The 57,671-nt window shown below is 58.7% G+C and carries 49 protein-coding genes (1 of these 49 running past the window's edge); 40 read left to right on the forward strand and 9 right to left on the reverse strand.

Annotation, left to right across the window (positions count from 1 at the left end; genetic code table 11):
* Positions 1 to 306: 306 nt before the first annotated feature.
* The 4 genes from DOM36_RS02415 to DOM36_RS02420 all read right to left on the reverse strand — a co-directional run bounded on the left by DOM36_RS02415 (position 307) and on the right by DOM36_RS02420 (position 3,887).
* Positions 307 to 1,194 carry a serine hydrolase domain-containing protein gene (locus tag DOM36_RS02415; RefSeq protein WP_198651178.1) on the reverse strand — a complete coding sequence of 296 codons (888 nt, stop codon included), beginning with the start codon at positions 1,192 to 1,194 and terminating at the stop codon, positions 307 to 309.
* Between the two features lie 159 nt (positions 1,195 to 1,353).
* Entirely contained in the window at positions 1,354 to 1,944 is a 591-nt protein-coding gene (locus DOM36_RS19945; RefSeq protein WP_157958539.1) for a hypothetical protein, read from the reverse strand.
* A gap of 104 nt (positions 1,945 to 2,048) precedes the next feature.
* Entirely contained in the window at positions 2,049 to 2,780 is a 732-nt protein-coding gene (locus tag DOM36_RS19950) for a hypothetical protein (protein ID WP_157958540.1), read from the reverse strand.
* A gap of 369 nt (positions 2,781 to 3,149) precedes the next feature.
* The gene (locus DOM36_RS02420) at positions 3,150 to 3,887 is read right to left on the reverse strand and encodes a hypothetical protein (RefSeq protein ID WP_110641124.1); all 738 of its coding nucleotides are present in this window, start codon (positions 3,885 to 3,887) and stop codon (positions 3,150 to 3,152) included.
* A 293-nt stretch (positions 3,888 to 4,180) separates the two neighbouring features.
* Here DOM36_RS02420 and DOM36_RS02425 point away from each other — a divergent pair, with 293 nt between their 5' ends.
* The 3 genes from DOM36_RS02425 (at position 4,181) to DOM36_RS02435 (ending at position 6,460) form a co-directional block, all read left to right on the forward strand.
* On the forward strand, positions 4,181 to 4,717 hold the full coding sequence (locus tag DOM36_RS02425; RefSeq protein ID WP_110641126.1) for a hypothetical protein: 537 nt from the start codon (positions 4,181 to 4,183) through the stop codon (positions 4,715 to 4,717).
* An 85-nt stretch (positions 4,718 to 4,802) separates the two neighbouring features.
* Positions 4,803 to 5,198 (forward strand): hypothetical protein, encoded by a 396-nt coding sequence (locus tag DOM36_RS02430; RefSeq protein WP_110641128.1) that lies wholly within the window; start codon positions 4,803 to 4,805, stop codon positions 5,196 to 5,198.
* A 110-nt stretch (positions 5,199 to 5,308) separates the two neighbouring features.
* Positions 5,309 to 6,460: a DUF3275 family protein gene (locus DOM36_RS02435; protein WP_157958541.1), complete on the forward strand. Its 1,152-nt coding sequence runs from the start codon at positions 5,309 to 5,311 to the stop codon at positions 6,458 to 6,460.
* A 141-nt stretch (positions 6,461 to 6,601) separates the two neighbouring features.
* On the opposite strand, the gene DOM36_RS02440 is transcribed toward DOM36_RS02435, so the two are convergent.
* The gene (locus tag DOM36_RS02440; protein ID WP_110641130.1) at positions 6,602 to 7,525 is read right to left on the reverse strand and encodes a LysR family transcriptional regulator; all 924 of its coding nucleotides are present in this window, start codon (positions 7,523 to 7,525) and stop codon (positions 6,602 to 6,604) included.
* Positions 7,526 to 7,614: 89 nt separating this feature from the next.
* On the opposite strand from DOM36_RS02440, the gene DOM36_RS02445 reads away from it, so the two are divergent.
* The gene (locus DOM36_RS02445) at positions 7,615 to 8,169 is read left to right on the forward strand and encodes an NAD(P)H-dependent oxidoreductase (protein ID WP_157958542.1); all 555 of its coding nucleotides are present in this window, start codon (positions 7,615 to 7,617) and stop codon (positions 8,167 to 8,169) included.
* A 217-nt stretch (positions 8,170 to 8,386) separates the two neighbouring features.
* Here DOM36_RS02445 and DOM36_RS02450 read toward each other — a convergent pair whose 3' ends face one another.
* Both DOM36_RS02450 and DOM36_RS02455 read right to left on the reverse strand, forming a co-directional pair.
* Positions 8,387 to 9,331 (reverse strand): alpha/beta fold hydrolase, encoded by a 945-nt coding sequence (locus DOM36_RS02450; protein ID WP_198651179.1) that lies wholly within the window; start codon positions 9,329 to 9,331, stop codon positions 8,387 to 8,389.
* A gap of 94 nt (positions 9,332 to 9,425) precedes the next feature.
* Complete coding sequence (locus tag DOM36_RS02455; protein ID WP_110641134.1) at positions 9,426 to 10,292, reverse strand: NmrA family NAD(P)-binding protein; 867 nt, start codon at positions 10,290 to 10,292, stop codon at positions 9,426 to 9,428.
* Positions 10,293 to 10,409: 117 nt separating this feature from the next.
* On the opposite strand from DOM36_RS02455, the gene DOM36_RS02460 reads away from it, so the two are divergent.
* The 6 genes from DOM36_RS02460 (at position 10,410) to DOM36_RS02490 (ending at position 17,058) form a co-directional block, all read left to right on the forward strand.
* Entirely contained in the window at positions 10,410 to 11,297 is an 888-nt protein-coding gene (locus DOM36_RS02460; RefSeq protein WP_110641136.1) for a LysR family transcriptional regulator, read from the forward strand.
* 854 nt (positions 11,298 to 12,151) lie between these two features.
* A complete protein-coding gene (locus tag DOM36_RS02470) occupies positions 12,152 to 12,763 on the forward strand; it encodes a TetR/AcrR family transcriptional regulator (RefSeq protein WP_110641140.1) in 612 nt (203 codons plus the stop codon).
* 81 nt (positions 12,764 to 12,844) lie between these two features.
* Complete coding sequence (locus tag DOM36_RS02475) at positions 12,845 to 13,234, forward strand: limonene-1,2-epoxide hydrolase family protein (RefSeq protein ID WP_110641142.1); 390 nt, start codon at positions 12,845 to 12,847, stop codon at positions 13,232 to 13,234.
* A 329-nt stretch (positions 13,235 to 13,563) separates the two neighbouring features.
* On the forward strand, positions 13,564 to 15,177 hold the full coding sequence (locus tag DOM36_RS02480; RefSeq protein WP_110641144.1) for a GMC family oxidoreductase N-terminal domain-containing protein: 1,614 nt from the start codon (positions 13,564 to 13,566) through the stop codon (positions 15,175 to 15,177).
* Between the two features lie 58 nt (positions 15,178 to 15,235).
* On the forward strand, positions 15,236 to 16,015 hold the full coding sequence (locus DOM36_RS02485) for an SDR family oxidoreductase (protein WP_110641146.1): 780 nt from the start codon (positions 15,236 to 15,238) through the stop codon (positions 16,013 to 16,015).
* A 131-nt stretch (positions 16,016 to 16,146) separates the two neighbouring features.
* On the forward strand, positions 16,147 to 17,058 hold the full coding sequence (locus DOM36_RS02490) for an MBL fold metallo-hydrolase (RefSeq protein ID WP_157958543.1): 912 nt from the start codon (positions 16,147 to 16,149) through the stop codon (positions 17,056 to 17,058).
* 58 nt (positions 17,059 to 17,116) lie between these two features.
* Here the strand turns inward: DOM36_RS02490 and DOM36_RS02495 are convergent, their stop codons facing one another.
* On the reverse strand, positions 17,117 to 17,731 hold the full coding sequence (locus DOM36_RS02495; RefSeq protein WP_232823707.1) for an NAD(P)H-dependent oxidoreductase: 615 nt from the start codon (positions 17,729 to 17,731) through the stop codon (positions 17,117 to 17,119).
* Positions 17,732 to 17,980: 249 nt separating this feature from the next.
* Between DOM36_RS02495 and DOM36_RS02500 the strand changes: the two genes are divergently transcribed.
* The 15 genes from DOM36_RS02500 to DOM36_RS02575 all read left to right on the forward strand — a co-directional run bounded on the left by DOM36_RS02500 (position 17,981) and on the right by DOM36_RS02575 (position 36,293).
* Positions 17,981 to 18,883 (forward strand): AraC family transcriptional regulator, encoded by a 903-nt coding sequence (locus DOM36_RS02500; RefSeq protein ID WP_198651180.1) that lies wholly within the window; start codon positions 17,981 to 17,983, stop codon positions 18,881 to 18,883.
* Positions 18,884 to 19,071: 188 nt separating this feature from the next.
* On the forward strand, positions 19,072 to 19,686 hold the full coding sequence (locus DOM36_RS02505) for a TetR/AcrR family transcriptional regulator (RefSeq protein WP_110641155.1): 615 nt from the start codon (positions 19,072 to 19,074) through the stop codon (positions 19,684 to 19,686).
* 146 nt (positions 19,687 to 19,832) lie between these two features.
* Entirely contained in the window at positions 19,833 to 20,939 is a 1,107-nt protein-coding gene (locus tag DOM36_RS02510; RefSeq protein WP_110641858.1) for an efflux RND transporter periplasmic adaptor subunit, read from the forward strand.
* On the forward strand, positions 20,936 to 24,025 hold the full coding sequence (locus DOM36_RS02515) for an efflux RND transporter permease subunit (protein WP_110641157.1): 3,090 nt from the start codon (positions 20,936 to 20,938) through the stop codon (positions 24,023 to 24,025). The genes DOM36_RS02510 and DOM36_RS02515 overlap by 4 nt, the downstream gene beginning before the upstream one ends.
* A 114-nt stretch (positions 24,026 to 24,139) precedes the next feature.
* The gene (gene mobH / locus DOM36_RS02520) at positions 24,140 to 25,585 is read left to right on the forward strand and encodes a MobH family relaxase (protein ID WP_110641159.1); all 1,446 of its coding nucleotides are present in this window, start codon (positions 24,140 to 24,142) and stop codon (positions 25,583 to 25,585) included.
* Positions 25,582 to 25,983: a DNA-binding domain-containing protein gene (locus DOM36_RS02525; protein ID WP_110641160.1), complete on the forward strand. Its 402-nt coding sequence runs from the start codon at positions 25,582 to 25,584 to the stop codon at positions 25,981 to 25,983. The genes mobH and DOM36_RS02525 overlap by 4 nt, the downstream gene beginning before the upstream one ends.
* Complete coding sequence (locus DOM36_RS02530; RefSeq protein WP_110641161.1) at positions 25,976 to 26,929, forward strand: site-specific integrase; 954 nt, start codon at positions 25,976 to 25,978, stop codon at positions 26,927 to 26,929. Before DOM36_RS02525 ends, DOM36_RS02530 begins: the two co-directional genes overlap by 8 nt.
* A 442-nt stretch (positions 26,930 to 27,371) precedes the next feature.
* Entirely contained in the window at positions 27,372 to 27,557 is a 186-nt protein-coding gene (locus DOM36_RS02540) for a hypothetical protein (protein WP_075570771.1), read from the forward strand.
* A 538-nt stretch (positions 27,558 to 28,095) separates the two neighbouring features.
* Positions 28,096 to 29,163 carry a biotin synthase BioB gene (gene bioB / locus DOM36_RS02545; RefSeq protein WP_110641860.1) on the forward strand — a complete coding sequence of 356 codons (1,068 nt, stop codon included), beginning with the start codon at positions 28,096 to 28,098 and terminating at the stop codon, positions 29,161 to 29,163.
* A complete protein-coding gene (gene bioF, locus DOM36_RS02550) occupies positions 29,160 to 30,440 on the forward strand; it encodes an 8-amino-7-oxononanoate synthase (protein WP_348626369.1) in 1,281 nt (426 codons plus the stop codon). Before bioB ends, bioF begins: the two co-directional genes overlap by 4 nt.
* Positions 30,437 to 31,231 (forward strand): alpha/beta fold hydrolase, encoded by a 795-nt coding sequence (locus tag DOM36_RS02555; RefSeq protein WP_110641162.1) that lies wholly within the window; start codon positions 30,437 to 30,439, stop codon positions 31,229 to 31,231. Before bioF ends, DOM36_RS02555 begins: the two co-directional genes overlap by 4 nt.
* Positions 31,228 to 32,079 carry a methyltransferase domain-containing protein gene (locus tag DOM36_RS02560; RefSeq protein WP_110641163.1) on the forward strand — a complete coding sequence of 284 codons (852 nt, stop codon included), beginning with the start codon at positions 31,228 to 31,230 and terminating at the stop codon, positions 32,077 to 32,079. Before DOM36_RS02555 ends, DOM36_RS02560 begins: the two co-directional genes overlap by 4 nt.
* The gene (gene bioD / locus DOM36_RS02565) at positions 32,076 to 32,864 is read left to right on the forward strand and encodes a dethiobiotin synthase (RefSeq protein WP_198651181.1); all 789 of its coding nucleotides are present in this window, start codon (positions 32,076 to 32,078) and stop codon (positions 32,862 to 32,864) included. The genes DOM36_RS02560 and bioD overlap by 4 nt, the downstream gene beginning before the upstream one ends.
* A complete protein-coding gene (locus DOM36_RS02570; RefSeq protein WP_075570766.1) occupies positions 32,861 to 34,213 on the forward strand; it encodes an adenosylmethionine--8-amino-7-oxononanoate transaminase in 1,353 nt (450 codons plus the stop codon). Before bioD ends, DOM36_RS02570 begins: the two co-directional genes overlap by 4 nt.
* Positions 34,214 to 34,670: 457 nt before the next feature.
* Positions 34,671 to 36,293 carry an isocitrate lyase gene (locus tag DOM36_RS02575; RefSeq protein WP_110641167.1) on the forward strand — a complete coding sequence of 541 codons (1,623 nt, stop codon included), beginning with the start codon at positions 34,671 to 34,673 and terminating at the stop codon, positions 36,291 to 36,293.
* Positions 36,294 to 36,412: 119 nt separating this feature from the next.
* Here the strand turns inward: DOM36_RS02575 and DOM36_RS02580 are convergent, their stop codons facing one another.
* Positions 36,413 to 40,957: a hypothetical protein gene (locus DOM36_RS02580; protein ID WP_110641169.1), complete on the reverse strand. Its 4,545-nt coding sequence runs from the start codon at positions 40,955 to 40,957 to the stop codon at positions 36,413 to 36,415.
* Positions 40,958 to 41,331: 374 nt separating this feature from the next.
* Between DOM36_RS02580 and DOM36_RS02585 the strand changes: the two genes are divergently transcribed.
* The 15 genes from DOM36_RS02585 to DOM36_RS02655 form a co-directional block, all read left to right on the forward strand.
* Positions 41,332 to 42,645: a phosphotransferase gene (locus tag DOM36_RS02585; protein ID WP_157958545.1), complete on the forward strand. Its 1,314-nt coding sequence runs from the start codon at positions 41,332 to 41,334 to the stop codon at positions 42,643 to 42,645.
* 256 nt (positions 42,646 to 42,901) lie between these two features.
* Positions 42,902 to 43,135 (forward strand): hypothetical protein, encoded by a 234-nt coding sequence (locus DOM36_RS02590; protein ID WP_110641173.1) that lies wholly within the window; start codon positions 42,902 to 42,904, stop codon positions 43,133 to 43,135.
* Complete coding sequence (locus DOM36_RS02595) at positions 43,125 to 43,496, forward strand: type II toxin-antitoxin system VapC family toxin (RefSeq protein WP_075570761.1); 372 nt, start codon at positions 43,125 to 43,127, stop codon at positions 43,494 to 43,496. Before DOM36_RS02590 ends, DOM36_RS02595 begins: the two co-directional genes overlap by 11 nt.
* A gap of 249 nt (positions 43,497 to 43,745) precedes the next feature.
* Positions 43,746 to 45,509, forward strand: a complete 1,764-nt coding sequence (locus DOM36_RS02600) for an SLC13 family permease (protein ID WP_075570760.1) — start codon at positions 43,746 to 43,748, stop codon at positions 45,507 to 45,509.
* A gap of 129 nt (positions 45,510 to 45,638) precedes the next feature.
* Positions 45,639 to 46,466: a 3'(2'),5'-bisphosphate nucleotidase CysQ gene (cysQ, locus tag DOM36_RS02605; protein WP_110641175.1), complete on the forward strand. Its 828-nt coding sequence runs from the start codon at positions 45,639 to 45,641 to the stop codon at positions 46,464 to 46,466.
* A 460-nt stretch (positions 46,467 to 46,926) separates the two neighbouring features.
* On the forward strand, positions 46,927 to 47,286 hold the full coding sequence (locus DOM36_RS02610; RefSeq protein WP_232823708.1) for a DVU3141 family protein: 360 nt from the start codon (positions 46,927 to 46,929) through the stop codon (positions 47,284 to 47,286).
* Between the two features lie 117 nt (positions 47,287 to 47,403).
* Entirely contained in the window at positions 47,404 to 49,161 is a 1,758-nt protein-coding gene (locus DOM36_RS02615) for a polysaccharide biosynthesis/export family protein (protein ID WP_110641179.1), read from the forward strand.
* Positions 49,162 to 49,230: 69 nt separating this feature from the next.
* Positions 49,231 to 50,043, forward strand: a complete 813-nt coding sequence (locus DOM36_RS02620) for an ABC transporter permease (RefSeq protein WP_198651182.1) — start codon at positions 49,231 to 49,233, stop codon at positions 50,041 to 50,043.
* A gap of 4 nt (positions 50,044 to 50,047) precedes the next feature.
* On the forward strand, positions 50,048 to 50,995 hold the full coding sequence (locus tag DOM36_RS02625; protein WP_110641181.1) for an ABC transporter ATP-binding protein: 948 nt from the start codon (positions 50,048 to 50,050) through the stop codon (positions 50,993 to 50,995).
* A gap of 56 nt (positions 50,996 to 51,051) precedes the next feature.
* A complete protein-coding gene (locus tag DOM36_RS02630; protein WP_110641184.1) occupies positions 51,052 to 52,155 on the forward strand; it encodes a chain-length determining protein in 1,104 nt (367 codons plus the stop codon).
* A 61-nt stretch (positions 52,156 to 52,216) separates the two neighbouring features.
* Entirely contained in the window at positions 52,217 to 53,209 is a 993-nt protein-coding gene (locus DOM36_RS02635; protein ID WP_110641186.1) for a Stealth CR1 domain-containing protein, read from the forward strand.
* Positions 53,210 to 53,671, forward strand: a complete 462-nt coding sequence (locus DOM36_RS02640; protein ID WP_110641188.1) for an adenylyltransferase/cytidyltransferase family protein — start codon at positions 53,210 to 53,212, stop codon at positions 53,669 to 53,671.
* 36 nt (positions 53,672 to 53,707) lie between these two features.
* Positions 53,708 to 54,997: a LicD family protein gene (locus DOM36_RS02645; RefSeq protein ID WP_110641190.1), complete on the forward strand. Its 1,290-nt coding sequence runs from the start codon at positions 53,708 to 53,710 to the stop codon at positions 54,995 to 54,997.
* An 8-nt stretch (positions 54,998 to 55,005) separates the two neighbouring features.
* Positions 55,006 to 56,268, forward strand: coding sequence for a hypothetical protein (locus DOM36_RS02650; protein ID WP_110641192.1), 1,263 nt, complete (start codon positions 55,006 to 55,008; stop codon positions 56,266 to 56,268).
* 44 nt (positions 56,269 to 56,312) lie between these two features.
* Positions 56,313 to 57,671 carry the 5' end (the start) of a CDP-glycerol glycerophosphotransferase family protein gene (locus tag DOM36_RS02655; protein WP_110641194.1) on the forward strand. Its footprint extends 1,725 nt past the window's final position, so only the first 1,359 of its 3,084 coding nucleotides appear in the window; it begins with the start codon at positions 56,313 to 56,315; the stop codon falls past the right edge of the window.

Genomic DNA, 57,671 nt, shown 5'->3' on the forward strand with positions numbered 1-57,671 from the left:
ATCTTGAATTCTTCGGTGTATCGTTGACGGCTCATGGAACCTCCTGCTGCCTTCAGTATAAGGCCTGGAGGTGTCTACGAAACTAGGGGCGATTCAAATATTGAGGAAAGAAAACTGCTAATTCCGGCATCACGGGGCGTTTTCAACCAGTGGCTGGAAGACGCTTTGTTCCGAATTGGGCGCAAGCTTTCCTAAAGAATTGCTAGCTAGCCTTCGGGCTAATGAAATGCAGAAATCTACGCCAAGTTGGTCAACGGGCTTTTGGACTCCCTCGCTTTAGGACAGTCTGCTTTCGGCCAATAGAAGTCATACGCGCAGAGCCGCGTTGATTGTCGCAAATTCTACAACGCCCTCATTTTGTCCATCCGTAAAACTCGAGACAGTAATTGGACTCAGCAAGTCAGGGAAATGGTAGACCGCGTTGACGCTGAAAGGCCCACCACCGGAATGGCCGATGACCCGACCGACATCCCCACACCGGCCACTCATGAGACCGAGTGCATACCCGCACTCTGTCCATGGCCGTCCCTCGATGGCCCCGCCGAGTGGATGGCGGATCAGCATCTCAGCAAGCATCGGTGCATTGAGCAATTTCCCCATGAAAAGGGCATGCAAAAGCTTCGCCGCATCGGCAGCAGTGCCGATAAGACAGCCGTGATAAACCCACCCCGGATGGTAACTCGCAGCACTCGTCCAGTGGACTCGCTCGAAATCGCGCCGTGCAACAGCAAGTTCGACACTGTCAAGGTCGAGCGGGTCGCAAATCATCTGCTTGACCAGACTGGCAAATGACTGCTGTGCCACATCTTCTATCAAATCCCGCGCCAGCAAGTAACCAACATTGGAATAGGACCAACCTTTCCCCGGTCTAAAAAGCCTGCCTCGCTCCATTGTGAGCTCACGCAAATACTCGACAGGCCAAGGCTCCTCATCTTCTGCAACTGCCCTCCTATACTCGGAAAGAGAGAAGTAGTCAGGAAGGCCTGACGTGTGATTTAGCACTTGGCGTAGCGAGAAGTCATAACCCGTAAGATGTCTGTCCAGATCGATCCTGCCTTCTTGCGCCATCCGCAATGCACAGATGGCAATGACCGTTTTGGTGAAGCTCCAATAGGGAAATATTTCTGCTCCCTCTACCTGACGGGTGTCAGAGACAGATGCGGGGGTACGATGGGTAAAAATGGATCGGTTCAAGCTCATCCGTCCACAATAGGCTGTTACGGAATGACGGTAAAGAGGCGCATTCGGCCAGAAGCAAACGTTAAGCCAGAGTAGATATAACGCCGCCTACACGCTCGACTTGGTAGTGGAGGAGCAGCCGCAATGGAAAAGCCGTCGGTGTGCCTGCGATTGTTAACATTTTTCTCGGTCTGCAATCTCTTGAACAGCTTTGCTGACTGAGACGAATGATTTATTGAGGACCTTAAACTCCTTTACCAAGTTTGGTCCGTACCCATGCTCTGACGATTCACTACGCTCAAACGTCCGAACATCAAGAGAAGACTTTGCGCTCAACCGTCTAGAGTGAAATCTCGGTTTCCCTGCCGCATAGTACTGAGTTTCAACCTGTATTGGCTCATCACCGATATATTTATAAAGGCCGCCATATTGCCCCCAAGTTAGCGTAATCTGTTGTCCTGGCGCTAAAAAAGGAATGCCTGTAACGATGGGGCCGACCTCCATCGTTGCTGGCATTTCCTTTGGCACATCTATGCTGAACGCTTCGTATGGCAGTGGCTTAGTCGTCTTAAATTTTACGCTGTGCGCTGCACCGTTACCGATGTTCTTGATGATAAGGTTCAAAACGGACGGTCGCTTAAGATCGGGGTCCGCATATACGATAATAACTGGATCGGTGGATGAGCGAAAGACAGAATATGTAACCACCACCGACCCTGTCGCAATCAATGCCATAAAGAGCGAAATCCAGTTGCCAACATCCATCTCGTCATGAACTCCCAGAAGTTAACGCCGCGATTTGCGGCCATTTTTAGCGCAGCGGAAAGTTTGCCCGACAGCAGCGCTTTGTTAGCCATTAAGCCAGACAATCAATATTCGACCCTAGCTTCAGCAAGTTTACGAAAAGAGCGTTGGTTTTCACGCAATACGTCATCCGTTAATTTCTCTAATTCATCTGTTAATTGATTTAGGCCCGCCAATGTTGCGTGCCCATCGCAAAATATTTTTCTATGACCATCTGGCACCTCGATTGATTCACGCAAAAAAGAGCTGGCTTGTAGTTGCCTGCAGTAATCTAAACATGAGCCTAGAATTAGCAGTTCGCTACCTTTCGGATGAGAAAGGCTCGCATCAGACATGTTAAAAGCGATTGAAACTATATCATAGCTGGATAGATCAACACTTTCCGAATCATATTTCAGTGATTTCATAAGGCGACAACCCTTCCTCATGCCACCATATGTATTTTCATCTTTATGATCAATCCAGGCGTTATGCAGAAATGGAGTATTTGTCAATCTTTCAGGGACGCTATTATCTAGAATTTGAACGCCACGAAAAACTTCATTATTTGTTTCCGCATATCTATTTGTGTTGTACCAGTTAGAAGGCACGACATCGACCTTCCTTGTTAAGGATCCTCCTTCAATTGATATTGACTTACTGCCACCTTTGTCAACATCTGCCTGTGGAAAAGCATTTTCCAAGATTTCCTCTGCCTCTCTTCTAAGATTTAACAGATCCTTAATAGGATTGCCTTCATATGGCGAACTTGGAACTTGTGGGTTTTCAAGCGTAAAAAACTTATTAATTATTACCAATAAATCAATGTCGCTTTTGGCTTTTATATGCGTATCGTTTGTAACAGATCCCTGGTATTTATATTCACAGCGATCGGTCAGTCTATTATTTAATTGACTCCTTACGCGTTCAGCCTGAAGATAAGTATTTTTCGTATACTCAGGATCAGTAGGTTGTCACTATTCAGCATCCCGATGATGCTTATGCAGAGGCAGGTAGTCTCGTGCAGGCAGTGGGCTCCCTCAAGACAATGCTGTATCGCTTTGATCTTGAGAAAAGAATGGGGCTGGAGGGATCACCGTTTGAGGCTGATCCCATTGAGAACCGGATATTTCAGGTCTATGGATTGAGCGAAAGCGTGGATAGAAATGGTATCTCGCCACCTTTGCCTATGCCGCCCAATCTAACTGCCGTAACAGGTGAACGTTGATCCATGACGCGTCGCCAGCTTTCATCTGGAAGTCGGTCTCGCTCACGGGGTAAGGATTGTCATCCGTTTTGAGCGGTTTTCCGCCATCGAATACTTTTTCGATATGGCAACTGGATGGCCGAAGCCACAGCGCTGAGAGATCGCTTCCCCTGGGTTTTCGGAATACGAACCTGAAGTCATATTGACGGCCATTTGAGTTAGTTGCCGTGAAGTCTCCAAGGACTAGCAGTATGTAGGGAATTGACCACACCCGAATGTCGGCATAGGCCCAAATGCGTTTTTTATCCGCGCGCTTACACAGGTCACGAAACTGGGCGGCAGACAAGTTTCCTTTACGACACAGGCTTAAACAGAAATTGTATGCGAGGGCGAGAAATTCAGGATCTCTGAATTGCTGCCTGATTCGCTCGCCCCTGTCGTCATCGAATCCGGAAGGTATCAGGAAGTCGAGTCGGGAATTCCGCTTGGAGAGAACGCATTCGTCAAGCGGATTGGCATTATCTGGACGATCCTTGTGGTCGAAGCGAGCGGTAGTGCCAGGGTTGGCGTTGAACACCCCATACAAGTCGACAACCTCGCCACAAGCCGCGCAGTAAGGATAAATGCCTCTGCGCTTGTAATGCACGCCAGCCCGTGCCAGAAACTCGGTTGGGTCAACCGCCGGGCCGGCGGGACTACCGTATCGAGCTTGCTTCATCTTCCACCTTTATCGATTCATTTGTTGAGTGGCCGGATACGGCGTATCAGAGCCACTTGCACAGCTCTCACGACCCTTTCATACTTAATCTGCATCACGTTTGCTGCTAACGGCAATAGCAGCGCCTTTTGCCTTCGGGCAATTCCCGAAGCCGTTAACGCATCCCGAGAGACGGCGCTCACCTGAGCTGGATGCCACTTCCGAATATTCGGCCTCGCGCCGAACCACCCATCCGGGGGAACACTCTTCCCCGATGGGAATGGTGTATCTCTCGTATCCACTGGAGCTGCACCATGAATCCTTTCCAAGGCTCTCGAGCCCTGCTGTTCTCCGTTCTGATTCCGCTCATGCTGCCACAGGTCATTCCTGACCCACTCCGGTGGATCTGGCTGACGCTGGTCGCCTTGGGAGTGCTAAAGCGCCTTGGCCTCATCAGCTTTGGTTTCGGCAGCGGTGCGGCCGGCAATGAGAATGAAGCGTCAGGTTCCGTCAAGACGGGATCGACCTCTCATCGCCGTGGCGCGACACACCAGGGAGAGATCGTTGCCCATGGCAGCGCGCCCTATCAGTTCGACGAGGCCAACCGCCTCAGCTACTACATCACGCTGCGGCCCGAGCGTGGTGACGACAAGACCGTGTGGGGGATCGATCTCAAGCGCGTGGCGCGAGAGATCCCGCTGGCTGTTGGCGATGCCGTGGCGCTCGAGTTTCTCGGGCGTGAAGCGGTCGTCGTCAAGGAGCCGGTTCGCAATGACCAGGGCAAGGTCGTGGATCACCGTCAGGTGAACACGCACCGCCATACCTGGAAGGCACACGTTCTGCCAGCATAAACCAAGCGGTATCCACCCCATGGGGAAGTTTCCTTCCCCATGGGGCGAGGTGCTTCCCCTTTTTTGTTCCCGAGGAGAAGCACCCATGAATCGCAACACCCACAACGCCAACGTCCGTATCGATCTCACCCTCAAGGCGGAACGTCTCGGGCTCTGCCCCGATCGTCGCGACGTGATGGTGCAGATGGAGCAGCCCCTCATCAACGAGGTGGTTGCCTTCGAGACGGCTGGCACATCGCACTCGGCACTTGAGGGCCTGCACTGGGTCGAACGCCTCGATGCGTTTCTGGAGCAGGCTCGTGACGAGCTGATAAAAGCGCCTGCAGGCAGTCGATCGCTCGATTTCGACATAGCGGCACCACATCGCACCGGAGCGTTACTGCTTCCGCTGTTCGTCGGTGTCCATGTCGAGCTGGAGCACCAGCTTGGCAAGCAGGCGCTGGTGTTCTCACTGCCCGGACGTGATCGTCTGGCTGCCTGAACACACGCTGTTCCACCTCCATAAGCCCGTTTCGACGGGCTTGTCTCTTCCACCCCGACCGGGATTCGCTCCCGGTGGGGCATCTCGGTCGTCATCATGAGGTTTCGACGATGGCCGACATCTACCAGGCAATCACTGATCGGATTCTGGAAAGTCTTGAGCAGGGGCATTTGCCCGGTATCGGGCAGCCCTGGGATCCGTCCCGCCGAACGCCACTCATACCCTGTAACGCCGTCTCCGGTCGCCAGTACAGCGGCATCAACGTGCCTCTGCTCTGGGGCGAGGCCGAGGGTCGCGGGTTTTCCCAGGACCGCTGGCTCACCTTTCGCCAGGCGAAAGAGGCCGGGGGTACGGTACGCAAGGGTGCCAAGAGTACGCTCGCGTGCTTCTACAAGCCTTTAAGGCGCGAGATCGTCGATGAGGCCGGCGAGCCGGTGCTCGACGACGAGGGCAACCCCAAGGAGAAGCACTTCGCGATTTTGAGGGGCTTCAATCTGTTCAACGTGGATCAGTGTGACGGTCTGCCCGATGAGGTCACGAATCCGCCGGCGACGTCGGTCGAGGGATTCGACAGCGTGAATGCGCTGGACGACTTCATCGACGGCTGTGGCATCAAAGTCACGCACTCGCTGGATCGCGAGATCGCAGGGTATTACCCCCGGCAGGACAGGGTGTTGATGCCCGCGAAGGAGCGATTCCATGACGGGGATAGCTACTACAGCGTGGCACTGCATGAACTGACCCATGCCACCGGGCACGAATCACGCCTGGCACGCATTGGGATCACCGACCCCGAGCCGTTCGGTTCCGAACGCTACGCGCTCGAGGAGCTGGTCGCGCAGCTGGGCTCGGCCTTTCTGTGCGGGCACTTCGGTATTCGCAACGAGGCCTTCGACGCCGCCTACATCGCCAGCTGGATCAGCGTGCTGCAGGCGGACAAGAAAGCCATCTTTCGCGCCACTGGCGCGGCACGTCTGGCAGCGGAATTTCTCAAGCAGACGCACGAGGAAAACCGCACGCCGGCATCGACGGATCAACCGCAAGAGGAGAGCGCCAAGGCCACATCGAAGCGCCGACCGCAGGCGGACGATCAGGACATCGCGCTGTTCGGGCACCAATGGCCGCTGGGCGATAGCGTCAAGCTGGATCCCACGGTCGATCGGGGTACTTTCCGTGCCCAGGTCACTCGCCTGAAGCAGATGGGCTACGCATTCGATGCCACGTCACAAACCTGGACCTATTCGGCTGTGGAAGCGGGCTGATTCAACACTCAACCCGCCGGGGGCGATGACTGCCCCTGGGGGCAGCTCGTCCCCATCCTTGTCGATGGAGGCAGCATGTCACCTGCAACCCTGCTCTGGCGTCTCGAGGAGGCGCCAGAGCTTTTGGTAGCCGTGCTGAGCTCATGCGTCGTACCCGCTCGTCCCGGCCGAAGCAATCGTGGTGATGAGGTCGACGGCCAGCATCACCGCGGGCTCACTGTCCGTACGGCGGTGATGCAAGAGGTACAGAGCAGCAGGCGTTATCTTGATCGGCACCGGTCGTTTCACGAGGCCACGGGTTACGGCAAGGCTTTCGACACCTGCCGGAAACGTGCCGATCAGATCCGTTGCGGCAACCATTTCGAGGGCGTGACCGAACGTGGGTGTCGCCACGGTGACCCGTCGGTTGCGGCCAATGACGGCCAGGGCGGTGTCCACGGTTCCCTGCACCTGCCCCCGTCCCGATACAATCACGTGCGGGAAAGCCAACCAGCGATCGATATCCAGTGGCTCGTCGTTCACCGCCGGATGATCGGTTCGCATGAATGTGGCGTACGCAAAGGAGTAAAGCGGCTTAGCACGCAGCGACGCGCCGAAGAAGGCTTCGACCGCAATGACCAGATCGACCTCCCCGCGTTCGAGCCGTTCGACTTCGTCGCCCGCGTGCCAGGGGTGGAAGATAAGATCGATACCGGGCGCGCACTTCGCCAGTTCGTTCGTCAAGGCCGCGCCCAGTCCGATGGCCGGCACGTCGGGAGCGAGGAGGCGGACCGTCCCACGCAATTCGGCCATTGTCGGCCGCTCCCTGTCGACGATAACGGAAAGCTCGGACAGCGCGGCGCGCAACGGCGCACGCATGGCTTCCGCGAGCGGCGTTCGTCGTAGACCGCTGCCCGCAGCGCGCACCAGCAGCGGGTCGTCGAACATTGCACGAGCGCGGGCCAGGGCATTCGACGCCGCGGGTTGGGTAAGGCTGAGCCGTCTCGCTGCCTGGCCCACATGCGCTTCATCGAGAAGCGCATCGAGAATCACTAGAAGGTTGAGGTCGATGCTGCGAAGATTCATCACATGAATATCCAAACATAATAAATATCATTTGGGCGAATGATTTTCGGGTCACTATGATACCGAGGTCGTTTCAAGGAGCTAATCTCATGATGACGCTTTTACTGTTTGCCCATCCCGATTTTCAGGCCTCACGTGCCAATCGCGCGATGCTCGACGCTGTTGCCGATGTGTCCGATCTGGAGGTCAGACGGCTCTACGATCTCTATCCCGATGGTCGCATCGATGCCGCGACCGAGCGGAGCCGGCTGCTTCGCGCTGATCGTCTGGTGTTTCAGTTTCCTTTGCAGTGGTACGCGACACCGGCCTTGCTGAAGGAATGGCAGGATGCTGTCCTGTCGCCGCTGGTTTACGGCGATCCTGCAGCCACCGCTTTAATGGCCGGGCTGCCGGTAATCGTCGCGACGACCACCGGCGGACCGTTCGCAAGCTATCGGCCGGGCGGTAGCGCCGCGACGATCGATGCGCTGCTCGCCCCGCTCGAAACGACCGCACGCAGATGCGGATGGCAGTGGCGGCCTCCGTTTGCAGTGCATGATGTGCGCAATCTGGACGATGCCGATCTCGCGCGGGCGGCTGCCGACTATCGGGCAGCGCTGCTGTCAGTGCCAATGCTTGACCGTAAGCATTTAACGGAATCCTGAACAAGCAAGTCCCACCGGGCTATCAAGGATCGAGATCGCCGAGCTGCCACAACGGCAATTCAAGATTGTTTTGACGTTAAGACGCAGTGTGCAAATTTAATTTCCGGTGCTATCAGAGCAGATCGATAATTTGTTGCCTGTCCTACCCGAAGAGGCGTTCATGCCAGGGATCGTTGTCCGCAAGCACCACCGGGCGTCGACGCTGGGTCCAATAGAATTACTTCTCTTCGATCGTGCCTTGCGAAACGGCCGCACTGGTAACGTCGCTCACTGCCGAGCGCCATGCCGCGTCCGAACCCGACAAAGTGCTGAGCAGAAAGGCGGTCGATAGGCTTTGCACCGCGGCGACACGCGCCGGATCCTCGTCGGTGGTCTCGCGGGCCTCATAATTGGGAATGCCGCCGAGCGAATGCTCGCCGCCACGGACCTCGAACAGAGCCTTGGCACCGGGGCTGAGATCATACGCCTCTCGCCACCAGTCGGGGCCGCGCACGGTCATCGCGCCATTGTCGTTATCGCCCGCGACTACCAGCGTCGAGATTTCCAGCTCCGAGAAGTCCGGATGCATAAACGGGAAATTCTGCGCGGCGAACTCGCTCAGATTGTCCCCGCCAGTCCCGGGGACCGCGAACAACGCGCCGGCCTTCACCCGTTCGTCGCGCAGCGAAACGGTCGAACCATTGTCGGGATCGGGATGCGTTGCGCCCAGGAACATGCTCGCGGTCTGCGCACCCCAGGAATGACCAGCGACCGCGATGCGATTGCGGTCGATCCGACTCTTGATGAAGGGCGCGGCCGCTTCAATCGCATCGAGATTGTCGAGTAGTGCGAGGATATCCTGCTCGCGGTGCCTCCATAGCTGCAGGCGGCGCGGATCATCCGTGGTGAGCGCGATCATGCGGGAGTCAAGATGGGTCGGATTGATGACCACGAAGCCGTTTGACGCCCAGTAATTGACGAGCGGGCCGTAAGTGTAGAGCGACTGCCCGTTCCCGTGCGAGAACAGAATGATCGGCAGGTTGTCGCCTTCTGCGGGTGCGGTGACCCGGTAAGTCAGATCCTCGCCGCGCCCTTCGATGGGAAGCAAGAGAGGCCCAATGGACAGCGCGGGCGCGAGGTCCATGGCGTTCGAACGGATGATCGGACTGGCATGTGCTGGCATTGATTTCTCCTTGTTTAGGATAGGAAACAGACCACGTTTAATAGCTGGGTGTAAGCGTAAATATGGTCTGTCCCTTTATGTACGCTGGATAGATTCAGGCTGTGGCGAGGGCGTTTACGGCTTCGCGATAGCTATGCAGCGGGCGGCCAAGCAGGGCGGTGAGGCGGTCGATATCGCCTGGCTCCGGAATCATGCCGTGGCTGACGTAACGCTCGGCCATCAGCCGCATCTCGTAAGCCATCCAGCGCGGCATGAAGGCGCCCATGTTCTGTTCGAATCCGGCAGGATCATCACCGCCATAGGCAATGGGACGGCCCAGCACCTCAGACCAGATCGCCGCGATAACCTCGCCGGTCAGGGTATCCGGGCCGACGATGTTGATCGTCTCTATGGGTAGTTTGTCCGGCCCCGCGTCGCGTCGGATCAGCTCGATGGCGGCGACTTCAGCGATGTCGCGTGCATCAACCATGGCGACCCCCTTATTACCGATCGGCATCGGATACACGCCGTGTTGCACGATCACGTCTTTCACCATCGCTTCGTTGTCGATGAAATAGGTCGGGCGCAGAATCGTCGCGCTGAAGCCAAACGTCTCCAGCATTCGCTCCGCGCCGTACTTGACGGCAAAGTGAGGCACATTGACCGCCGCGTCGGCTCCGAATACCGACAGGTAGACGATCCGTTCGATGCCGGCTTCGCGGGCGAGGTTCAGAGTGATGATCGATTGCGTGAACTCATCGCCGCTCACGGCGTTGAGCAGGAACAGGGTGCGGACGCCGTCGAAGGCTGAGCGGACGCTATCGATATCGAGCAGGTCGCCCAGGGCCACGTCGACGCGGGCCGGAAAGTTTGCCCTGGTGGGATCGCGGGTCAGAACGCGCACGTCAGCGTCGCGGTTGATAAGTTGTTCGACAACATGGCGGCCGACACGGCCTGTAGCGCCGGTTACGAGAATGGTCATTTGAGTCTCTCCTGGATCGTGTGTTTCGACGAGTCCAAGTTAAGTGATTCACATGGCGGCGAATAGACGCTATATCTAGACGCTCTGTTCCATTGACGGAACACCTCTGGAGTGGCTATGGACTTGCTTGCGTTGGCCGATTTCACGCTCGTCGCGCGTTACGGGGGCTTTGGACGCGCGTCTCGAGCGGCCCACAGACCCAAGGCGACGCTGTCGCGGCGAGTGGCCGGCCTGGAGGCGTCGCTCAACCTCCGGCTGTTCGAACGGGGCACTCGTGATCTCAAGCTGACCGAGGAAGGCAGGGCGCTCTACGAGCGGGCGGGCCAGCTGCTGACCGAGCTCGAGGAAACCGCGGCCGCGATCGCCTCAGGCGGTACACAGGTGCGCGGACGGATGCGGATCAGTGTGCCGCTGCTCTTTTCCCAGATCGCCATGGGCCGGCTCGCGGCCGAGTTTGCGCGGCGTCATCCCGACGTCAGGCTGGAGGTGACTACCGAAGATCGTGCCGTCGACATGATCGAAGAGGAATTCGACCTCGCAATCCGTGTGAATCCCGACCCGAACGAGACGTTGGTCGGACGGCCTTTCCTGCGCGATCGACTCGTCGTCGTGGCAAGCCCGGACCTCCCTTGTGTAGACGGCGCGCCAGTGCCTGCCGTGGTCCGCCACGTCGCAAAGGACGAACGCTGGTCGGTTACGGATGTGCGAGGTGAGGCGAGCATGGACATTGCCCCGGTGCTCTGTTTGTCCTCGATGATCATGATTCGCGACGCAGTCCGGGCGGGCGCCGGTGCAGCGCAGCTGCCGATTTCTCTCGTTGCCCAAGACATCGCACAGGGGCGTCTTTCACACTGGGCCGACGTACCGAGGTCGGACATTGTGCTGTGGGCGCTCTATCCGACGCGGCGCCTTCTCAGCGCGCGTGTCTCGGCTTTTCGCGATTTTCTGAAGGATGTATTTCCGACCGGTACGCCCGATGAACTCGGCGCTTTCCTGGCCGCATAAAAAGGGGAATAGAGGCTGCCTAATGCTTGATATAGCGTTAGGTCAAGTCTATCGGTCTCTCTGTATAGTCCTCGACTGTGCTAGCGAACCTGGCGATATCGCAGCGAGCCAGCATTTCGGGAGAAAGTATCTTAATCCGTGGTGTCGGTTCGGACGACGGGACTAAACCTGATGTAGTTCATGAAGTGTGGGCTTTTCTTGAAAGCTGTATATGTCCACAGTTCTCGATGGATGGCTGGTTTGGAAAGTGTTTCTATCGTCGACCCATCAAGCTAGGCGAAAAGGGTTGGTGTCGGCTGAAGCCCGAGCCAATCGACTCAATGTTTCCGCTTCATTTACCTCGTGGCTCCTGCCACACCTATTTTGCTGCGCAACCCGACAGAAACCACAGATGTCACGACGCCTATCCCAGCGATTCAGCTGGCGAAGCTGCTCAAGCTGCGGAAGCAGTTGGGGCAGCCAGACGATGGCCGGCCGGAGTTCTTTGTGCTGGATCGCGTGCGGATGCGAATGGGGTTCCTCTGGGTACCGGTGCCATCCCGAGGCGCACCGTTTCAGGCCACTAGACGGCGTGTCCGGACTGTTTTTTCTCAATCCTAAGCGGTCAAGCATCCGCGTTCACGGGGATTGATCTGGGGCGCTAAGTTTGATCATTGACGATGCTCCAGGGCGAGCCTCTCAATCGGTGCCGAACGCAGAACGCCTAGGGCGGCAAGGAAGTCGGCGTGAAGGTATACGCAGCACTACCTAGCCTAAAGTAGGGGGTATTTTCGCCGCCAAGATAAACAACAGGTGTTGTTTATCTTCGGATGTTTGTCTAGACTTCACAATCTGGCTTAGGAGCTCGTTTCAATATGGTCGCTGCTGTCCACTTGCACGATCCAAAAGATCCACGCGAAGAGCGAACGGTGCGACGACTGTCGCAGGCCGTGCTGGCGATCGCTGTCGAACAGGACATCACCAAGACGTCTGTTGCAGAAGTCGCAAGAAAGGCAGGCATCAACCGCAGCACTTTCTATGCCTATGCCACCAGCCCCGTCGCGCTACTAACGAGTGTTCTTTACGCCGAGCTCGATATCGACCGGCGCAAGAATCGCTGCGAAATGAAGGCTGGGAAGAGGGTGACGAGAGACATCTTGCGCCGGCCTCTCGAGCAGATCGCTGATCACGTCGAGCAACACATCGGTATTTACGCTGGGCCTCACCAGCAATCGGCGTGCTACGCGATGCGCGTCATCCTGGCCGAACATGTCGAGCAGTCAGTGTTGGAGACCTTTGCGGAGGGTTCGATCGAACTGCCGGCGACGGGCTCTCCCTTCACGGCAATGTCCGCGAGCTTCCTTGCCCATGGCATCGTGGGGGCGGTAGAGGCGTGGCTCCAGCTGCCCGCACCACGTAGCCGGTCGGTGCTGTTCGAAGCGATCGAGCAAATGTATCCACCCTGGTTTGCGCAGACTTCCTCTTGATACCGAGTGATTTTGCGCCTCATTAGCCGCAAAGACATATCGCTATCTTTGGTTATTAAAGATTCTCACGAGGGCAAGACGATGGCTGATAACGTGATTGACATCGCAAAGACTTTTATTGGTCACTGGAATGCGGATCACATGGAAGAAGCGTTATCCATGCTTGCAGAGGATGTGTTTTACGACAACGTTCCGTTCCCTGACATCGTTGGCCGTGACGGCGTTCGCCAGTTTCATATCGACTTCGGTTTCGGCAAGGATTTTCGGGCAGAGTGGGAAATCATCAATATCGCCGCGGCTGGAAAGGTCGTCCTCAGCGAGCGAGTCGATAAATTCATTCACACCAGCGGCGGTGTCATCGTTTTACCCGTCATGGGAACGCTGACCATAGAAGACGGGATCATTACCGTCTGGCGTGACTACTTCGATCCTGCCGATTTCGATCGCCAGCTTCAGCAAATTAAGCGCTGAAAACCGATTGTCGAGCGTCTAGAGAAGTATCGGATATCGCTGGTACTCGCGTTGCTTCGACACTAGTTTCCCGTGAAATCGATATGGCGATGGTCGAGCCTCGGGTGAGTACTCCGACTATCGATCAGCGCCCTTTAGTACGACGTTCAGCATCACGCTTACCGAGCGCGGCGACTCTGTGGCTAGCATTCGAGAATAACGAATGCTAATCCCATCCAGAGCTTGAGCTACCGGGGCTCAAATGGGAATCGAGTTCAGAATCTCCAGGGTGTGCCAATGTGACATTACCGAAGGTGATTTTGTACCCATTGAAATGACAGGAGATAGGCGTGAGTGAATCTACTGAAAGTTATGATTACATCGTCATCGGCGCAGGCTCTGCCGGTGCGGTCGTTGCGACTCGCCTGACCGAGGATGCCGCCACCCGGGTTCTGCTGATCGAGGCGGGTCCAGAGGATACGAGCTTCTGGTCCAAGGTGCCGATCGGGTTTGCCAAGATTTTGATCGATGATCGGTTCATGTGGAATTTTGAGACATTACCCGAGTCCGGTTTGAACGACCGCCGTCTAGGGTTGCCACACGGAAAAGTCATCGGCGGGTCCAGCGCCGTCAATGGTCTGGTGTTCACGCGCGGTCTGCCGTTCGATTATGACAACTGGGTCGAAATGGGTGCCAAAGGGTGGGGTTATCACGATGTTCTACCCTATTTCAGAAAATTGGAAAGCTGGGACGGAGAGGCGAGTGACTATCACGGTACCGATGGTCCAACCGGCGTCGAGAACGCAAGGTGGAAGACGCCGCTTGCCGAGGCTTTCATCAGCGCCTGTGAGAACATGGGTTACCCGCGTAATGATGATTTCAACGGTGGTCAGGTAGGCGGTGTCGGTTACTCGCCGTTGGATACCCGCCGTGGCCGTCGATCTTCCACCTCCGAGGCGTATCTCAAGCCCAACCGTAGCCGCGCCAACCTGAAGGTGATGACCGAAACGCTGGTTACCAAGGTCGTTCTGGAGGGGACGAAAGCCACGGGCGTGGAGTATGAGCGCGACGGGCAAACCCATCAGGTGCGGGCCACGCGGGAAGTTATCTTGAGCGCGGGTGCCCTGCACACGCCCCATCTACTGCAGCTGTCGGGCATCGGCCCTAAAGAAGTACTGCAGGCGCAGGGAATCCCGGTCGTCAAAGAGCTTAAGGGTGTTGGCGAGAACCTGACGGACCACATCCAGACCGGGCGAACCTTCACTACCAGTAGCCCCTATACGTTCAATCGAGCGGTCGACAATCCGCTGTCTCAAGTTAAATCGGGCATTAACTACTATTTAGGGCCTCGCAACGGCGCACTGACCAACGGACCGTCAGCAGCAATCGCTTACGTTCGGTCTGATGAAACGCTGGCAGAGCCGGATCTGCTCGTTCATTTCTTGCCATTTCTGCCCGATGAGACGGGTTGGGGACTCAACAAGCAGTCCGGATTTCGTATCGCTATGTTCCGCTCGAGACCTCACAGCCGAGGCCAGGTTCGGCTGGCGTCACCGGACCCGAAGGTGCCGCCGACGGTCGTGTTCAATCACCTCTTGGAGCAGGAAGACGTCGATGCGCTGATTTACGGCATGCGCCTGGCGAAACGGATCAGTGAGTCGGCGCCGCTCAGTCAGCAGGTTATCGAGGAGCTGGAGCCGGGGCCAAAAGGGGAGAGCGCAGAAGGCCTGCTCGATTTCATCCGCGGCAACGCCAATACCGGTTTCCACTATGCCTGTACGGCCAGGATGGGCAGCGACGATGATGAGATGGCGGTGCTGGACGAGACACTGCGAGTGCGCGGAATCGAGAATCTGCGCGTGATCGACGCCTCGGCAATGCCTGCCATTCCCTCGGGCAATATCAACCCAGGGGTCTTGATGCTCGCCGAGAAGGGCGCCGACCTGATCCGCTCGGGAAAATAGCGGCCACCGGACCTGATTCACGGTTTCAGGTCCCTCTACAAAATTGGGAGATTCATTCATGGTCATCGATTTGTCCGGAAAAACCGCTCTGGTTACAGGCTCAACGGCAGGCATCGGATTCGGTATCGTCGAGGGGTTGATCGCCGCCGGCGCCACGGTTGTATTGAATGGCCGTACCCAGGAAGAGGTTGACGCGGCGGTTGCCAAAGTGGATGGCGCGGCCAGCGGCATCGTCGCCGAGTTGGGCACGACCGAAGGACATCAGGCGCTGATCGCCGCCTTGCCGGCTGCCGATATCGTTGTTAGCAACCTTGGCATTATTCAGATGGCCGACTTCTTCGAGACAGACGACGCCATTTGGGATAGGCACTGGAACACCAATGTCATGGCCGGCGTGAGACTCGCGCGATCCTATCTCCCTGGCATGCAAGAAAAGGGATGGGGGCGATTTCTTTTTCTTAGCTCGGAATCGGGCTTCAACATACCCGTGGAAATGATTCATTACGGCGTCAGCAAGATCGCTGATGCCGCCTTGGCGCGTGGTTTGGCCAAGCGTATGGCCGGAACTGGAGTCACTGTGAATTCCGTTCTCGCCGGTCCCACGCTGTCGGCTAGCGTGACGACGATGCTCGAACAACAAAGAGGTGATAGCGACCGGTCGATTGAGGAACTTGCCATCGACTATGTCAAACAGCATAGGCCCACGTCGATTATCGGCCGTGCTGCCAGCGTGGGAGAAGTCGCGAATATGGTCGTGTACCTCGCTTCCGAGCAGGCTTCCGCCACAACAGGGGCCGCTTTGCGGGTCGATGGTGGTGTGATCGATACGGTTATGTAATCCGTCGGGATTCGTTCCTGGATCCCGTTTTTCTCGATCACACGATAAAAACTTTGGTTAGTCAATCAGGTAATCTTATGAATAGATTGTTAATTACTGCTGGTATGGCATTAATAATGAGCGGAGCCAGTATGTCGGCATTGAGTGAAGACAGTGCCGTTGAAACAGCCCCGCACGAACATGACCAAACGGGTCATTGGACCTGGTTGCTGGGTGACTTCAAGGTCACGACGCTCAACGATGGTTCACTCGAGGTTCCCGTTGAGCAGTATCTGGATGGACCCAAACCGGGTGAAGTTGAGGCTGCTTTCAAGGCAGCATCGTCCGAGCTGCCGATGGAAATGTCCGACAACGCGTTTCTGATCGATACGGGTGAAAAGGTGATCCTCGTCGACGCCGGCGGCGGAAATCTATACGGGCCAACGCTGGGACATCTGCAGGAGAATTTGGCCGCCGCTGGTTACCGGCCCGAGCAGGTCGATCTCGTTCTACTCACCCATCTGCATGGCGACCATTCCGGTGGCTTGATCGTCGATGACAAGAAAGTGTTCCCGAACGCCGAAGTTTACGCAAGCCAGGCGGATTTTGATTACTTCCTGGATCCCGACAATGGCGCGGAGAGCGAAGGGCTCGAGGCCGTGAATTTTTCGGCCGCGAAGAAGACATTTTCGATTTACGAGGATCGAATCGAATCGTTCGAGGCGCCAGCTCAAATCATGCCTGGGATCCGTGCGATTCCGGCACCCGGCCACTCACCGGGGCATACCGTATTCATGGTCGAAAGCGAAGGCCAGAAACTATTGCTGATGGGCGATCTGGTGCACGTTCCTCAAATGCAGTTCGCGCACCCGGAGTACTCGATGGAGTTCGACCTTAATGAGGACCAAGGTGAAGTTACGCGTAAGACTCTGCTAGATGATGCCGCCGAGCAGCATTTTTGGGTAGCAGGCGCGCATCTGCCCTTCCCAGCGACTGGCCACATTCAGTCGAAGGGAACAGGCTTCGTGTATCTGCCGGCCGAGTCTGCCGCCAGTAAACCGTAGCCGGGCATCCACTTCATTCGTGCGGTCCAGACTCATGGTCTCGACCGCACATGTTTCTCTAAAAGTTTTTTTCCAAATGACGCTCGAAGCGCTCAAGATCCGCTTCGATGTCGGGATTCTTCAGCACGTCGTAGATCACGTAGGTCGGCAGCGGCTCAAGGCCGATCCATTTGAAGTTGAGATGCATCGGACGCATGAGCTCGTCTTCGCTCAATCCATCGAAGAACGTTTCTTGCGGATTGCTGAACGCCTCGCGTGGGGCATTGGCTGTCAGGGACATCATGTATTTGCCGCTGAGCTTCGGCCCCAGTCCGTAGTTGGACTTGGGATTCCTGGATGACCGGCCATCGCCGTCTGACAGATCGCCCCTCATGCCAGCGGTCCATACGTCATCGATATACTTCTTCATTCCCCAGCTCACGCCCATCCAGTTGATCGGCGACTGCAAGAGCACGACATCCGCCCACTTCAGCTTTTCGATCTCAGCGTCGATATTGTAATCGTCGGCGGTTGCCGTCTTGCGGACGTCATCACCGCGGCGCTGGAAGAAAGCCTCTGCGCGCTCCACGAAAGTCGCGTTGAGCGTGCCGGGGGAAACGGGGTGCGGTTGATGACCGTTGATCAAAAAGACGTTAGCCATATCTGATTCCTGCTGAGTGACTGAAAGTGACATCGTGGCGCTTCGTCAACCAGGCCGATGTGCTCAAACCCAGATGCGAGTTCTGAACCCCAGTATGAGACCCAATGCCTGGCGCACGCTTGCTAAAAGCGCTTCAATGATTGCCTGATTCGATCGGCTGCGATCGGTATTAGATCCGATCATTCGTCGGCCATGATAGGCTGAAATCTCGTCAATCAGGGCCTTGAGGCGAATTTTACGCAGTCTTCTGGAGGGTGTGCGGCAATGGCTCGACGACATTCCATGCTTGATGAGCTCGCGACGCTGGTCGCGGAAATTGCCCAAAACGATGGCGATTGCAGCACTCCGATTCCGGCGTTGAAGCTGAGCCGTTGCAGCACGACGACGGATCCCGTGCCTTGTATCTATGACATGGGCCTTGGGCTGATCGTTCAGGGAGGCAAGCAGGTCTCATTGGGCGACGAGATCCACGACTACGGCGCCGGACACTCGTTGATAACGACCCTGGATTTACCCGTTGTCTCCTATATCACGCATGCCAGCCATGAGGTGCCATATCTTGGCGTATGGCTGGCACTGGATGCACATGATATTGCCCAGTTGGCTGTCGAGCCCGCGCCCGCGGCTTTACCTCCGACGGCAGCGTTGAGAGCGATGTCAGTCGAGACCCTGGACGAAGGTACGATACTGGCACTCACTCGACTGCTTCGGCTGTCGTTCGAACCACAGCTGATGCCCCAGCTCGCCCCCTTGATTCACAAAGAAATCGTTATCCGCTTGCTGAATGGCGATCATGGCCCCTACTTGCGCCGGCTCGTGGCGACCGGCTCCCCGAACCAGCATATCGCCAAGGTCGTCGCCTGGCTGAAGCGCCACTACGCGCAGGACCTCTCCATGAGCGAGCTCGCGGCCAAGGCCCATATGAGCCCATCGACCTTTCGCCGCCATTTCCGGACAGTCGCCGGCATGAGTCCCCTGCAGTACGTAAAGAATCTGCGATTGCAGGATGCTCGCCAATTGATGCTCCACGACGATCTGGATGCTGGCAGCGCCGCGTTACGTGTCGGGTACGAAAGTGCCTCGCAGTTCAGCCGGGAGTACAGCCGGCTCTTTGGTGTGCCGCCGAGTCGCGACCGCAGAGAGATGAGGCAATCGATACAGGGAGGGAAAGGGCACCGCTACTGATGGGCCAGAGCGCCTGTCCAAGCACTGCGGGCACTGCCGATGCTCGACGAGGTGACTCTCTTACCGGCAGCATGCCGCGCCGGTTAGCAGTACACGGCAATCAGGTGACGACCTATGGTTATAGTCACCATTCGGGCTATGCTAAGCTGACTGGTTTTCAGAACCCGCACTCGGAAGGCGCTTTGCCCATGTCTCAGCCAATTTCTCCCGACGCGGCGCGTGGCCCGGCGGAACACGACGTCCGCGATCAGATCGTAGCAGCAGCGCAGGCTCACTTCAGCCGGCATGGCTATGACCGGACGACCGTCTCGGAGCTGGCCAAGGTGATCGGCATATCCAAGGCGTACATCTACAAGTTCTTTGCTTCCAAGCGTGCCATTGGCGAGGTGATCTGCAGCGAGTGTCTGCAGCAGATCGATCGGGATATCAGCGCCGCGGTGACTTCCACCGATCACCCGCCGGAACAGCTCCGGCGCCTGTTCCAGACGTTGGTGCACTCGAGTCTGCGGCTCTTCTCCGAAGACCGAAACCTCTACGAGATCGCCGCCGCTGCGGCATCCGAGCAGTGGCTGCCGGTCGAACGCTACGAGGCTCGCGTCAGGACGCTGGTCGAAGCGATTCTCGTCGCCGGGCGACGAAGCGGCGACTTCGAGCGCAAGACGCCGCTCGACGAAGTCACGGCGTCGGTTTGTCTGGTCATCCGCCCCTACATGCATCCCGTCATCCTGAAGCAAAGCCTCGAACACGTCGGCTCGGCTCCCGGCCTGCTCTCCAGTTTCATCCTACGCAGTCTCGCCCCCTGATTGCTTGCGGGTGTGGCCCTCTCGCTTGCAGGTCTGACTCTCTCGATTGTGGCTGTGATCATATCGATTGTGGCTGTGACTATTTTGCAATATAGTCACGCCAACATAATTTGGATGTAGCGATCACCATGACGGGTCTGCGACGAATGACCAGGCGCTCCAGGGTTTTGACGACGGCGGCCGCGTTTCTGCTGCTGACGACCACCGGCTGTCAACGGGACGAGCTCGCGGACCCGCGAACCGAGCCGCCGCTGGTGCGCGTGGCGACGGTCACGCCGGCCGAGCCGGGCGTGCGAGTCTTCACTGGCATCATCGCGGCGAGGGTCGAGAGCGACATCGGCTTTCGGGTCGATGGCAAGGTCCTGTCACGACTGGTGGACGTGGGCGAGCAGGTCAAGCAGGGCGAACCGTTGGCGCGGCTCGATCCCGTGGATTTGACCCTGAGCGCGGAATCGGCGGCTCAGGCGGTGTCCGCCGCTCGGGCGCGTGCCAAGCAGACCGAGGATGACGAGCGTCGTTATCGCACGCTGCGCGATCGTGGTGTCATTGCGGTATCACGCTACGATGAAGCCAAGGCGGCGGCCGACGCGGCGCAGGCCGATCTCGAGGCGGCCATCGCGCAAGCTGAGGTCGCCCGCAACGCGACTCTGTATTCGACCCTCTTAGCCGACGCCGACGGCGTGATCACGGAGACGCTCGCCGAGCCCGGCCAGGTCGTCGCCGCCGGGCAGACCGTGATCCGACTCGCCCACGCAGGCCCTCGTGAAGCGCTCATCGCGCTGCCCGAAACACGACGCCCGCCGCTCGGGTCGATGGCGCAGGCCACCCTCTACGGCGAGACGGCCAGCGGGCCCGCCACGCTGCGCGAACTATCGGCCTCCTCGAATACGCTCACGCGCACGTTCGATGCCCGCTACGTGCTGGGCGATGAATTTGCCAGCGCGCCGCTGGGCGCGACGGTCAGCGTTCGGTTGACGACGAACCAGGCCAAGGAGGGGGGGCTGAAGGTTCCCCTCGGCGCCATTCATGACGCCGGTGCCGGCGCCGGCGTCTGGGTCGTCGATGGCGAGCCTGCCACGGTGCGCTGGCAGCCCGTCGACCTTCTCAGCGTCAGTGACGAGCAGGCCCGCGTGCAGGGTGCGCTCGAGCCCGGCGCGCGTGTCGTGGCGATGGGAGCACACCTGCTGCGCGAAGGAGAGACGGTGCGTCCCGCTGCAACGGGCTCTGCGGCAGGGCAGGAGTCGCTGCCATGAGCCGATCCCGCTTCAATCTCTCGGCGCTCGCGGTGCGCGAGAAATCCGTCACCCTATTCCTCATCGTGCTGATCTCGCTGGGCGGCGCACTGGCGTTTGTTGATCTCGGGCGCGAGGAAGATCCCGCCTTCACGGTCAAGGTCATGACGGTCATCACCGCCTGGCCCGGGGCGACGGCCCAGGAGATGCAGGATCAGGTCGCCGATAAAATCGAGAAGCGCATGCAGGAGCTGCGCTGGTACGACAACACCGAGACCTACACGCGACCTGGGTTGGCCTTCACCAAAGTGACGCTGATGGACAGCACCCCTCCCTCCCAGGTCCAGGAGCAGTTCTATCAAGCACGCAAAAAGATTGATGATGAAACGCCCAATCTACCCAGCGGCGTCATCGGCCCCATGGTCAACGATGAATATTCGGATGTGACCTTCGCGCTCTATGCGCTCAAGTCCCGCGATGAAGCGCAGCGGGTTCTGGTCCGAGATGCTGAGAAGCTGCGTCAACGAATGCTTCAGGTGCCGGGCGTCAAGAAGATCAACATCATCGGCGAACAGCCCGAGCGCATCTTCGTCGAGTTCTCCCACGAGCGCCTGGCAACGCTCGGTATCGGCACGGCGCAGATTTTTGAAGCGCTCGATGGCCAGAACGCCTTGACGCCGGCGGGGTCGGTCGAAACCGACGGGCCGCAGATCGTGATTCGCCTCGACGGCGGGTTCGATTCACTGGCGGCGATTCGCGACACGCCGATCACCGCGCAGGGGAATGCGCTGAAGCTTTCGGATATCGCGACCGTCAGGCGCGGCTACGAAGACCCGGCAACCTTTCTGGTTCGCCACGATGGCGAGCCCGCGCTGCTGCTGGGCGTGATCATGCGCGAAGGGTGGAACGGTCTCGACCTCGGCGAGGCGCTCGAGCAGGAGGTCGGTGCGATTAATGACGCGCTGCCGCTGGGCATCAGTCTGAGCAAGGTATCGGACCAGGCCGTGATTATCGATGCCGCCGTCGGCGAGTTCATGATGAAATTCTTCGCGGCGCTGCTGGTGGTGATGCTGGTGAGCTTCGTCAGCATGGGCTGGCGCGCCGGTATCGTCGTCGCGGCCGCCGTACCGCTGACACTGGCGCTGGTGTTCATCGTCATGCAGGCCACCGGCAAAAACTTCGATCGCATCACGCTGGGCTCGTTGATTCTGGCGCTGGGGCTTCTGGTCGATGACGCCATCATCGCCATCGAGATGATGGTGGTGAAGATGGAAGAGGGCTACAAGCGTGCCGCCGCCGCGGCCTACGCCTGGAGCCATACCGCGGCACCGATGCTGTCGGGAACGCTGGTCACCGCGATTGGCTTCATGCCCAACGGTTTCGCCCAATCTGCCGCGGGCGAGTACACCAGCAACATGTTCTGGATCGTCGGCATCGCGCTGATCGCCTCCTGGATCGTGGCGGTGGTGTTCACACCCTATCTCGGCGTCAAGCTCTTGCCTGAGATGGAGACGCTCGAGGGTGGCCAGGCCTCGATCTACGACACGCCGCGCTATCATCGCCTGCGGCGTGCGCTGGCCTGGGTCATCGCGCGCAAGTGGTGGGTCGGCGGGGGCGTCGTGGCGTCATTCGTCGTCGCCGTCATGGGCATGGGGCTGGTCAAGAAGCAGTTCTTCCCGATATCCGATCGTCCCGAAGTCCTGGTCGAGGTCCAAATGCCCTATGGCACCTCGATCGAGCGAACCAGCGACGCCACGGCGAAGGTGGAGCGCTGGCTGGCCGAGCAGCCCGAAGCCGATAGTGTCACCACCTATATCGGCCAGGGAGCGCCGCGCTTTTACTTCGCGATGGGGCAGGAGCTACCTGATCCCTCCTTTGCCAAGATGGTCGTGCTCACCGATGACCAGCAGGCCCGCGATGCGCTGCAGCAGCGGCTGAGACAGGCGATCGCCGACGGTCTCGCGCCCGAGGCGAGAGTTCGAGCGACGCACCTAGTCTTCGGACCCTATTCCCCATTCCCCGTGGCCTATCGCGTTTCCGGCCCCGACCCCGACACGCTTCGCGATCTCGCCCGCCAGGTGGAAGACATCATGGTCGCAAGCCCACTGACGCGTACGGTGAATACCGACTGGGGCGAGCGCGTACCGACGCTGCATCTCGAACTGAATCAGGACCGGCTGCGTGCTATGGGGCTCTCGTCGCGCTCGGCATCCCAGCAGCTGCAGTTTCTGCTCAGCGGCGTCTCGATGACCGAAGTGCGCGAAGACATTCGCACCGTGCAAGTCATTGGCCGCGCTGCGGGCGATGTGCGGCTCGACCCCGCGAAAGTGGCCGATCTCACTCTCATCGGCGAGCAGGGTCAGCGGATACCGCTGTCTCAGATCGGCGAGATAGACGTGCGCATGGAGGATCCGATACTGCGTCGCCGCGATCGTACGCCGACCATTACAGTAGGGAGCGACGTCGCTCCTGGGCTGCAGCCGCCGGATGTCTCGACGGCCATCACCGCCGAGCTCCAGCCGCTCATCGACTCGCTCCCGCCCGGTTACCAAGTCGACGAGGGCGGCTCGATCGAAGAGTCGGGCAAGGCCCTGCAGGCGATGCTGCCGCTGTTCCCCATAATGATCGCACTGACCCTGCTGGTCATCATCCTGCAGGTGCGTTCGATCTCGGCGATGATCATGGTCTTTCTGACCAGCCCGCTGGGGCTGATCGGCGTCGTGCCGACGCTGCTGCTGTTCAATCAGCCGTTCGGCATCAATGCGCTGGTCGGGCTGATCGCGCTTTCCGGCATCCTGATGCGCAATACGCTGATTCTCATCGGGCAGATCAGTCAGAACCGCAAGGAGGGACTGGCGCCATTCGATGCCGTGATCGAGGCGACGGTTCAGCGCTCCCGTCCCGTGCTGCTGACGGCGCTGGCGGCGGTGCTGGCGTTCATCCCGCTCACGTTCTCGGTGTTCTGGGGCACCCTCGCTTACACGTTGATTGGCGGAACCATCGCTGGGACGTTGCTGACGCTGCTGTTTTTGCCGGCTATGTACGCGATCTGGTACAAAATCACGCCCCGTGGAGCGGAGTCTGTCGTGCTTGAGAGGGAAGGTTAATCGTGATCAATGCTCAACTGTAAAAACCTACGTGGTTGGCCTTAACGTTTCGGCTTCCTCTTTTTGGGGTCTCCTGTCAAACCTGATATCTGGACAACGCGACAGGAACCCCGAATGCTACGACGCTTCTTTACGCGATCGAGCCAGAAAATCAGGCAATCGGAATTCTTTACGCACCCTATTCCTAGTAAAGAACTGCTCGATACTCCGCGCCGCCAGCAGATGGTCAAGATGCTGTGGGACACGACGTCGCTGACCCACAGCGTTTTCGATGAGTTCTTATTGGGCCCTATCAGACGTTATGCAGAGCTAGTTCAGCTGCTCCCGGCATCGGAATCACATCACCACGCCTATTTGGGTGGCATGCTGGATCATGCGCTCGAGACAGCCTGCTACGGATTGCGCCTGCGTCAACAGCATCTCCTGCCTCCCAATGCAAAGCCCGAAGACCAAAGTTCAGCAGGTGAGCTTTGGAGTGCTGCAGTTATTTATGGAGCACTTATGCACGACGCCGCCAAAATGCTGGTCGACGTTGAGATTCATCTCGAGGGTGGGCGTGAGTGGAGGCTGTGGCACGGTCCTATCCCAGCTCCCTATCGTGTTCGGTACCGATCGGGTCGGGAGTATCACCTCCACTCTGTGATCAACCCATTACTGTGCGAGCGCGTCCTTGGGGTCAGTGTTCTCGACTGGATGATGACCCAACCCAAGCTCTTCTCACTGTTCATGTACACCATCTCTGGACACAGCGAGCGTGGCGGGATTATTGCTGAACTTGTCCATCAGGCGGACCGCGCTAGCGTCGCGAAGGCGCTGGGCGGAGATCCAGTGCGAGCACTATCGGCTCCTGTGGAATCAATACAGCGCAAGCTGTCCGAGGGGCTGAGGTACATGGTCAAGGAGCACTTCAAACTCAATCAGAAGGGCGGCGTCGCGTGGCTAACAGACGAATCTCTCTGGCTTGTGTCACCAAGAGCGGTCAATGAGCTAAAGACCCATCTGTACGCTCAAGGTATCAAGAGCATTCCCGCTGATCTCAATCGACTCTACGGCGAGCTAATGGCACACGGGTTGATCGAGGAAATTAGCGAGGGCAAGTCTGTCTGGAAATGTGAGATATCGGAGGGTGATTGGAAGCAGAGCTTCAATATGATCAAAGTGCTACCGACGCTGGTATGGGGGATGGAGGATAGACCAGCCTCATTCAGCGGCAAGCTTGTCATTCAGGAAGAACGGGCGCCGGATAAAGATGAATCGGTAGCCGACATGTTGGCACTTGAGAAGGAGGCTCTTCAATCTGACGGTCAGGCGGGCCAGCGCAACGCAAATCTTTCTAGTGAAAAGCCCGCACAGCCGCAGACGAAGGCAGCAGGCCCTACGCGCGGTGAGACTATCGACGAAGATATCATTGCTTTATTTCCTGAAGTAGAGGCCAAACAGCCGTCTGAATCTCAATTTAAACGTTTTGTTACGCCTGGGTTGCAAAATACACATACACCTACTTTAGTTGTATCTGATAAAAGGAAGGCGCGCGGCAAAAGTCGGGCACGCATGAAATAAATAATAATTCGGATCTCGGGAAACGGTTCTGGCATTGGTTGAAGTTGGGTCTCGCTGATCATTCCATCGTAATCAATGACACCAAAGCGCCCGTTCATGTCGTGGGTGGCACTTATTTCCTTGTCAGCCCTGGCATCTTCAAACGTTTCAGCACGGAAGTGCTGAGTAATGAAGACCAATGGAAAGTGGTTCAAAAGCGCTTTCAGAAACTGGATATGCACATCAGAACGCAGGGACAAAATATCCATAGCGTTTCCGTCGAAGGGCCAAGCAAGACTGGGCTGTTGAAGGGCTATTTGGTCAAAGACCCGTACGAAGTGAGTCAAGAAATACCTCCTGACAATTGGGTGTTGACTCTTCTAAAAACCCAAAGTGAGAAGGATCATTCTGATGAATGATGTATCATTTATGGACTTGCTCAGTAGGTATTGCGCCGATACACATCTGCAGCCTAAATTGGTTGATAGCTACGCTGCTGCGGTCAGAGCAGGGCGTAGATATTTCGGCAAAGATACGTTTCCTAGCATGATATCCCGTGAGAGCGTGTGCGCGTGGCGAAAGAGGGTCCTTCGCTCAAAAGAAAACCCGAAAGGCATTGTCGAGGTAAGCTGGAATAATTATGTCCGGCATCTCGCGGCCTTATACAATTTTGGCATTAAGCATCAGCTCATTGCTGTCGATGAGAACCCCTTTAATAAACTCCGGGTGCGTGAGCCACGCAAACCTAAGAAGACTCTCAAGCCACTGACGCTGAGATATGTCCGAGAAGTGATGGATGTCTGTCGGCGATTCGAAGTGGCGCAGGACGATCCCTCGAAGTTGCATCCGGCCTGGTTTTGGGAAGTCGTTATTGAAACTTTTTATTTTACCGGAATTCGGCTGAACCAGTTGCTTCACATAAAACCACGCGATGTCGATCTTAAAAGGATGATTATAGTGACTTCTTTTGAAGGATCCAAAACCTATTCTGAATCTGTTGTACCAATAGCCGATGGTCTATACCCTTATATCGCGAAGCTACTGCTGGCAGCGCATCGAGAAGGTTTCAAACGAGAGGACCAGCTTTTCAACGTCAATCGCTTCTCTCGTCGGCATCGTCGGACAGAAATGGATATCAACCAGATAGAGCATTTTTTCAAGAAGCTGTCTAGTTTCTGTGGAGCAAGGGTCACACCGCACAGGTTCAGGCATACTCTGGGTACAGAGCTTATGGAAGATCCTGATAGAAATATTAGAATTACCCAAATGATACTGGACCATTCAAGCATGCGCACCACGATGGAGTATGTACATCCCAGTGTCGATTCCATGAGGAAAGCCCTCAACCAGCGGCGTGTCCCATAGGTTTCCCTGAACGGCCTCGAAGAGGGGCCGTTCGCGAGTCAGCCTTGACAAGTAGTTTCAGCTTATCCATCATCGCTGATGCCAATGTAGTGCAGAGTATGAGCAATCAAAGTCTCTTGTGCACTGTCTGGCAAGAAAATTTCGTTTCAAGATGCGGATACGTCGCTGAGTAGTACTTCGAATTCTCCAACTGACTGTTAATCATTGGGTCACAGGTTCGAGTCCTGTTCGGGGAGCCAATGTGTTGTCGTTGTCGATTTTTCTGAATTCCCCCTTTGATACCCGCCAGATTCCTCTCCTCGTTTTTTCGCGATACTGTCTTCGTTTGTTCTCATAAACATCATCGATCTGTCACACAGCTGCAATATTGATCCGCAATACTCCCCCTGTGTCGAAACGATAGATTTCTGAAAGACAGGACTCGACGATCGGAGAGTACGTCATGGGCGAGATGATCAAACCGCAGGATCTCAAGCGCTACAGCATCGAGCTGACCGAGCGTCCAGATGGCTCCTTTGGCGTGGTTGTCGCCAATGAAGCGTCGGATGACAATCTGGAGCTGCTCGCAGGCGCGCTGTGTCAGGTCGCGCTGGATCTTTACCAGCAGTCCAAAGCCGAAACTCACTGAATCGCTGTCGCTTGCCCGTCGATCGCGGCAACTCGACACCAGTGTTGCCAACCGGTGCGACGGAAAGCCATCGCCTCGTGGCGATTCCACGCTGAGCCGCCGGGAGAGGGCGCTCGGCGAATGGTTATTGGCTCGTTTCCATCATTGTCATCGCCTTGTCTCTCCAAACGGCCGTTCACCTTCCTGTCTTAGGTGCCGTCCGAGTGGCTGACGGACGCTACCTTCTTGCGACTCCATTCTCCCTCGCTACATTTCTCCTTCGCTATATTTCTCCCTCGCTGCATTGTCTCTCGCATTTTCACCGAGCTGTTTCTTCCAAAGCCTGCTCGCCAAGAACTGGCTCAGCTAGAACCCATTGATCTGGAACTTGTTCAGCCAGCGTGATGACTACGCTCATTCGATCGATCGCTTTCCGCCCGTTTGCCTGCATGACCAAAGGTTCGATGCATTGTTAACTTCATGGTTGTTTGAAGTTAACCATTCCTCATGGCACCCTTGGTCAACTTCTTGGCTTATCAAGGTTGACTGTCGTATGGCGATGCCTATTTCTCCCACTCAGCGCGCGTCTCTACGCCATGACTGGCAGCGCGACGAGATCCAGACGCTGCTGGAACGTCCGTTCAACGACCTGCTGTTCCAGGCGCAGGGCGTTCATCGCCAGCATTTCGATCCCAATGCGGTACAGATATCCACGCTGCTCTCGATCAAGACCGGCGCCTGTCCGGAGGACTGCAAGTATTGCCCCCAGTCCGGCCACTACAACACCGGGCTCCAGCGCGAGAAGCTATTGCAGCTCGAAGCCGTGCTGGAAGAGGCGCGCAAGGCCAAGGCCGTGGGTGCCAGCCGTTTCTGCATGGGGGCGGCGTGGAAGCATCCCAGCGCCAGGGATATGCCGCTGGTGCTGGAAATGGTGCGCGGCGTGCGTGCCATGGGGCTCGAGACCTGCATGACACTGGGCATGTTGAGCCGTGAACAGGCAGAGCAGTTGGGAGAAGCCGGGCTCGATTACTACAACCACAATCTGGATACCTCGCCGGAGTACTACGGCGATATCATCACCACTCGCACCTATGCCGACCGCCTGGAAACGCTCGATCACGTGCGGGAATCCGGCATGAAGATCTGCAGCGGCGGCATTCTCGGGATGGGCGAGAGCGTCAATGATCGCGCAGGACTGTTACAGCAGCTCGCCAATCTGCCAGTGCATCCCGAGAGCGTGCCGATCAACATGCTGATCCGGATCCAGGGCACGCCGCTCGAGCACGTGGAGGACCTTGACCCCATCGAATTCATTCGTACCATCGCCGTCGCCCGAATTGTGATGCCACGTTCCCACGTGCGTCTGGCCGCCGGACGCGAGCTGATGAGCGACGAAACCCAGGCGCTGGCATTCTTTGCCGGAGCCAATTCGATCTTCTATGGCGAGCGCCTGTTGACCGCGCAAAACCCGCAGGCGACACACGATCAGCGACTCTTCGAGCGCCTCGGCCTGCATCCCGAAACCCGTGAAGACATCGACGACGACGCCCACGAAGCGGCTCTCCAGCAGCGCATGGCTAAAGTTCGGCTAGACGCCATGGTCACGGACGCGACGGCGCGGGCATGAGCGCATCATCCATCGATTCGTTGGATGACGTACTGGCGGCGCGCCTGGCAACGCAACGGGAGCGGCAGCGCTATCGCCGCAGAGTGACGACGACCGGGAAGGTAGCGGAGAAGGGCGGTCATCTCCGCCGGGAAGGGGGGGAAACGCTGGCATTCTGCAGCAACGACTATCTGGGGCTGGCCGGTGACCCGCGATTGGCCCAGGCGCTGGCCGAAGGCGCCCGCCGCTTCGGCACCGGCGGCGGTGCCTCGCATCTGGTCTGCGGGCACAGCGAAGCGCATGAACACCTGGAGTCGCGATTGGCCGAGTTGGCCGGCTGCCAGCGGGCGGTGCTGTTCTCCAGTGGTTACCAGGCCAATCTGGGAGTGATCTCGACCCTGCTCGGCCGCGGCGACGTCGCGCTGCACGACCGGTTGAATCATGCCTCGCTGCTGGACGCCACGCGTCTGGCCGGCGCCACGCTCGAGCGTTATACGCATCGGGATGGCGACGACTGCGGCGCGCGGCTGTCGGAGGTCGAGGCTGCCCGGCGCAAACTGGTGGTCACCGATGGCGTGTTCAGCATGGACGGCGATACCGCCGAGCTCGAACCCCTGGCGACCCACTGCGAACGCCACCGGGCCTGGTTGATGATCGACGACGCTCACGGTTTCGGCGTGTTGGGGGCTCATGGCGGTGGCACGCGGGAAGCGCAAGGTCTCGACCCGAGTCGGATAGCCGTGACCGTCGGCACGCTGGGCAAGGCGTTCGGCACCCAGGGCGCATTCGTTGCCGGCAGTGAAACGCTGATCGATGCGCTGATCCAGTTTTCCCGACCCTATATCTACACGACCAGTCTGTCCCCGGCGCTGGCCTGGGCGACGCTGACCAGTCTGGATATCGTCCGTGACGAGCCGGAACGTCGCGCGCATCTCTTGTCGCTGATCGAGCGCTTTCGTCGCGGGGCCGCCAGTCTGAGCGAGTTCGATCTGCATCTCACGCCATCGGCGACGCCGATTCAGCCGCTGGTGATCGGGTCGAGCTGGAGCACGACGGGAGAGGGTCGCCAGGAGAACCGGCAGGGCGTCAACGAAGCCGCAGCGCTGAGGCTCTCCGCCGAGCTCGAAAGTGCCGGGCTCTGGTGTAGCGCCATACGCCCGCCCAGCGTCCCCGCCGGGACCTCGAGACTGCGGTTCACGCTCTCGGCCGCCCATACCCATGAAGACATCGACCGGCTGTTGAGCGCGCTGTTCACGACCGCGCGTCGGCTGTCGTCCGCCAGGAGAAGATTGGCATGAGCGCCCAAACAGTGCTGTTGTTACCCGGCTGGGCCCTCGGGCCCGCACCGCTGGAACCGCTGGCGGACGCCTTGCGCCGGCGGTTACCGGCCTATCAGGTCGAGTGCGTGAGCTATCCCGCCCTGACCAGCCACCGGCCCGAAAGCTGGGTCGCGGCGCTCGATCACCAGCTACCCCAGGACGCCTGGCTGGCCGGCTGGTCGCTGGGCGGCATGTTGGCCGCATCGCTGGCGCAGTGGCGCGGCCGGCACGCGCAAGGCTTGATCACGCTGGGGGCCAACGCCAGTTTCGTCACCCGCTCGGGCTGGCCGGAAGCGATGACGAGTGCAGCACTGGCTGACTTCCAGCTCGGATTGCGGGCATCCCCGACGCAAACCTTCAGACGCTTCGCACAGTTGAGCGCGCAAGGCGGGCGCGATGCCCGGCGTCTGGGGCGCCAACTGGTGGCAGCGCTGGAAGCGACGCCGCTGGATCAGGCGTTGGCCGGGCTAGGGGTGCTGTCGGCGCTGGATCTCCGCGAGGTGCTGGGGGCGCTGACGATCCCGCAGCTGCATCTTTTCGGTGGCAGCGACGCGCTGGTGCCGGCAGCGGCGCGTCATGCCATCGCCGAACGTCTGCCCGAGGGCGGCCGCACGGCGCTGATCGAGGGCGCGGGCCATGCCTTTCCGGTGGAACGCCCGGAGGAGACCGCCGATCTCATGGCGGCGTTCATGATCTCGGCCGATGGCTCTCGACAGGCCGCTGACGGCTCTCGACACGTCGCTGACGGCTCTCGAGGGGTGGGTTCATGACTGCCGCCCCAATTGCCGCGCCGCGCACCGAGCCTTCATCTGCCGGCAACACCCGGCAGCAGCGAATCGCGAATGGCTTCTCGCTGGCGGCGCGCCGCTACGACAGCGCCGCCGAGCTGCAGCGAGCGGTGGCCGATGATCTGCTGACGCGACTGCCGACCCTCGAGCGGCTGCAAACCCTGGTCGATGTCGGCTGCGGCACCGGCCATCTGGTTTCGCGTCTCGCCGAGCGCCACGATGCCACGGCGATTGGCGTGGATATCGCGCCCGGCATGTTGCGCGAAGCGCGCCGGCAGCATGCCGATCAGCCAATTCGGTGGCTCGTGGGTAGCGCGGAGCGCCTCCCGCTGGCTGCCGATAGCGTCGATCTGATGGTTTCCAGCCTGGCAGTGCAGTGGTGTCAATCGCTGTCGGACTTTCTGAACGAGGCCGCCCGGGTGCTGCGGCCCGGCGGCTGGCTCGGCTTCACCACGCTGTGCGAGGGCACGCTGCAAGAGCTGCAGCAGGCGCGTCAACGGCTCGGTGGTGCGCGACCCGGAAATACCTTTCTCTGCGAGGCGCGCCTGATCGAGACGCTGGACCGCCCCGGCTGGCGTCTGCATGAGTTGACCCTGACCACACGCAAGACTCACCACGCGACGCCGAACGAAGCGCTACATGCCCTCAAGCGCATCGGCGCCGCGACGTTGACCAATTCCGCGCACGGCCGCCAGGGCCTGACGGGTCGCCGCCAGCTCGATGCGCTGAACCGGGCGTTGGAAGCCTGGCGCGAAGCGGCGGGGATCCCCACCCGCTATCGCATCGCCACTGTGATCCTGCAGCTTGCCGAAACGGGGGAGGCATCATGACGGCCTGTTTCGTTACCGGCACCGATACCGACGCCGGCAAGACCGTCATCACCACCGGGTTGATGGCGGCCGCCCGCCGCCGGGGGCTGACCACGGCAGGCGGTAAGCCGGTAGCGTCCGGCTGCGAGCGGACCTCGTTAGGGCTGCGCAATGCCGATGCGCTGGCCATTCAGGCGCAGTGCCAGCCAACGCTGGCCTATGACGCGATCAATCCGTTCGCCCTCGAACCCGCCATCGCGCCCCATATCGCCGCGCGGGAAGCGGGCACTGCGCTGTCGCTGTCGTCGCTAGAGCGTCCGATGCGCTCGCTGCTGGCCGGCGGCGCCGATCTGACCCTGATCGAAGGTGCCGGCGGCTGGCGGGTGCCGCTCAACGATCAAGAGTCGTTGTCGGATCTCGCGGTCGCGCTGGCCTTGCCCGTGGTGCTGGTGGTCGGCGTTCGCCTGGGGGCGATCAACCACGCCCGGCTGACGCTGGAAGCGATCCGTCACGACGGGCTGGCGTTGGCCGGCTGGGTTGCCAACGTGGTCGACCCCGATCTACCGCGACGACAGCAGAACCTGGATTCGTTGACCGAGTGGCTCAGCGAGCAGGGCGGCGTGCCGTGCCTGGGCATCGTGCCCTGGCTGGAAAAGGTGCCCTGGCTGGAAAAGGCGCCTTGGTTGGAAAAGGCGCCCTGGTGGCAAGCGCCATGCGCTGAACGTGTCGCCGATTTTCTGGACATCGAACCGCTGCTGGCCGCGAGCGCCACTACCCGAACCCCTGACCCTGGATCTATCGAATGAGCGTCAACAACGACTGGATGCAGCGCGATCTCGCCAGCCTGTGGCATCCGTGCACCCAGATGAAGGATCACGAAAGTCTGCCCGTCGTTCCGATCCGACGCGGCAAGGGCGTATGGCTGGAGGATTTCGAGGGCAAGCGCTATCTCGATATCGTCAGCTCCTGGTGGGTCAATGTGTTCGGCCATGCCAACGAGCGCATCAATACACGGATCAAGCAGCAGCTCGATGAACTCGAGCACGTGATTCTCTCCGGATTCACCCACCAGCCGGTGATCGAGCTTTCCGAGCGATTGGGCAGACTGGCGCCCGCCGGCCTGGGCCACTGCTTCTACGCCGACAACGGTTCGTCGGCTGTCGAGATCGCGCTCAAGATGAGCTACCACTACTGGCGCAACGTCGGTCGGCCGGAGAAGCGGCGTTTCCTGACGATCAGCAACGGCTATCATGGCGAGACGCTGGGCGCGCTCTCGGTCGGCGACGTTGCGCTCTACACCGACACCTACCGCTCGCTGCTGCTGGATGTGATCAAGGTGCCGGCGCCGGACGGCTTCGGGCTGCCGCGAGACCAATGGGTCGATCAGGCGCGCGTCGCGTTTGCGCAGATGGAAGCGGCGCTGGAACGCCATGCCGACGAACTGGCAGCGGTCATCGTCGAGCCGTTGATTCAGTGCGCCGGCGGTATGCGCATGTACCCGCCGGAGTACCTGACCTGGCTACGCGAGGCCTGCGACCGTCACGGGGTCCAGTTGATCTTCGACGAGATCGCCGTCGGTTTCGGCCGCACCGGCACGCTGTTCGCCAGCGAGCAGGCTGGCGTGCGGCCGGATTTCCTGTGTCTCTCCAAGGCGTTGACCGGCGGCTACCTGCCGCTCTCGGTGGTGATGACCACCGACGAGATCTACGCCGCGTTCTACGACGACTACTCGACGCTCAAGGCGTTCCTGCATTCGCATAGCTATACCGGCAATCCGCTGGCCTGCGCCGCCGCGCTGGCAACGCTGGATATCTTCGAGCAGGACGACGTGATCGTCGCTAACCGGAGCAAGGCCGACCTGATGGGGCGACTCGCCGAACCGCTGCGCGAGCATCCCCACGTCGGTGACGTTCGCCAGACCGGCATGGTGGTGGCGATCGAAATGGTCGCAGACAAGGCCAGCCTGACACCTTACGACTTCCGCGAGCGGCGTGGCCTGCGCGTTTACGAGCACGCGCTGTCGCGCGGCGTCATGCTGCGGCCGTTGGGTAACGTGATCTACTGGATGCCGCCCTACGTCATCACCCCGGAAGAGCTGGAACGCGTGGCAGAAGTGACCCGTGAAGGGCTGGAACGGGCAACGGCGGATTCATAATTTGAAACTCGGCTAGCGTCCTGTCGACGAAAGTCGATAGGGGTAGATCTCATCGGCCCGGTGGATATGATCCTGCCTTTTCGCCGGGAAAGGGCGCCGAGAGCGCTCGCTCGGTGCCAAGTCAATGAAACCATGAGTATTTCATGAATTACCCCGATGGTGTCTCAAAATGGAAAGTTTTCCGGCAAACGATTAACCCGCGCCAGGATCGTCGTAATCATATGTCATACATGACTACAGGATGGATCGAAAAGCACGATTTTCGGTAGAAGCCTTACCCTGATGGCGGCTAAGTACGGATTGTTGCCATGACGCTATCTCTCACATAGTGGGCGCGTCGATGGGGTCATTTTCTTACTGTCATGAGAATTAAAACGACCGTTTTGGGTTGTCTGAATCACGACAGGATGAATCTGGCTACTGCGAATATCATCAATCCCTGCGGGTGGAGGTAGTCATGTCGATTTATCAGCGCGATGTCGAATCGTTGAACCGGTTATGTCTGGAACAGGACGGAAGATGGGGCAATATCAATCCCGAGAACGTGGCCAGGATGCGGGCGCAGAACCGGTTCCGAACCGGGCTCGATATCGCGCGCTACACCGCCTCCATCATGCGTCGAGACATGCAGGCCTACGATCGGGATCCTTCCCGCTACACCCAGTCTCTCGGTTGCTGGCACGGATTCGTCGGTCAGCAGAAGATGATCGCGGTCAAGAAGCACCACGGCACCACCCAAGGGCGATATCTCTATCTATCCGGTTGGATGATCGCCGCCATGCGCTCGGAGTTCGGTCCGTTGCCCGATCAATCGATGCACGAGAAGACATCCGTCCCGGCGCTGATCGAAGAGCTATATACCTTTCTGCGTCAGGCAGATGCCAGGGAGCTGACGCCACTGTTCCGTGAGCTGGACAGCGCAAGGAAGGCCGGAAACGAAGTAATGGAAAGGGGGATTCTGGACAAGATCGACAACTTCGAGACCCATGTCGTACCGATCATCGCCGACATCGATGCCGGGTTCGGCAACGAAGAAGCGACCTACCTGCTGGCCAAGAAGATGATCGAAGCGGGCGCTTGCTGCATCCAGCTGGAGAACCAGGTTTCCGATGCCAAGCAGTGCGGTCATCAGGATGGCAAGGTCACCGTTCCCCACGAGGATTTCGTGGCCAAGATCAACGCCGTCCGCCACGCGTTCCTCGAGCTCGGTGTCGAGGAGGGCGTGATCGTCGCCCGGACCGATTCGCTGGGCGCTGGGCTGACGCAGAAACTGCCGGTCAGCAAGGAACCCGGGGATCTCGCTCACCAGTACAACAGCTTTCTCTGCACCGTGCCGATCTGCTCGGCGGATGACGTCAACGAAGGCGATACGATCATCAAGCTCGACGGCGATCTGCGTAAACCGCTGCGGCTCGCCAACGGGCTCTATCGGTTCCGTTCCGATACCGGCGAGGATCGGGTCGTGCTGGACTGCATCAATGCCCTGCAGAACGGCGCGGACCTGCTGTGGATCGAGACCGAAAAACCGCACATCGGTCAGATCGCCGGCATGGTCGACCGCATCCGGCAGGTCGTGCCCAACGCCAAGCTGGTCTACAACAACTCTCCCTCGTTCAACTGGACGCTCAACTTCCGCCAGCAGGTCTTCGACGACTGGGAACGAGAAGGACAGACAGAAGGGCAAACAGAAGGGCGATCGCTCTCCGGTGTCGAACGCAGCCAACTGATGAGCGTAACGTACGACGACTCCGAGCTGGCGCGGGAGGCGGACCGTCGAATCCAGGCGTTCCAGCGCGACGCAGCCCGCGAGGCTGGCGTGTTCCACCACCTGATTACCCTGCCCACCTACCACACGGCGGCGCTCTCCACCGACGAGCTGGCCGAGGGGTACTTTGGCGAGGCCGGGATGCTGGCCTACGTCGCCGGCGTCCAGCGCAGGGAGATCCGGCGAGGGCTGGCCTCGGTCAAGCATCAGGATATGGCCGGCTCCCATCTCGGCGACGACCACAAGGAGTACTTCTCCGGTGCCGCCGCGCTCAAGGCCGGCGGCGGGCTCAACACCATGAACCAGTTCGGGTGAGCGTCGAGTTCGGGTGAGCGTTGCCAGTTAGCGCAATCTGCAACGGCAGCGGGCCATGCCTCGAGGAGAGACATGGCCCGCTTTTTATCATCTTCAGCCCTCAGCCTGCAGCTTATAGCTTACAGCTTATAGTACGCCGGGTTGTCCCAGATGCTGTCCTCCTCGGCGAAGGCCGGGTTGTCGTCGGTGATCGCACGCTCGCCGATCAGTTGCATCCAGGAATCGATGTCGGCACTGCTGATCTTGCCGTCCGAACCATCCTGCTTGTGCAGCGTATCGAGCAGGGCGAAGAACTCTTCGTTCTTGAGCAGGAACTCGGCGGCATCCTGCTCCTCCTTCGAGTGGCCATTTTCCGGATCGACGATATCCTCGAGATCGCTTTTGCTGACGATATCGTCGGGCCCCGTCCAGTCGGTGCCGCCATCGCCTTCGTCCCAATTGCCCAGGATCGTGTCGATGGTCTCCTTGTTATCCTGATAGAAGTCCTGGCCGTGAATATTGAGCTGCATCTGGTCCTGGTCGAAGTCGAAGAAGAAGTCATCGACGTTGCCGTTTTCCCGGATCTCCTGCGTGAACTTGTCATACTGCTCTGGCTGCGCCTCCCACGCCGCCATGTCCTCGGGAAACCACTCCTTGAACAGCGGGTCGGGCTCCTTGTCGTCGTCACCGGCGTGCATCATGTCCTTGAAGCCGTAGCTCGAGTTGATCAGGTAGTTGAACTTCTCGCCCCAATCGTCTTCCGTCACGCCATCTTCGGCGAACTGCTCGAACTGGTCGCGTATCTTGCCCTCGGTTTCGGCGCCTTTCTTCTGGGCCATCACCGCATTGAGGATCAGGCTGGCAAAGCCGACGCCCAGCCCGATCAGGTTGCCGATGGGACCGGCGGCGCGCAGCCCCGCACCCAACCCGGAGAGCACGCGAGACGCAGTCTGCAGTGATGCCCCGATTTCGGCGGCGCCGCCGATGGTAAAAAAGGCGCCGGAGACCACGCCGGTCGAACTGGCGGCGAACTCCATCGGGGTGCCACCGTTCTTGATCAGCTGATTGAGCCCGACGCCCGCGACGACAGTGTCGAGAATGCCGCCGGCGAAGTCGGTCATGTAGGCCAGGCCCTTGAGCGCGGGGCCGAAGATATTGGTCTTCTTGTTGCCGTTGGACCCATCGCCGCCGCCGGTGCTGCCCGGGCCATCGGGCGACGTGCCGGGAGTGCGTTCGCCGTTGGTCATCACGTCGGCTTCGGCATCCAGCGCCTGGTTCAAGGGCTGCATGGCGGTTTTCGACGATTCGCCGTTGGCAGGGTCGACGAACTGAACGAGATCGTCGCTGAGATTGTCGAGGTCGGCCAGCGCATCGCCGGCGCCACTGGGCAGGGCGCCGCTGGCCATCGGGCGAACATCGTCCAGGCGGTTGGCGATCTCATCCAGCCGATCGAGCTGTTGCGTGCGTTGGGCATCGGACAGCGTCGGGTCGGATTCGAACGACGAGCGGATGGCGCGATGCTTCTTCATCATCTCGTCGAACAGTGCCGGTGCCTGGTCCGGCGTCTGGCCTTTGCTTTCGATGTCCAGTAACTCCGCCACGGCCCGATCGAAGTCGTCGATCTGGGCGAAGCGTTGCTGCGCCGGCGTCGCCGAGGAGGCGAAGGGCTGCATTTCCTCGAACAGATCGTCGACCAGCGCTCTGAGATCCTCCGCGTTCTGGGGCGCCAGGCCCTCCTTCTTCATCTCGACCTTGTCGAGCCGATCCTCGATATCGCCCAGACGCTGCTGGATCTCCTTCTTTTCGTCGTCGCTGAGCGAGTCGGAGTCCTTGACGACGCGGTCGACCTCGTCGAGCTGGCCCTGGATATCGTCGACCAGCCCCTGGGCCTTCTGCTCGAAGTCGGGGGCGTCCCTTTGATCGAGAAGGGTATCGAACGATTCGAGCTTGCCGCGGATGTCGTCCAGCTTGCCCCGCGCCTGCTCGCCCGGATTGAGAGAGGGCGCTTTATCGCCGTTGAACTTGTCGGGGAAGCGCTCGCGCAGGACGTCGCCCATCTCCTTGTCGAGACCGAGCGCCTGGGTGATGTTGGTGGTGCCGAACAATTTGGCCAGCCGGCCGCCCTCATCGAGTTTCGAGCCCGCCGCATCGGCGATGCCCTTGAGCGCGAAAGGCGTGGTGCCGATGAACACCAGCATGCCGCGGGCGACGGTCATGCGCTCCTGCCAGGTGTCGCCGAAATCGTCACCGGAGCGTCGATAGATGGCATTGGCCAGGGCGGCGGTGCCGCCGATCGCGAACATGGTGTTCGAGCTCATCAGACTGCGGAACCCGCTCTTCAGCGAGTCCTTGAACGTTGCGCTCTCGGCATCGCCGACCTGGACGGCCGGTGGATTCCCGCCTTTGCCCTGGGTCAACTGCTGATATTTATCCACGGCGCGCTGGGTGATGTTCTCGAGCAGGATCGGATTCGACATGGCCTCCTTGACGTTGCTCCCGCTCAGCGCCAGCGACTTGATAGCCTCCTTCACGCCAGAGGCGATCGCCATGATCTTGGTGAACTGCAGCTTCTCGTCCGCCGACAGGTTGGGCGGTACCGTGCCCTTGGGATCGGTCTTGTCGGTGGAGAGCGCATCCTGCACCGCGTTCCAGACGCCATTGGTGGTCTGGATGCCGAAGGTGCTGTAGGTAATGCTGGTGAGGATGGTCGGCACCATGTCGGCGGCGACCTGTTCCGCGGCTTCCTCGCTCTCCGGCGACACGTCGTCACCGTTTTGGGACGCGTCGTATTCGGCATCGATATCGCTGAGTTCTTCCTCCAGGCCTCTGGCGGTGCTGGCGGCGGTGATGCTGCCTCTCGCCTCGGCCGCGCGGTCGGGGTCGAGGGCCTGCAGCGTGTTCAGGTCATTGTTCAAGCGGGTGGCGGCTTCGTCGCCGAACCCCTTGTCTCGCAGGTCCTCGATGGCATCGAGATATTCCGCGCCCTCGTCGCCGGTCAACGAGTCGTAGATCTTGTCGGCGAGGCCATCGCGATCCTTGATCTTGCTCTGGGCCTCCGTCATCGCCTCGTCGGTGAACTTGGCGATCTCCTCGTCACCTAGCAGTTTCGAAAGCTCCTCGCCGAGTTTTTCCTCGTGGATCAGGCCGCGCAGGTCGGCCGGATCCATGCCCTGGGTATCGCTGGCGTAGTAGGTCCAGTCGCCACCATGATCGACCGTCATGTAGGGCAGATACTGGAAGCTTCCGTCGTCCAGCTGGGATTTGAGTTCGAGCAGGCGGGCATACTTCTTGAAGTTCTCGTTGTCCGAGTTTTCCGCCTTCTCCTCGAGCTTCTCCATGTAGAGTTCGGTGACCGTCTTCGCGTCTCCGTCGTCGTTCTCGACGGTGGTCTCCTGGCCCATCAGGTTGGTCTCTTCCGACCCGGGCAGGTCGTGATCGGCAAAGACATCGTCGATGACATCCTCGCTCGATGTCTGCTGGAAGCTGGAGGCAGCCTCGAAGTGCTCCGGTGTCACGCCCTTCGAGACCACGAACTTCTCGCCGTCGACCTCGACCAACTTGAGCCCTTCGATGACGTCACCGTGCTCGTCGGTGGCGCTCTTGACGCTGTCGCCCTTGCCGAGAACCGGGATGTCCTCGTCGGCGGAGCGCAGCTTGTAGCCGTCGTCCTCGAGTTCGTGGATCCGATCCCAGGTCTTCTGGGCGTTGGAAACCGTCTCGAACAGCGCAGGCGTCAGAGACTTCGACACCACCACATTTCTGCCATCGTGAGTGGTGAAGCGAATGACATCGTCACGTGCATCTTTTTGCCAACTGAAGTTCTTGAAATCATTGAACTCGGGCACTTCGGTATCGGCGCCGGCAACGGTGGCGCCATCGTCGACCGAACCCTCGATGGCATCCTGGTGCTCGGCGTTGCCGGTCAACGTCGCGTGCTGTTCGCTGAGATAATCGTAGAGTTCCGGATTGTCGCTGCGCGCGACGACGAACTTCTCGCCGTCATGCTCGTAGCGAATCACCTCCGGCCCCATTTCACCGGGCGCGCCGACCTCGGTGTTGTAGTAGGGCGGTGGGGTGGCATCGCCACCGACGCGCTGGTAGCCGTCAGCCTCGCTTTCATTGATGCCGATCAGGCTCTGGTAATCCTTCTTGACGGCAGCGTAAAGCTCCGGGGCGGCGCGTTCGGCGACCACGACCCGGGTGCCGTCCTGCATCTCGTAGCGGATGATGCCCTTGGCAACTTCGTCGGGCGGGGCGATGAAGCGATAGTCGCTCAGCTTGCCGGGCGGCTCTGCATCGGGCGGCAACACGCCATAGCCGTCCTCTCCGCTCTGGTTGAGGCCATTGATCTGGTCGAAATCCTGCTTGACCGTCTCGAACAGTGCCGGGGTGGCGTGTCGGTCGACCTCGACGGCCTTGCCGCCCTTGGTCTCGTAGCGAATCAGATCGTCGCCGATCGTCACGATCTGATTGTAATCGTTCAGATTTCTGGGCGCCTCGGTGTCGGCATCGGCGCGCTTTCCGGGCTTGGATTTGTCGTCACCGGGAAGGGTGGATTTCTGGCTCAGGTTCAAGGTATTCGACAGCGCCGATCGCCAGCGACCGGTGCTGCGACTGTCGACACTCGGTTCGCCAGCCTCCGGGGCGGGGGTCGAAGCAATCTCTCGCGTGATTTCCTGAGCCATGGCAAAGGTCTCCCGTTCGGTTTATTAAATACTCGTTCAACATCCACCCGAATTCAGGGCCGAATCGATAAAAGACGTGTCACTCTGTCGTAAAGTCGTCAGTCCTCGTCACGGTTTCGTAACATGAGTGGTCGGGAATTTGCGCCGACGGCCCGGCGAACCGGTTCATCGATATCGCATCCGATCGCCGATTCGACCTCGACGGATATCAGGCTCCAACAGCAAGCACTTCCTTGTGTGGCGGATACCGCAAAAAAATGTTGGCTTGTGTTGCCGGCACGTTTCGTCTCCGTTGTAAGACGTTACGCAACCCGACGCCGGACATTGCTATAAAGGCGGGGGGTAAAGGGAGTGCCAACGGAGCGAGACACGCGATGCCGGGATTCGTGGATGAGGTCAGCCAGGACATCGTCAGAGGCTGGTATGTCGCCGAAGACCAGTGGGCTCCAGGGCGGGGCGTGGTCATATCGGTCAATGGCGAAGACCGTTACTGCGACCTTTGCCAGCATGCGCGCCGCGATGTGCTTGAAGCCGGTATCACCCCTCGAGCCGAAGTCGGCTTTCTGGCGTTTCTCGAACTTCAGGTCGGGGATCTCGTCCGGGTCAGGGCGGGGGACACCGGGCGACTGCTCGGTGGTGGCGTCAGCGTCGTGATGCCGGCAGACGCGTCGGACGGCTTTCTGGACGCGCAAGCCTGCGCCGATCTTCCCGCCTTTCGAGACATCATCGGGCCGCTGCGGGCGTCTCTGGAGATTCTGGCGTTCCGGCCGCTGTTTGGTCACCGGGGCAAGTTGTCAGCACTCTGTGTCGAGACGCCGGCGGGAAAACGTGTCGTTCATTGTCAGCGGCCACGTCTCAATGCGGCGTGGCTGGAGCGGCTCCACCGCCAGGTGCTGATACCCGGCGCTATCGATGCGCCGTCGCTGGAAGCCGTCATCGTCCATGGCGAGACCGCCAGTCTGGTGGTCGAGCATATCGATGGTCAGGTACTGGGTTCGTTTCCCGAGACGTCTATCGAGGCGTCAACCAATGATCGCGAGCAGGCGTATCGTGCCACTCTCGCCTCGGTTCTGCGGTTATCGACTGCCAGTTGGCCCGATGGCATGCTCAGAAAACAGGGCGTCGATAGCTTCAGCTCTGAGACAGCCAACGCTGACATGTCCGCGGTCGAGACGGATGGCGTTGAGACGACTGACGTTGAGACGACTGGCGCTGGCAAAAAAGCAGACCGGCGAGGGCGCCACGCACTGAACCGGATGATCAGAGAGGTCTGTCTGTCAGCTTTGCAGCGCGGGCGGTGGCGAGAGCTCGGGCTGCTATTGCGAATGACGCGAACCCTCTATCGCTTGCCACGCGTATTCGCCCACGGTGATCTTCACCCCCACAACGTGTTGATCGAAACGCGCACGGGCAGGCCGGTGTTCATCGACTGGGATCATGCCGGCATGCTGCCGCCGGGCGTCGATCTTTCACGTCTGCTCTTGAGCGTACCGCCGGCCCTGGCGGAGAGCTGGCTCGGTGAGCATCGCGCGCATCGGCTTGGCTGGCTGATTCTGACCTACTTCGCGCAGTCGCAGCGCCAGCCTGACTTCCAGGCGACCGAAGCCGGCGCCTATCTGCGTCGGCGCTTTCGCGAGCTTGCCAGGCGTTCGAGGGCCGGGCCCGCGGCGACGTCACCGGTTCGGTAAAACCGTTCTAGAGTGAACATTTTCGATTAAGGTGGCGCAATGTTGCTGCAGTTATAGGCAACATGTCAGCGACGAGAACATGTCCGCGCCCTTTCGCCATGAACAGCGTAATCTGGCCAGGCGCATGACGTTGAAAACGTAAGGTGTTGTGGGCCTGTGGAGGGAGGGGCAGAGGATACCCAAGGCGGCGGCTTAGCATTTGTTGCTAGAATAGCGCAACAGCGTTTGAATTCGGATTTATGAGCAGGTGATAGCCATGCGTGCGATTGAGTTTGAAGTCGATATTCAGGATGGTGTGGTGAGAATCCCGGACGAGTATGCCTACTTGATGAACAAACACGCCAAGATCGTGGTGCTTTATGACGCTTCGGCCGAGGAAGATGTCGTCGCCCGGCAGCGGGAAGGTATCGATTTTTCAGGTGTCAAAGCTCCTTCACTGACCGCTCACGACGGGGTCGAGTATCAAAGGAGTCAGAGGGATGAGTGGTAGCTATCTGCTGGATACCAACGTCTTCATCAATGCCATTCGGCACCAGCTTCAGTTACCCGCTGCTCACTACGTTTATTCGGTCATCACGGAGCTCGAGCTCTTGGGTTTCCCAGGTTTGGCTTCTGAAGAAGAACATGCCATCCAAATGGTATTGGGTCAGCTGACGAGAGTTGATCTGGACCCTCAGGTCAGAGCTGAAACGATCAGGGTGCGCCGAAGCTCTCACATGAAGCTTCCGGACAGCATTATCTGTGCCTCTGCCTTGGTAACGGCGGCCACCTTAGTGACTGACGATGCCAGGCTAGCGCAGAAATATGTCGGTGATGTCATTTCACTCGATGCCCTTTTGAATCGTGATTGAAGCCAATATCGGCTTTCTGCGTCCACCCGTCGCTATCGTCCCGCCAGTTCGACCGTCTCATTCGGTCTCGTCATGTCCTTCCTGAAACTAACTGTCGTCTACCTGAGAAAAGCCGCACTGGTAGCCGCTATGGCTGGCGGCTTAAAATGCGACCAACGTGGAAGTCGACGGGGTTGTCGTCGACCGTTTTTCGATTATCGGATTCAGACGCTGTAACTCGGTGCAGCCCAGGCATGGAGTGGGAGGAATATGGGTATCGATGCCTGGCTGAGCGTGGCGACCGTAGTGGCGGTATTGGGTACGCTCGTGGTGACGCGAATTGCGCCGGACGCCATTCTGGTCGGTGCGATGGCGTTTCTGATCTTCACCGATGTGCTCACGCCGCAGGAGGCGCTGGCGGGTTTCGCCAACACCGGCGTGATGACCATTGCGGCGCTCTACGTGGTCGCCGCCGCGCTCAAGGAGACCGGCGCGATCAAGTGGATCGCCGGGCTGCTCCTGGGTCAGCCTTCGACCCTGCGTCGGGCGCAGTGGCGGGTGATGCTGCCAGCGTCCATCTTGAGCGCGTTCATGAACAACACCACCGTCGTGGCGATGTTCATCCCCGCGATTCAGGACTGGTCGAAACGCCTGCGCCTGCCGCCTTCCAAGCTGTTGCTGCCCCTGAGCTACATCTCCATTCTCGGCGGCACCTGCACCTTGATCGGCACCAGTACCAACCTGGTCGTTGACGGCCTGCTGCAGAGCCGGCTGGGCGTCTCGCTGGGCATGTTCGAGCTGACCTGGATCGGGCTGCCGATTCTGCTCGTCGGCGGCGGATTCATCCTGATCTTCGGGAAATGGCTGCTGCCCCAGCGCGACGGCACCAGCGCCCAGCTGGATCAGATCCGCGAATACAGCGTCGAAGTGACCGTCGACCCCAAAGGGCCGCTGGCCGGCAAGTCCATCGCCGATGCCGGGCTGCGAAATCTGCAGTTCGGCTACCTGACCGATATCGAGCGGGACGATCGGTTGATGGCGGCGGTACCGCCTGACACCAGACTGATGGGGAACGATACGCTGGTGTTCATCGGAACGCCGGAGTGCGCCCGGGAACTTCGCGAAATTCGCGGGCTGAGCCCCACCAGCGGCAACGTGCAGAAACTCGAGGTGGCGCAGCATCGGCGCTGCCTGGTCGAAGCGGTGGTCAGCCCGGATTTCGTGGGGATCGGGCAGACGGTACGGGAATCGCGATTTCGTTCGCACTTTCAAGCCGTGATCTTGTCGATCTCCCGTCACGGGCTTCGTCTGAACGACAAGGTCGGCGATGTCGAGTTTCAGGTCGGCGATACCCTGCTGCTGGAAACCGGAGAGGCGTTCGTCGAGCAGTACCGCTACCGCAAGGATTTCCTGCTGGTCAGCCAGTTGAACGACTCCACGCCGCCCAACTTTCAGAAGGCGCCGCTCTCGCTGGGCATCCTCGGGCTCATGGTCGTGCTCAGCGCGACCAACCTGATCTCGATTCTGGAAGCCGCCTTTCTGGCCGCCGGCGCGTTACTGATGACCGGCTGCCTGACCATGGGCAAGGCGCGGCGTTACATCGATCTTTCCGTACTGATCGTGATCGCCGCGTCGTTCTCCCTCGGCGCCGCGATGACCCAATCCGGCGCCGCGCAGACCATCGCCGAAATGGTCGTGGGGCATATCGATTCGCCATGGCTGGCGCTGGCGTTCGTCTACCTGATGACCGTACTGTTCACCGAGATGATCACCAACAATGCCGCGGCGGTGTTGATGTTTCCCATCGCGCTGGCGGTCTCGCAGCAGTTGGGGGTGGATTTCATGCCGTTCGTGATCGCCATCACCATCGCTGCCTCGGCCAGCTTCATGACCGCGCTGGGCTACCAGACCAACCTGATGGTGATGGGGCCGGGCGGCTATCGAATGCACGACTACCTCAGGCTGGGCTTTCCCGTCAGTGTCTTGGTAGGCGCGACCGCGATACTGCTCATACCTCTCGTCTGGCCGTTCTAGTCTCTGGTCGTTCAGTCCCTGGTCGTTCAGTCCGTGGCGGTTCGAGTCGCTGGCCATTCTCGCTGTACGCTTATCACCCGGGCAGCCTGGCGCTGCCGCCGATCCCGCCCTACCGACGGAGACCCAAGCATGAAGATCGACGAAACCCTCAGGCAGGCGTTGCTGGCCGGCGTGGTCGATGCAGGGGAAAGGGTGCTGGAGATCTACGCCCAGGACTTCAGCGTCGAAACCAAGGCCGACGACAGCCCGCTGACCCAGGCGGACCTCGCCGCCCATCGCTCGCTGAGCGATCTGCTGGAACGCCTGACGCCGGAGATACCGATGCTCTCCGAAGAGAGTGAAGAGATCGCCTTCGAGACCCGCCGGCAGTGGTCGCGCTACTGGCTCGTCGATCCGCTGGATGGCACCAAGGAGTTCATCAGGAAAAGCGGTGAATTCACCGTCAACGTGGCGCTGGTCGAGGACGGCGTACCGGTCTTCGGGATCGTCCATGCGCCGGTCCTGGGCGCGACCTGGTGGGGCGATGTCGAGCGGGGCGCGTTCAAGATCACCGCAGAAGGCGAACGCGCGATCCACGTGCGGGAGTTGCCGGCAGCGGGTGAACGACCCTGGCTGATCGTCGCCAGCCGCGCTCACGGGGCGGAACCGGTCGACGTCTTCTGTACCCAACTGCCTGCCCATGAACGCGTCTCCATGGGCAGCTCGCTCAAGCTGTGCCTCGTCGCCGAAGGCGCTGCCGATCTCTACCCGCGCCTGGCGCCGACCTGCGAGTGGGACACCGCCGCCGCCCAGGCCGTCGTTACCGCCGCCGGGGGCGAAGTGCTCGACGCCGACACACTCGAGCCGCTGCGCTGCAATCAGCAGCCGAGCACGCTCAATCCGTCTTTCATCGTCTGCGGCCGGCGCAGCGTAAAGTGGGAGAAAGCGCTACGCCATAGCCTAGCGCGCCGCACTTGACCTTGGGCCTCCCCGGCATCCCTCCGAAGCGCCTCTGATCCATTGATTTGTAAGCCATTTGCCATGGATGGATGAATAACCCCATGTTTTAATGGTTACGTAAAGTAACGTTCAGGATACGGCCCATCCTAGAGATCCACACTTTTGGTTGTAGGCAAGCTCTTGCTGGCACCCTACAATCACACGGTTATCAGGCCACGGATTGAGCCTACTGATAGCTCGGCATGACCAGCTTGCCGCAAGACCGCATCAGGGACGGTGCCGCAGGTAAAACGCCTGGAACCGCTCTGCTGATCCGCGTGTCGTGCGATGGTAGATCGATCCACCGGCTGCGGCTTCCGAGGGGATGTCCGCATCGCCGGTCTTTCACTGTTTTCGTCCATCAGGTTGAACAGACAACATGCCAAACGTTTTCAACGGGGTTTCTTCTGGCTGTAGCCGAATCGGAAAGTGGTTGGCAGTGGGGGCGCTGTCTATCACTTTCGCCGGCTGTGCGTCGCAAGGCCATTACGGCGGCGACAATATCGGCACCATGCAGGGTGCCGCCGCTCTCGGCCCCGAGATTTCCAGCTTTCTCGACAATGCCACGCCCGGCAGCATCTCCGCCTTTCCCAAGAGCCCCTGGGGCTCGAACGTTTCCGTCATCGTCCAGGAACGCTACTTCGCCGCGAGTGGCCGGCTCTGCGCCCATCTGGATGTCGCGAGACAAGGTGCGCCCGCGACCGCCGATCGCGCGCAGGTGGCCTGTCTCGTAAAAGACAGTGGCTGGTATACCCAGCGCCTGGTCACGCAGATGTTGGTCAATCCCAGCACTCCGTAACAAAAATCCCCTGCTTGGGCGTCTGCCTCCGCGTGTATCGTTTTCGAACAGCCAGATCGTTTGTCGAACCGCTGGAAAGCAGGCCTCGAGCCGCGTGAACACAACAGGAAGTTTTGCATGAAACATGCAGCGTCGTTTTTCCGGGCCGGGTGCCTGGTGGCGGTAGCGTGCCTGAACGTGGGTTTGGCTAACGCGCAAACCTTCGGCTCCGGCAGCATCGTGCCGCAGGATCAGCAAGCCCAATCGATGAGCTCCCAGGTACAAGGGTCCGACGGGCAACAGTCCCAGCCACAGTCAGGGCAGCAGGCGGTCGATGACCAGCCTCGGGCCAACTGGAGCAGCGCAAATTATGGCCCGGTCGACCCGAACCAGGGCCCTGTCGATCCGGACATGCTCCCGCCGTTCGGTGCCAACCTGTTTACCGGCGGCTTCCGTGGCGTGATGGCCGACGGCCTCAACCCCGGCTACACCATCAAGCCCGGCGACCAGATCAATCTGCGTGTCTGGGGCGGCACCGAGATGCAGAGCGTGCTGACGGTGGATTCCCAGGGCAATATCTTCCTGCCGGGCATCGGGCCGCTCAACGTGCAGGGCACGACCAACAGCGGGCTCAATTCCCGCGTGACCGCCGCGATCAAGTCGGTCTACCCGGAAAACGTCGAGGTCTACACCAATCTCCAAGGCGTCCAGCCGGTAGGCGTGTTCGTGACCGGTTACGTCAAGAATCCCGGCCGCTACTCAGGCACGCCCAGCGACTCGATGCTCTACTTCCTCGATCAGGCCGGCGGCATCGACCAGGCGCTGGGCAGCTACCGTCAGATCGTGATCAAGCGGGGCGGAAGCACGGTCGATACGATCGATCTCTATGACTTCCTGATCAACGGCAACATGCCGCATCCGCAGTTCCGCGACGGCGACACCATCGTGGTCGAAGAGCGCGGGCCGGCCGTGGCCGTGGTGGGTGACGTCGAACGCCCGTTCCGCTACGAACTGGCGGGGGAAACCCTCACCGGCGGCGACGTGACCAACCTGGCGCGACTGCGTGCCGGCGTCTCTCACGTATTGCTGCGCGGCGACCGCCCGGACGGGCCGATGGCGCGTTACCTGACGCTCAACGAATTCCGCACGGCGAACGTCCAGCGCGGCGACGAAGTGCTGTTCAGCGCCGACAAGCGCAGCGAAAGCATCGTGGTGCAGGTCGAAGGCAGCTACTACGGCCCTTCACGCTACGTGTTGCCGCGTAACGCCCATCTGGGCGAGTTCCTGAACGCGATCAGCGTGCCCAGGAACATGACCAGCTATCAGGATGTCTCGATCCGTCGCGAAAGTGTCGCCGAGCAGCAGAAGGAGTCGCTCAACGAAAGCCTGGACCGGCTGGAGCAGACCTACCTGGGCTATCCGGCGCGGACCACCGGAGAAGGCGAGATCCAGGTTCGTCAGGCCGAGCTGATCGCGAAGTTCGTGCAGAAGGCCCGCCAGACCGAGCCCACCGGCCGGCTGGTCGTCGCTCGCGGCGACAACATCGCCGATATCCGGCTGCAGGATGGCGACGTGGTCACCATTCCGGAAAGCTCGGATTCCGTACTGCTGAGTGGCGAAGTGACGATCCCGCAGGCGATGGTCTACACGCCCGGCATGAGCGCCGAAGACTATATCCACCAGGCGGGTGGCATGACGCCGCGTGCGGATGACGACCAGATACTGGTGGTCCATCGTAACGGCGCCGTCATCCATGCCGGCGATACCGACGTTCGCGCCGGCGACGAGATCATGGTGCTGCCGGCCGCGCCGACCAGCAACATCGAACTGGCCACCAGCATCACGCAGATTCTTTACCAGGTGGCTGTCGCGACCAAAGTCGCGCTGGATCTGTAAGCCTCTCTTCAAGTCAAGCATTGCATGAGCGCCTGTCCGGCTGAGTGTCGGCAGGCGCGGGAACGTTAAATGGCGACAAATACGGAACACATTCCGGATTCCACCCGTCATCCCATGCGGGTCACCTGGGATGTCTGGTCGGCGATGTACCTGCGAGAGATGATCGCCAGAACCATGGCGGATCGCATGGCCTGGTTCTGGATGATCTTCGAACCGATCGCGACGATCGGCGTGATGATCTTCATTCGAACCTACATTCGCGGTGGTAAAAATATTACCGGAGCGGAATTCGTCCCCTGGATGATCGTCGGGCTGATGGGCTTCTATCTCTTCAGAGAGGCCATGCTGCGGCCCATGGGGGCCGTCGAGGCCAACCGTGGGCTTTTTACCTATCGGCAGATATTGCCGATAGACCCGGTGCTGATCCGGTGTTTCGTCGAGGGCATGATCCGCAGCTTCATCTTCCTGCTGTTCGTCGTCGTCGGCTCATTACTGAAGATCAACCTGATCCCGGACCACGCGTTCGGCGTGATGATGGATTGGCTCTCGCTGTGGATGCTGGGTGTCGGACTTGGCGTTCTGCTATCGGTGGCATCCGGCCTCGTACCGGAGGTCGGGCGCGTCGTCAGAATCGTCACGCTGCCGCTGTTGCTGATATCCGGTGTCATCTTCCCGGTGACCTACGTGCCCGCGCAATACCAGCAATATCTGCTGTGGAACCCGATCGTCCATGGTATCGAAAGCATGCGTCTCAGCTTTTTCGACAGCTACCATTCGATCCCCGGTATCGACATGACCTATCTCTGGTTCTGGGCACTTGCCTCTCTCACCCTGGGGCTGGTCATGCACGTCCGCTTCGCGTCGCGCTTGAAGGCAAGGTGATCCGATGATCGAAATCCAGAACCTATACAAGCGTTACCACGGGCCGCACGGCGGTGGCTGGGTGCTGAAAGACATCAACCTCACCATCCCCGATGGCGTCAGTGTCGGGGTGGTGGGGCGTAATGGCGCGGGCAAGTCGACATTGCTGCGCCTGATCGGCGGCATGGATGCGCCAGACCGCGGCAGGGTGATCCGCAAGGGACGCGTCTCCTGGCCGATCGGCCTGGCCGGCGGGTTCAAGGGATCCATGACCGGGCGACAGAACGTCAAGTTCGTCGCTCGGGTTCACGGCATCAAGAAGAGCCTCCATAAGCTGATCCAGGAGGTCCAGGAATTCGCCGAAATCGGCAAGGCCTTCGACGACCCGGTCAATACCTATTCCTCGGGCATGCGGGCGCGCCTCGCGTTTGGTCTTTCGCTGGCGTTCGACTTCGATATCTATATCTCGGACGAGGCGACCGCCGTCGGCGACCGTGCGTTCAAGGCCAAGGCCAGGGAGGCATTTCAGCAGCGGGTGGATCACGCCAGCCTGATAATGGTCTCTCACGGTGAGGGCACGCTGAGGCAAATGTGCCAGGCGGGCATTTTCATCGACCAGGGGCAGGCGCACTGGTTCGATCGTATCGATGACGCCATCGAGGCGTATCATCGGGCGACCGGACTGATCACCGACGTGGCAGACGAAGATGATGAGGATGAAGAGAACACGGATTCTGGCGACCCGGCCTCAATCGAGTCGGAAATGAAAGCGCTACGTCGGAAAAACAATGAACTTCAGAAGCAACAGATCATTGCCGAATACCGACAAGAAACCGCGACGGATGCAGCCCTGGTTGACGAGTTGGAGGAGGAGCGGCAGCAAATTCGACAGCAACGGCGTAGCGTTCGCCGACGTTTCAAGTATTTGAAACAGCAACGTCAGGAAGCGGTGTCAGGTGAACCTGCTGAGTAGGTGGTCGGCGCGGGCCGGAACGTCTTGCTATCCACGGAAACGAAGAAGCGAAGTTAATGAATTCCAACCTTTCTCGAATGATCAAGCGTTATCCTCATTGGTTAGCGTGTTTTATCCTGATTCTTGCGGTCGCTTTTTACTGGGCGGTGTGGGCCAGCGACCGCTACGTATCCCACGCGCATGTGGTGCTGGAAAGCCCACAGCTCTCATCCCCGGAGCTGAGTTTCAGTAGCCTGCTTTCCGGTGGCGGCGGGGCGAACAATGCCGACATGCTGCTGCTGAGAGACTATCTCCGTTCAGTCGACATGCTGCAGTACTTGGTGGAGAACGCCAACTTCCGCGAGCATTACGCGCACGGTGGCGGCGACTTCTTCAGCCGCCTGAGCGACGAGAATGCGCCACTGGAAGAGCTTCACGATTACTATCTCAAGCGCATCTCGGTGGAGCTCGACGAGTACGCTGGCGTGCTGCGAATCGATGTGGAAGCGTTCGACCCCAAGGAAGCGCATCTGATCGCCAATTTGCTGCTCGAACGCGGTGAGCAGCACATGAACGATATGGGCCGGCGCCTGGCGGAAGAGCAGGTCAAGTTCCTTCAGCAGCAGGTCGATCAGCTTCAGGCGACGTTCGAACAAACGCGTCAGGCGCTGGTTGACTACCAGAACGAGAATGGGCTGGTTTCGCCGACGGGTACGGTCGAAAGCCTGAGCGGTGTCGTCTCGACGCTGGAAGGTCAGCTGGCCAGTCTCAAGGCGCAGAAAACCGCGCTTAGCAGTTTCCAGAGCGCGAGCTCTCCGGAAGTCGTACGGGTGAAGAGCCAGATCAACGCGCTGGAAGATCAGATCGAGAAAGAGAAGCAGCGGCTGGCGGCCCAATCCGGTAACGCGCTGAACTCGCTCTCCTCGGAATATCAGCGGCTCCAGCTGCAGGCAAAATTTGCCGAAGAGAGCTATTCCGGCGCGCTGGCTGCATTGCAAAGCACGCAGGTCGAAGCGGCGCGTAAACTCAAGCAGCTCTCTACGCTGCAGTCCCCGACGATGCCGCAGTATCCGGAACAGCCGGAACGGCTGTACAACATCGTCGTGTTTGCCGTCATCGCGTTGTTCATCGCCTTGATCGTCAACATGCTGATTCTGATCGTCAAGGATCACCGGGACTGAGACGACCGTCGCTAGTGGCAGGACGGTAGCGTTATGAAACATGGATGAATGGTGAGTCAGCTTGAACAGTACCGTGAAGCAGGACCCTGTCGATGTGGTGATCACGTGGGTGGATGGATCCGACCCCGTGATGCAGGAAAAGCGTAACCGCTATTTAGAGCAGGCCGGGCGAGTACCGACGATCGCCAGCAAGGCGCGCCGGTTCAGCGACAACGGCGAGATCCGGTTTTGCCTGCAGTCCATCGCCACGCACATGCCCTGGGTGAACCGGGTCTATATCGTCACGGACGGGCAAACCCCGGCGTGTGTGAAGGACATGCCGGCACCCATCGAACCTTTGAAAGACAAGATACGCATCGTCGACCATAGCGAAATTTTTCGTGGGCATGAGGATCTACTGCCAACGTTCAATTCCCTGGCGATCGAGACGTTTCTGTGGCGTATCGAAGGTCTGGCCGAAAAGTTCATCTACATGAACGACGATATCTTCCTGTGCGGCAGCGTCTCGCCAGATGATTTTTTCCGAAGGAAAAAGGCGCTGTTGAGAGGACGTTGGTTGGGTTGGAACGAGGTTGAAAAACTCTCCTTTCACTCACTGAACAACCGCCAGGGTGCGGAGTTCAGCCCATTCAAGGATGACAAGTTCTTCAAGGCGATTCACGTTGCACACCCGATGCGAAAAAGCATCATGGCCAACGCCTATGAAGCCAATCGGGAAGCCTTCATCAAGAACGCTTCCCACCGCTTCCGTAACCGAAGGCAGTTCTGGCCAATTTCTGTCCATAACCATTTGGCTTTCGCCCAAAGACTCGCCAAACGCAAACGCGACGGCAACGATTGGGTGCATTTCTCTGTCGCCTTTTGTCGCGATGCCGAGCCCGAAGCCATCCGCCACAAGCTCAATGTGTTGAGCCGGAAGGATAAAAAACTGGGCTGCCTCAACTACTCGGAAGCCGTCGTCGAGAAAGTACCAGACGCCTTGAAGAAGTTACAAAAAGTCACGGCCCCCTCGCTGTTCCAGAGAATCAAATCAATGACTCACAAGGCAAGTTAAATGGCTAAGACGATTATTACGTATGGCACTTTCGATATGTTCCACGTCGGCCACCTTAACCTGCTCCGCCGTCTCAACGAGATGGCGGATCGAGTGATTGTCGGTGTCTCTACCGACGAATTTAATATCGAGAAAGGCAAGAAAACGTTAATACCATACGAACAGCGAGCCGATATCGTCAGTGCCATTCAATACGTCGATCTCGTCATCCCGGAAAAGAGCTGGGAGCAGAAGTTATCCGACGTGAAGGAATATCAAGTCGACACCTTCGCCATCGGTAAGGACTGGGAAGGTAAATTCGACTTTCTGAGCGATCTTTGCGAAGTCGTCTATCTTGATCGAACCGATAGTATCTCGACGACGGATCTCAAACGGTCATTGAAACGGTTCTTGTCGATTTCGCAGAAAGACCTATCCCAAGCTTTTGAAGTGCTGGAAATGCTGCGCCGGGATCTGTCGTAACTCGCCTTCGCCAATCAGGTTCGTGAGGCCTTTTCCATGATCAATACCGCATTTCGAACCAGAGCCGATCAACTGAAATTGATCGACGAGCCCGTGCGCTTGATCGACAAGTGGCGACCGCCCAGTCGCGCACTGTTGCTGCGCCAGGGAAACCATGACGAACTGAGTGAGCTGTGTCACCAGCAGTTGAACCGTCGTGGACGCGTGAACCTGTGGAACGGCAGGCAGGAAAAAGCGCTGTTTTATCTCGCATTAAGCCATTACTACCGTGGAGACTACGCAGAGAGTCGCCGCTGGCTGGCGCAGATACAGGAGATTCGCCCCTACGATACCAATGCCCGTTATCTCGCGGCGGATATCGCCCGCGTTCAGGGGCAGCTGGCTGAAGCCTGGGCGCAGCTCGAAATCCTGGTGCCCCGAACCCGACGGCCCAAGACCTGGCTCTACATGGCGCAACTGGTGGATTCCAGTGAAGCGTTGGCGCGCTTGCGCGACAATTACCGCCGTGCTTCGGCTTCCGATTCAGTACCACCATTTCATCCGGCCATCGCGCAGTATCTGGCCGCCGGTTATCAGCGCGCCAGCGAGTACGCCAAGGCCTTCGAGCTTTGGCAAGAGGTGATAGCACACACGTCCAGGCGGCCTACGCCCAGTCGTACCAACACCACGGTTGCCAATGCGTTTCGCACCGGCGGTGCCGCCGTGGCGTTGAAGGATATCAATCGTGTGCTTCGCGCCAATGGCATGAAGCCGTTTCTCGTCAGCGGTACACTGCTGGGCTGCGTGCGGGAAGGCAAGCTGCTGGCGCATGACAACGACATCGATATCGGGTTGATGAGCGATACGGACGAGCAGATCGTGTCCAAGGTATTGGCGGCTTCGGGCTATTTTCATTTGTTGCCTCGTCGCGCTGGCGATTGCCTGCGGGTGAAGCATTTGAACGGAATCGCCATCGATGTCTTTCTCCATTACTCGGAAAACGATGCCGTCTGGCACGGTGGTACCAAGGCGCGATGGTACAACTCCCCTTTCAGGCTAACCGAGACGCTGTTCCTGGGTGAACGTTTCTGGATACCGGAAGCTCCTGAACGATATCTGGAAGAGAACTACGGCGATTGGCGCACGCCGATCGTGAACTTCGATTCCACCCTGGATACGCCCAACGCCGAAATCCGCTCGCAGGACGAGCTAGTCATTCACGCCTACAAGAAGCTTAACGGCGCTTTGTTGCAGGGCGATGACGAATCGATGACTCGATACCGCAAGTTGCTGGTGACGTTGAACGAGCCGGACCCGCTGCCGACGTCTCGCCAAAGTTCGCGCTAAGGAAATTCATGGATTCCAAGACCTACCGAAAATTGAGGAAGCTGGTTACCAAACCGCGACTCTACTTCGAGGATGCAAGACTCAAGCGACAACACCCCGATCTCGAGAAGTACAATGCGAGACTGAAAGATGCGAAGACGCATTTCAAACGGGCGGAAATAGAAGCAACGGAAGAATGTCTCGCCACTATTCCAGATACGCTGCCCAGCAAGTCCGTTTTCTCCGCGACATTGGCGCTATTCAGGAAGCGATATGCAGATGCGGAACGCTACGCGCTTAATGTCATGCAGGGGGCTGGACCCAATACCAGTACGTTTCGAGAGGCGTTTTATCTTCACCAGGAGTCGCTCCGCTTCCAGGGCCGCTTCGAATCTGCCCTGATCATGCTTAAAGCAATACCTTTCAGTGATAATTCCGCACGCTATTTCCGTGCCTGGCGCCTGGCTTCTCTCGGCGCCAAATGCCCGGAAGCCTATGAGAGCGTGATGATTCGCTTCTCGCCCGGCGACCCGGGATGGCTGCGCTCACGCAGCCATTACATTCTACTGCTGAGAGACCTGCAGCTCGGTGAGCGCGCCATCGCCGAAGCGAAACTTCTGATGCACCAGGTCGAGCTGATGCCCGCTGGGCAACCCAAAACGCCGCCAACACGAAGTGACGCACAGAAAAGTCGCTGGCAAGAGAAGGCCGGTCTGGCTTTGGCTCAGCTCAAGGAAGACCTGGCTCAATTCGATATTGATTTCTTCCTGGTCAGCGGCACGCTACTAGGTTGCGTTCGTGAAGGTACGATCCTCGGGCACGACACGGATATCGACGTCGGCCTGATGCCGGAAGTCACCATGAAGTCGCTCCGTCAGGCAATCAAGCACTCCAGCCGCTTCAAACTGCAGGAAATCGTCAGCGAGAACACGCTATACGTCATGCACCCCAACGGCGTGAAGATCGACCTGTTTCGGCATTATGAAGAGAATGGAAAACTCTATCATGGTGGTATCAAGTGCCGATGGTGGAACACCCCCTTCGAGCTACAGACGACCCAGTTTCTCGGCAGCGAATATTGGGTGCCACAAAACCACGACCTTTACTTGACCGAAAATTACGGTGACTGGCGAACTCCCGTCATTGAGTTCGAAACATTTTTAGACACGCCAAATATAGAAGTAACGGATGATGTGAATATGTCGCTCTTTTATACATCCCAGTGTATATCTTCCCATCGTACAGGCCACGAAAGGCGTGCAACAAGATATCGCCAGCTTTTGAACTATTGATTTTATTTCCTCGAATTCAACTGGTATAGAACAGGGATGTTCAGGTGAGAGATGTGATTGCTAAAGTTTTCAGTGCCTTCAATATCATGCGCAGTAAAAATCCGAAGGCATATAACTCGGGTTTAGTCCAGTTTCGTAATAAAAAATGGCTCGCAGCGGAAAAGCTCTTTCTTGTGGCTATTGATGAAAAGCCAGACCATGCCCCATCATACTTCAAACTGGGTATGAGTGAGTTTCGGCAAAAAAAATATGATCTGGCTTATAATCATATTGCTCTGGCGCTGGAAAAAAATCCCACACAGTCTCAGTGGAGCGTCCAACTATCACAGGCGTTGAATAACGCTGTAAGCAGCTCAAAAAAGCCAAGCTGGGAAAAAGAAAAGCTACTCCGGTCTCATCTGGCTGAGTACCCGGAAAATGATCTTGAACTTCGTAAACAGTTGGTCAACTTGCTGAAGAAGCAAGGGAAGTGGTGGCAGGAACAGGAACAGTTGGAAGTTCTTGTGTCTCGAGATGATAGTTCGGCGGATTTATATTTTCGGTTGGGTGAGATAAACGAAGTAAAAACCGCGCGGGAAGCTGCATTTAGGTATTTCGAAAAAGCTATCCATATCAATGATTCGCAAGGGGTAGTATCACCAGCCAATTGGTATTATCGAGCTGGGTACTTATTGCAATGCACTGGCGTAAAGTCGCAAGATGAAAATGGCCAAAATTCTTATTACGATAAGGCAATCGCTCTGGATGATTCATTAGATGCAAAGCGATACGGGATTGGTGTATTTCATCAGCAGCGCGCGCTATGGAAAGCGGCTAGGGACGCTTATCTCGATCAGCTTCTAAATCATCCTATAGACGGAGAGCTACATTATTGTGCTGGTCTGGCTTACGATCACTGTAATCAGTGGGAAGAAGCTGCTCGTCATTATCAAATTGGATTAGCCATTTCCGGTGGGCTGCCCAAATGGCATTATAAGCTAGCTTACGTACTCGAAATGCAAGAGAAGTGGGACCCTGCAATCGACGCATATCGCTATGCCATCCTGATGCATTCAAGACCGCCAGCACAATGGCGTCGACGTCTTGGTAGCGTGTTACAGAAGGTCGGGCGTAACCTAGAGGCAGCTGAGGCTAACATTGCCACTCGCGAAAAGCCGGGAATCGACCTTCAGAGTGATGAAATTGATGCGTCGCTCAGAAGCTATAAAGACGACATTAGCGTACCTGCTTTGTATTTGCTTGAAGAAGAATCGCGCAAGCACCCTGATGAAGCATCACCTTGGTATTCGCTCGGGAAAATATATGAAAAAACGGAGCGGTGGGGCCAAGCAGTTGACGCTTACGAAAAAGCAATTGAAAGAAAGTCAATTAGGTCTACTTATTGGTATTATAGGTTGGCCTAT

The organism is Salinicola sp. CPA57 (assembly GCF_003206035.1).
Taxonomy (GTDB): Bacteria; Pseudomonadota; Gammaproteobacteria; order Pseudomonadales; family Halomonadaceae; genus Salinicola; species Salinicola socius.

Coding starts and splice junctions, on each gene's coding strand:
- bioF (WP_348626369.1), top strand. CDS start 29,160: ATGAGCGCATCATCCATCGATTCGTTGGATGACGTACTGGCGGCGCGC.
- DOM36_RS02460 (WP_110641136.1), top strand. CDS start 10,410: ATGGACTTGCTTGCGTTGGCCGATTTCACGCTCGTCGCGCGTTACGGG.
- DOM36_RS02580 (WP_110641169.1), bottom strand. CDS start 40,957: ATGGCTCAGGAAATCACGCGAGAGATTGCTTCGACCCCCGCCCCGGAG.
- DOM36_RS02620 (WP_198651182.1), top strand. CDS start 49,231: ATGGCGACAAATACGGAACACATTCCGGATTCCACCCGTCATCCCATG.
- DOM36_RS02640 (WP_110641188.1), top strand. CDS start 53,210: ATGGCTAAGACGATTATTACGTATGGCACTTTCGATATGTTCCACGTC.
- DOM36_RS02485 (WP_110641146.1), top strand. CDS start 15,236: ATGGTCATCGATTTGTCCGGAAAAACCGCTCTGGTTACAGGCTCAACG.
- DOM36_RS02425 (WP_110641126.1), top strand. CDS start 4,181: ATGAATCCTTTCCAAGGCTCTCGAGCCCTGCTGTTCTCCGTTCTGATT.
- DOM36_RS02455 (WP_110641134.1), bottom strand. CDS start 10,292: ATGACCATTCTCGTAACCGGCGCTACAGGCCGTGTCGGCCGCCATGTT.
- mobH (WP_110641159.1), top strand. CDS start 24,140: ATGCTACGACGCTTCTTTACGCGATCGAGCCAGAAAATCAGGCAATCG.
- DOM36_RS02450 (WP_198651179.1), bottom strand. CDS start 9,331: ATGCCAGCACATGCCAGTCCGATCATCCGTTCGAACGCCATGGACCTC.
- DOM36_RS02645 (WP_110641190.1), top strand. CDS start 53,708: ATGATCAATACCGCATTTCGAACCAGAGCCGATCAACTGAAATTGATC.
- bioB (WP_110641860.1), top strand. CDS start 28,096: ATGCCTATTTCTCCCACTCAGCGCGCGTCTCTACGCCATGACTGGCAG.
- DOM36_RS02555 (WP_110641162.1), top strand. CDS start 30,437: ATGAGCGCCCAAACAGTGCTGTTGTTACCCGGCTGGGCCCTCGGGCCC.
- DOM36_RS02595 (WP_075570761.1), top strand. CDS start 43,125: ATGAGTGGTAGCTATCTGCTGGATACCAACGTCTTCATCAATGCCATT.
- bioD (WP_198651181.1), top strand. CDS start 32,076: ATGACGGCCTGTTTCGTTACCGGCACCGATACCGACGCCGGCAAGACC.
- DOM36_RS02435 (WP_157958541.1), top strand. CDS start 5,309: ATGGCCGACATCTACCAGGCAATCACTGATCGGATTCTGGAAAGTCTT.
- DOM36_RS02440 (WP_110641130.1), bottom strand. CDS start 7,525: ATGAATCTTCGCAGCATCGACCTCAACCTTCTAGTGATTCTCGATGCG.
- DOM36_RS02445 (WP_157958542.1), top strand. CDS start 7,615: ATGATGACGCTTTTACTGTTTGCCCATCCCGATTTTCAGGCCTCACGT.
- DOM36_RS02625 (WP_110641181.1), top strand. CDS start 50,048: ATGATCGAAATCCAGAACCTATACAAGCGTTACCACGGGCCGCACGGC.
- DOM36_RS02585 (WP_157958545.1), top strand. CDS start 41,332: ATGCCGGGATTCGTGGATGAGGTCAGCCAGGACATCGTCAGAGGCTGG.
- DOM36_RS02530 (WP_110641161.1), top strand. CDS start 25,976: ATGAATGATGTATCATTTATGGACTTGCTCAGTAGGTATTGCGCCGAT.
- DOM36_RS02490 (WP_157958543.1), top strand. CDS start 16,147: ATGTCGGCATTGAGTGAAGACAGTGCCGTTGAAACAGCCCCGCACGAA.
- DOM36_RS02495 (WP_232823707.1), bottom strand. CDS start 17,731: ATGTCACTTTCAGTCACTCAGCAGGAATCAGATATGGCTAACGTCTTT.
- DOM36_RS02510 (WP_110641858.1), top strand. CDS start 19,833: ATGACCAGGCGCTCCAGGGTTTTGACGACGGCGGCCGCGTTTCTGCTG.
- cysQ (WP_110641175.1), top strand. CDS start 45,639: ATGAAGATCGACGAAACCCTCAGGCAGGCGTTGCTGGCCGGCGTGGTC.
- DOM36_RS02515 (WP_110641157.1), top strand. CDS start 20,936: ATGAGCCGATCCCGCTTCAATCTCTCGGCGCTCGCGGTGCGCGAGAAA.
- DOM36_RS02500 (WP_198651180.1), top strand. CDS start 17,981: ATGCTTGATGAGCTCGCGACGCTGGTCGCGGAAATTGCCCAAAACGAT.
- DOM36_RS02475 (WP_110641142.1), top strand. CDS start 12,845: ATGGCTGATAACGTGATTGACATCGCAAAGACTTTTATTGGTCACTGG.
- DOM36_RS02505 (WP_110641155.1), top strand. CDS start 19,072: ATGTCTCAGCCAATTTCTCCCGACGCGGCGCGTGGCCCGGCGGAACAC.
- DOM36_RS02560 (WP_110641163.1), top strand. CDS start 31,228: ATGACTGCCGCCCCAATTGCCGCGCCGCGCACCGAGCCTTCATCTGCC.
- DOM36_RS02420 (WP_110641124.1), bottom strand. CDS start 3,887: ATGAAGCAAGCTCGATACGGTAGTCCCGCCGGCCCGGCGGTTGACCCA.
- DOM36_RS02570 (WP_075570766.1), top strand. CDS start 32,861: ATGAGCGTCAACAACGACTGGATGCAGCGCGATCTCGCCAGCCTGTGG.
- DOM36_RS02630 (WP_110641184.1), top strand. CDS start 51,052: ATGAATTCCAACCTTTCTCGAATGATCAAGCGTTATCCTCATTGGTTA.
- DOM36_RS02615 (WP_110641179.1), top strand. CDS start 47,404: ATGAAACATGCAGCGTCGTTTTTCCGGGCCGGGTGCCTGGTGGCGGTA.
- DOM36_RS02430 (WP_110641128.1), top strand. CDS start 4,803: ATGAATCGCAACACCCACAACGCCAACGTCCGTATCGATCTCACCCTC.
- DOM36_RS02650 (WP_110641192.1), top strand. CDS start 55,006: ATGGATTCCAAGACCTACCGAAAATTGAGGAAGCTGGTTACCAAACCG.
- DOM36_RS02540 (WP_075570771.1), top strand. CDS start 27,372: ATGGGCGAGATGATCAAACCGCAGGATCTCAAGCGCTACAGCATCGAG.
- DOM36_RS02575 (WP_110641167.1), top strand. CDS start 34,671: ATGTCGATTTATCAGCGCGATGTCGAATCGTTGAACCGGTTATGTCTG.
- DOM36_RS02600 (WP_075570760.1), top strand. CDS start 43,746: ATGGGTATCGATGCCTGGCTGAGCGTGGCGACCGTAGTGGCGGTATTG.
- DOM36_RS02590 (WP_110641173.1), top strand. CDS start 42,902: ATGCGTGCGATTGAGTTTGAAGTCGATATTCAGGATGGTGTGGTGAGA.
- DOM36_RS19945 (WP_157958539.1), bottom strand. CDS start 1,944: ATGGATGTTGGCAACTGGATTTCGCTCTTTATGGCATTGATTGCGACA.
- DOM36_RS02470 (WP_110641140.1), top strand. CDS start 12,152: ATGGTCGCTGCTGTCCACTTGCACGATCCAAAAGATCCACGCGAAGAG.